The organism is Thermodesulfobacteriota bacterium (assembly GCA_030583865.1).
Lineage (GTDB): Bacteria > Desulfobacterota > GWC2-55-46 > GWC2-55-46 > GWC2-55-46 > UBA5799.
Genome location: CP129479.1, coordinates 1,555,091 through 1,612,761 on the forward strand (window position 1 = coordinate 1,555,091; position 57,671 = coordinate 1,612,761).

Genomic DNA, 57,671 nt, shown 5'->3' on the forward strand with positions numbered 1-57,671 from the left:
TGGGGCTCGTAAGGGCGGCTGAGGAGAGCAGATCGAGGAGCCAGGACCTGGCGAACAGGGCCGCCAGATGGCTCACCTTCGTAGCCATAGTCGCGGGCGCCGCTACCTTCCTCGCCTGGTGGGCCGTATCCGGCCAGGAGTCCGCGTTCGCCATAGAGCGCATGGTGACGGTCATGGTCATATCATGCCCGCACGCGCTCGGCCTTGCCGTGCCGCTCGTGGTGGCGGTCTCGACCGCGCTCTCCGCCGGGAAGGGGCTTCTCATACGCGACCGCATCTCCTTCGAGGAGGCAAGGCGCATACAGACGATCATATTCGACAAGACCGGCACGCTCACGGAAGGCAGGTTCGGAGTGACCGACACCGCCGGCTTCGGCGGCAGGGACGGAAAAGAAGCGCTCCTCCTCGCCGCCTCAATCGAGGCAAACTCCTCGCACCCCATAGCCAGGGCCATAGCCGGTTCCGTAGAGGAGCGGCTGCCTGTGGAAGGCTTCAGGTCGCTTCCGGGAAAGGGCGCAGAGGGGACTGTCCGGGGCCGCGACGTCAAGGTAGTAAGCCCCGGCTACATGAGGGAGAACGGCATTGCGTTCGACTCGGGCGCGTACGAGAGGCTTACGGGCGAGGGAAAAACGGTCGTCTTCGTGGTCTCGGAAGGGAAAGCGGTCGGGGCCATTGCGCTTGCAGACAGGATACGGCCCGAGTCGATGGAGGCCGTAAGGCGGCTCAAGGAAATGGGGATAACGCCCGTGATGCTGACCGGGGACAACAGGAACGCAGCGGGGGCGGTCGCGAGGGAGCTCGGCATCGAGGAGTACTTCCCGGAAGTCCTGCCGGAGAAGAAGGCGGAAAAGGTCAGGGAGGTGCGGGCAAGGGGGCTCAAGGTGGCCGTGGTAGGCGACGGGGTAAACGACGCGCCAGCCCTCGCGGAGGCCGACGTAGGGATAGCGATAGGCGCCGGGACCGACGTGGCCGTGGAGGCGGCGGGCATAATACTCGTAAGGAACAACCCTCTCGACGCGGTCTCGATCATCGGCCTTGCCAGGGCGACCCACAGGAAGATGGCCGAGAACCTTGCCTGGGCTGCCGGCTACAACGTCTTCGCGATACCGCTAGCCGCCGGGGTGCTCTACGGATACGGGATACTCCTGAGCCCGGCTTTCGGGGCCGTACTCATGTCGCTAAGCACGGTCATAGTCGCGGTAAACGCAAGGCGGCTCAAGGTGCCGGAGGCGGGCTGATGCTTTCGCGTGCTATCTTGCCGGATGGAGCCTTATCGTTACGGTCGTGCCCCTGCCCTTCTCGCTCTCGACCTCTATCTCTCCGCCGTGGTCCTGGACGATGCGGTAGGTGATGGTAAGGCCGAGCCCTGCGCCCTCGAACTTGGTCGACTGGAACGGGTTGAATATCTTCCTTATCTCCTCCCTGGTCATGCCCACGCCGGTGTCGGTCACGCGTATCGCGATTGCTTCGTCCGGGGCCGGTGCCGTCTCGACGGTTATCGCCCCCTCCCCCTCTATAGCCTCTACCGAGTTCTGGAGGACGTTGAATATGGCGGTCTTCATGTTGCCGTAATCGTAGCTCACGGGAGGGGGGTCAGGCATGAGCCTGGCCTTCACGTCAATCTTTCTACCGAGCCCCTCTATGTACTCCCTTATGTCGTTTGCCGCGTCCCCGGCGACCTTGTTTATGTTGCCTTTCACGAGGGTGGAGACAAGTATCCTCTTGTACTCGTCTATCCTCCCGAGCATGCGCTCGAGCCGCTCGACCGACCTGATTATCCACTGGGCGTATTCCCTGTGCTGGGGGTCTGTCTCGTGCTCGTAAAGCCTTCTGGCTATGCCGCCGATGGCAGTAAGGGGGTTCCTTATCTCGTGGGCTATGCCGTCTACCATCTCGCCGAGGGCCGCGACCTTTTCGGTGTCCCTGAGCTTGGTCTGGAGGGCCCTCATCCTGAGGAGCGATTTGACCCTGGCCGCCACCTCCTGGAGGCTGTAGGGCTTGTTTATGTAGTCCTCGGCGCCGACCTCGAACCCGAGCACCTTGTCCTCGACCTCGGCCCTGCCCGTGAGCATGATGACCGGGATGTACCTCGTCTCCTCCCTCGATTTGAGGTGCCTGAGCGTCTCGTACCCGTCCATCTGGGGCATCATTACGTCCATTATGACGAGGTCCGGGTGAAAGGTCGTCACCTTCTTGAGCGCCTCGAGGCCGTTGCCGGCGGTCTCGATCTCATAGCCCTCCCGTTCGAGCTTGGCCGAAAGGAGCGCGAGGTTCCGCTCGTCGTCGTCAACGGCAAGCACGCGGGGCTTCATCTATCCCGCCTGCCGCCTTCCATTTTATTCAAAATATCCTCCTTGACTCCCGAGTAATATAGGGCCTTTTCGTCCTGGCCGAGCGCGCGAAGCACCTCGATGAGGCTTCCAAGCCCGTTTAGCGCGCCCTCTTCCGAGCCTGCCTCCCTGTAAGCGGCATATGAGCGCTCAAAGAGGAAGACCGCCTCCTCCTGCCTTCCCTTTTCGAGGCTTATCTCGGCCATCTTGCCGAGGCCGTATCCCACGTTTTCCATGTCGCCCGCCTCCCTGTCCAGCCTGTAGGCCTCCATGAAGAACGTGAGCGCGTCCGGGCTTTTCGCGGCCATGGCCGTGGACCCGAGCGCCCTGTATGATCTTGCAAGGCCGGCCTTGTCGCCCGAGCGCCGGTTCGCATCGAGAGCGGACATGAGGACTCTGGAGGCTTCCTCGTGCCTGCCGATTTCCATGAGCGCAAGCCCCCTCAAATTAAGCCTGGCGCCTGACTCATGCCCTGCCCCGGACCCCTTGCCGGCCTTATCCAATGCCCTTAGCGCCTTTTCCGGATTGCCGGAAAGAAGCCAGGCCTCGGCCTGCAAGTCATAAGCTGCTGAAAGCCCCTTCTCGTTATTGAGCTTCTTCCCAAGCCTCACGGCCTGTCCGGTTGTTTTTTCGGCCTCTACATACCTTCCGGCTGAGACGAGGGCCTTGCCCATATCCAGGAGCGCGGACAATTCCCCTTGCCTGTCGCCCCCCTTCCTCTTCTCATCCAGGGTTTTTCGAAGGCCGTCCAAGGCGTCCGAATTGCCGCCGGCCAGGGCCGGGCCCCTGGTTTCCACATCTCCAGCCCCAGGCGCCTTGAGCGCGCAGCCCTGAAAAGAAAATGAGGATATGAAAAGCAGCAATACTAACCTGAAAAGGCCGGTCCTCATCTTGTCCTTAAAACGAGCTCTCGTACTTCATTATCCATTTTCGCCATAAGCGCTTGATTTGTAAAGCCCCCGGGCAATACTTACACCCATTATGCCCGGCAGTCAAGAGGGTTTTTGCCCACGAACACTGACATAAGTGCCCGTTTCTGAAAGCTTCCGGAGAATCGTCCTGCAAAGATGGATCTACCCCGTGGATTATAGCAGGGTATTGAAACACACCCTGCCAGGCAATGAACTGATGGATTGCCAAATTTGCGAAGACTATCCAAGTCGAGCAATTTGTGCCTGGACGGATTCATTCCGGCCAAGCCGTGGTTGAAAAGGTCCAGGAAGGCCTTTCATCCTGCCCAAGTCAGCGGCTGAGGGAAATGGATGGCTGCCCGGCTTGATATCCGGGCCATGATTTTTTCAGCTCAAAAGAAAGGCTCCCCTCCCCCGATAGAGGGAGGGGATTGCAAACGGAAGCGAGAAAGATTCCGGTTGGATTCAGAGGTGCATATGCTATCTGACAGCTTGCTGAAAAACTCCGTTTTTATTCAGGCTGCTCAAAAAGCTCCAGATGCGAGGCCCCCGTTGGAACAGGGAAGCGAGGAATAAGGCGTACTTTTCGTGTCCGCCGGGAGTGTCAAGCGACATAGCCTTCGGCGCAGATGGACTTTTTCAGCAGCACTGTTAAAAATCCGCCCTCAACATCACAAACGGCCCCTTGAGCGTCAGGTCCGCGAGGTCGGAGTCGTGCTCCGCGTGCAGCCTGAAATACCTGTAGCCCCCGGAGATGACCATGAACGGGATAGGCTCGAAGTTGATTGAAGCCTCCGCGTCAACAAGATAGGCCTCGCTCCCCAGCGTGATGCCCGTGACCTCGCCGCCCACGCTTAAGAGGAACGGGAGGGCAGCCTGTGCTGCCAGGCCGATTGTCGGGAGGGGCGCCTTGAAGTCCTCGGTCTCGTCCACCCCGGTCGTTTTGAGCGACGCCTTGCCGTCGAAATACTTCAACTCGAATATGACGCCCAGATGGTTGTCGAGGGTGTCGATGATATTGTACTGATAGCCCAGGCGGTGGTAATCGACCCGGAGTTCCGAGTCGACCACATCACTGACCGAGAATATTGAATCCCCGAATTCTATGTCCCTGGTTATCGTGTTCCGCCCTTCCCACTTAAGGGGCATGAAGCCGTACCGAAGCCTGTGGCTCCCGAGCTCGAGCGTTATACGCGCGTCGATGAAGTTCTCGTCGTCTACCCCGAGGTCGTCGACAAGGTCGATATTCGTCCCTGTGCCGCCGTCCACAAACCTTATGTTCCCGTCGATGTCGGAAAACCAGTACCTCCCTTCGATGTCAACGAGCGCGAAAGCCGGACCGGCACCCAAAAGCATGAATAGCATCGTAAAGAACGCAGCCAGTTTTTTCACGAACTACCTCCTTTTCATACTTAAACAGTCAATATTGTCATTTCGGCGCAATCACAGGTGAGCTTTAGGTATTCAGTCGAGGACGAATATTATCCGGGCGGCCTCCAGATACCTCCCGGACTGGTTTGAGGCGAAGACGACGCTCGCTTCCGCCGCGCCAAGCTCCAGGTCGGTCGGTGATTTCGATACCCTGCCGGCCCTTAACACGATAGGGTTCATCGAGCCCCTCTGAAAAAGAAGCTCTCTTGCCCTTTCCAGGTCGCTCGTATATCCCGGAGCGCCGCCTTGGGCAACCATTTCGCGCGAAAGCCTCGAGGGGTCGTAGACCACCTCGCCCCCGGCGGTCACGACCCTGTTGAGGAGCGCAGGCTTGAACCCGATGCCGCGCGCGTCTATGATGAGCCCGTCAGGGCCGGACTGCGCTATGGCGATCCCGCGGTATTCCGGAAGCTGCGGCATCGTCCCCGAGATTACCGGCAGAATGGCGCCCAAGGCGTCCGGGATGCGAATCGCAAGATATACCGCTCCGGTGCCCGTCTCAGGGTCGTAGACCTCTTTTACGACCTCGGCGCCTGTTATTATTCCCTGGACTGACGTCCGCACCTGGTCCGAGGAGGCGGATGCGTTGAAGAGAGTCGTCTCTCCTGAAATGGCCACCCCGTCGAGCCTCTCGGTTATCTCGCGATAGGCGGCTATCTTTGCGGCCCTCAGGGCAAGGAGACGCTTCTGGGCATGCGAGAAACTTCCCTCAGGGGCGGCCCCCTCGCCCTTGACGGTCAGGACGCCTTTGACGAAGGCGTCCCTGGCCCCGTTTGTCTCTTCAGGGAAGGCGGCTTCGGTTGCCCTGGCCTCTGAAGGCGATGCCAGGATGGCAGCCAGCAGGCCGAAACAAATGGAAAGCAAAAGAAGCTTCTTCATGCGTCCCTCCCTTTTAATAGATTGCCGAACAAAAAAAATCTCATTCAGGCTGCTCAAAAAGCTCAAGATGCAAGGAGTCGAAAAATGAGGAATGAGGCGTACTTTTATTGTACGCCGGAGTGTACAATTTTGAGACGACGCAGCAGATCGGGCTTTTTCAGCAACCTGCTAATGCATGTTGAGACGGTACTTGAGAGTCCTCACCGCCATTATCGCCTCGGCGCCGTCAACGTACTCATCGGGCCTGAACTCTCCTGAGAGCGCGGTCTCCATGAGCCCCCGCGTGGTCACGCTCATGATGGCGTTATACCACGGCGATGAGGGCTCGACGTCCGGGAACGGCGAATTGCGGTGCCCGAGGAACGCCGTCGCGATCTTCTCGTCACCTGAAAGCTTTATGACGATGTCTTCGAGCGCCAGGGCCAGCTCCTTCCTTTTAAGGGGCTCTTCGGGCCTGAAGAGATACGCCCTCGTCGTCTCGTCGTATACGGGCTCAAGGCCCCTTACACCAAGCCGGACGAGCATCGAGACCTCCTCCTTCAAGGGGCTCCCCAGCATATCGGCGGGAATGAACCCCGCCTCTTTCGCCTTTACGGGTATCCGCCCCTCAAACAGTTTTTCGACCTTGAGCTCGTCTATGAGGAGCGCCGCCATCTCGACCCTGCTTACGGTATCCCTGAGCGCTATCTCCTTCCCGATATCGCCGAAGGTCACCCCGGAAAGGGCCCTTACGACCTTGTCCGTCCTTTTCCAGGCCTGGTCAGCCGGGCCGTGCCACTTGCCGTCGCTCCCGGAGTCGAGGACATGCTTGAACCTCTCCCCCGCCGGCTGGAACTCCCTCGCTTCGAGGTAGGCGGCGCCCATGAAGTAGTCCGCCGCTTCCCTGTCCCGGTAGAATGGAAGCCCCTGCCTTTCCTCCACCTTGAGCCCGGCTGCAGCCTTGTGCGACTTTTCCGCCTCCCTGAGCCAGTCCTTCTCCTTGAGTACCATAGCTACACGCATCTCCGCGAGCCTGACCGCGAAAGAATCATCGGGCGAGGAGGAAAGCTTCCTTGCCTTTTCGAGGCGCTCGTTTATCCTCTTGACGTCCGTCCGCCTGTATTCCTCGTCTTTCTGCGTGCCCGCCTTGATTGCCGCCGCTATCGCGGCGCCTGAGTGAGCTGGCGAGTACCTTTCGTCGCACCAGGATGCGCGGCTGAATTTCTCAAGGGCCGCGTCCGTCCTTCCCTTTTCCAGAAGCTCCATCCCGGCAAGATAATGGTGCATGGGGTTATCCTCGGGGGATGTGCACCTCATCTCGGGTTTCGAGCACCCGGACACGGCGAAAACGGCCATTGCAAGGAAAAGAGCGAACCAGCGCATCGGGCCTCCTATTGTTTAACCCTGATCACGTCCCCTGCCTTGAATCCACTCCCGGCGGTCGTACGGGCGACCGATATCCTTTCGCCCTGGTGCGAATCGAGCGCGACCTCTCCTATGAGCTTCTCTCTCTTGCCTATGACCCTGCCGGTATCCGGGTCAACGAGGTCCTCGCCGGGCCTGTAGACGGAGAACACGGTGCCCGAGGCAAGGCGGCTCCTGGTCCCCGCGCGTATCGTAATTTCCGGGCCGTCCACATGGAGCACCCTGCCCTGGAAGGGCATCTGGTTGAGCTTCTCGGCCATCTTGGTCATGGCCTTGGAAAGCGCGTCCCTCAATGCGCCGTCGCGGAGGCCGGGGTCGGCGGTGGATTTGCCGCCGAGGCCGAATACCCCGCCCGTCGTCTTCGAGTACTCGCCCATGCCGGACTCGGCGAGAAGGCTCTTCCCGGTAGCCACGTCCACCAGGGCGTAGTCTACCTGCACCCTTGCTATGTGCTTTTTACGCTGGGCGACGAGCGTGTCCATCGATTCCTCGATCTCATGGTAGGAGGTTACCGACCCTGTTATCCTGAAATCCACCGAGTCGAAGCCCCCGGACGTGTCCTTTATCCCCTTCTTAAGGGCCCCTGTCTGCTCAAGCTCCATGAGCCTTTCCTGCTGGCCTATCTCGCCCTTTGTAAGCACTATGGGCTCGAGCCCGGTCTGCTTCACGAGGGTCCTCAGGATATCGGTAGCCGCCTCGCCCACGCCGATGGTCTTGGCAGGGGTCTTGTTGTCGAACTCGAGTATGGCGACGTTATACTCAGGCCCCTTGTACATCGCACCGGCCTCCTCGAGCTTCTTGGTCTGGCCGGTAAGGGTGATATCGTCCTTGACCACCCCGGATGTCTTTACGCCACAACCGGCGCTCATAACGCCCGCCATGAAAATGCATATCAGAAAAACGACCTTTGCTGCGCTTGCCTTCATTCCCGGTTACCTCCTTCGTTGTCCTTGCCGCCTTGAAGCCTTACCGGCCTTCCGGGCCCGGAGGGCATCCTTGCCATTACCCTTTTCATCATGCTGTCCGTCTCGAGCCAGAGGTGCACACCAAAGGCCTTTGTAAGGAGCTTCTCGCCGAACGACAGTATCGCGGCCTCCTCTATTTTTTTCGTGGCCCCCGCGATGAGCACGTGCCAGTCTTCGAGGCCGCTTATCCCGTCAAGCCCCTTTATGGCGCTATACGAATCAAGGCCGTCGTCAACGGCTTCCTTCAATATTGTCAGCCCGAGTCCCGCCTCGCTCCCGGCTATGAAGCTCTTTACGCCCAGGCCCCTCGACCATATCACCTCTCCGGTCCGGGCGTCCACCATCTTGAACCCGGCCCTGACCTTTTTCATGTTGTACACCCCGGTGGTCACGTTGTCGAAGTTGAGGACGTAGCCGTACACAAGGGCGTCCACCCCGAGCAGTTCGCCTAATGCCAGGGGGTCGGTGAGCTCGAGCTGGCTCCCGAGCGTTATGCCCATCCGGTTAAGGAGGAGCGAGTCCACCTCCTTTAGCGGCATGGGCATGTAATGCATCCGCGCAGCCCTCCTCTGGAACTCCTCCCTTATGGCCATCGGCCCGCCTACGTCGTTAGTAGCGTTGTAGAACGGTAGCACGGCCAGCGTGTAGACCGGTGTCGACGGGTTCGGCGGATATCTCGGGACGTGGGCGGCGCATGATGCCAGGAAGAGGAGGAGGACCGGAAGAAGCGCCCATCTTGGGTCGAATAAATGTCTCAGTCGTACGCCTCCACCTCTATCGCGTTCTGGGCCGCTCCCGTTACCCTGAAGCCCCTGAGCCTTGATATATCGTCGGCGATCGCCTGGGCAGGCACCCTGGATTCGACTTCAAAGAAAGCCTCGTTGCCATCGAACCTCCGCTGGTAAATGGCGAGCACGCCCCTTGCGCCGGTGCGTAGAAGCCTCTTGAACTCGATCGCCCTGGCGTAATCGGCCCCTTTAAGCGTGATTGTGAACGAGACGGGGCCTACCCACTTCGAGCTGATGTCCTTTGCCAGCCCCTCCGCAAGCTCTTCCGAGGCCCTTGAGAGCGCGTCCATAGGGCCTTTATCAGCCGATATGTGCCTTGAGGTAGCGTGCCCTTTTCCTGAGGCAAGGAGGCTGCCGTCGTCGACCCTTACGGCCTGGGCCGTGACGTCGGCGAGCCAGGTGACCATTGCCGTGCCCCCGGTCCTCGGTCCTTCCGTTGCGACGGCCTTACCGAAGACCACGATCTCTGCGTTTACCTTGCCTGCAGCCTCCCTGGCGCTTTCGCCTGAAATGTCAGAGGGCCAGTACGGGTCAACGGGTGTTATTGCCCCGGGGCTTCCGGCCATGTCCACCACGTTGAAGCCCTTGCGGAGGAAAAGCTCCATCAGGGCCGCGGTAGCCGCACCAACCGTGCGTTCCCCGGCATCCCTCCCCATGTACGCCTCGGGCCGCCACCAGGAGGTAAAGCCCCTGTCGCCCGGCATCTTCTCGGAAATCATGAAGAGCACCCTTGGCCGCTCGGCCTTCCGCTGCAAAAGGCCCATTGCGTCGAGGTCGCCCTCGAGGCCTGCCGTCGAGACGACGGCCCTGACCCTGACCTGGTATACGCTGCCGGACCTCGATTCATCCAGGACGTCATAGGACTTCACGTACCCGGCGGCGTTGGTGTAGACGGTATCGCGGAGCACCTCGAAGCTTTCGACCACGGTCTCGGAAGAGACCACCATTCCGACGGCCTGCTCGACCGCCTTTCGGAGCGCGTCCGCTATCGCGCCGTCCCTCGCTGCAGGGATATTGGGACCGGCTACGGAAGCCGTGCCGATTGCCTCAAGGGTTATCGGGATATCGTCGCCAGCCAATGAACCTGAAACCTGGAAAAAAGGGATGAGCAGGATAAGCGCGGAAAAGATGAGGAGTATTTTTTTGCGGCTCAAGCAAACGCCCCATGTCCCTTCAAACATGAAACCCTCCTTTCCTGGGCCGCAAATATCACGCGAAGCGATGTGAAAGGCAAAGGTACTTACCCCGTATATATCACATATGGAGGAGAAAATCCAATGGGCTGACGCCCTGAAAGGCACCCGATATCAGTAACGGGTATGTCAGGCAGGAATCTTTTATCAAAAGACAATCGCAAAATGCCCTTGAACGCGCTGCCGCCCTTTTTGGGATAAGGCTCCGCGCACTTTCCGCCTCCATCCTCCGGGCTCGGCCCTTATGTCGCTCTGCCCCTTTGGGGCCTCGCTCCTGCTGCCCGCCTCGCACGCCCCTCCCCCAACCCAATGTTCGCTCCGCCTTATGCCCCGGGGTTGTTTTTGAAAGACGAAAAGAAACCGCGCGGATACGCGGAAAAGGCATTTCAGTACCTACTCTAATATCAAACGGGAGAGCAAAAAAGGGCTTTTGCGGTAAGGCGCATAAAACTACTTGGGCCTGACTTGCGCTTCCTATTCCGTTTCCCTGAAATCCTTCATTATGGCTTCGAGCGCCTCGGGGTTGAAGAATAGCTCTATCGCGGTTAGGCCCAATGCCTTCACGCCTTCCATGAGCGCCCTGTGTCCGTCGGGCGTTATTGTGGCGTCGGCAAAGTCGTGGGTGTGGATATTTATGCCCTTCCTTATGGGCACGTGGGGATGGATGGTGGGTATGATCTGCGATACGTTCCCGATGTCGGATGAGCCGACGTTCTTTTCAGGGGCCTCTCCGTCTTCCTTGAGGCCCAGCTGCTCCAAGGCGCGCCTGTACACGCCGGCAAAGGCCATGTTTATCTTCATGGGCGCGTTGAGGTCCCCGCCTTCCGTGGCATCGAGCGTGCAGCCGGTCGATTTGGCCGCGCCCCTTGCGCACTCGATGACCCTTTCCTTTACGGAGGCGAGCTCTTTCAAGTCCTTCGCCCTTACGTAGAAGCTCGCGGATGCCCTCTCCGGGATTATGTTCGGGGCCTTGCCGCCGTCGGTTATAATGCCGTGCACCCGGACGTCTCCCCTCATCTGCTGGCGGAGAAGCCCTATTGAAGTGAAAAGGAGTATCACCGCGTCAAGGGCGTTAACGCCCTCCTCCGGGTAGGCCGAGGCGTGGCTGGATTTGCCGTGGAAGGTGAAGTTGAGGCGGACGAGACCGAGGAAGTGCTTGACCACCCTCCGGCCCGACGAGCCGTGTACCATCATGGCCGCGTCAACTCCGTCGAAGACGCCGGCCTTTATCATCTCTATCTTCCCTTTGCCCAGCTCCTCCGCAGGGGTGCCCAAGACAAGGAGCGTGCCCTTGCCCGGCGAAAGCTTCCCGGCAATAGCCTTTGCGAGGGCCGCGCCAGCGCCGACAGAGGCCGTGCCGCCGAGGTTGTGGCCGCACGCGTGGCCGATGCCCGGAAGCGCGTCCATCTCGGCGAGAAGCGCGATGACGGGCCCGCCCGAGCCTACCGACGCCCTGAAGGCCGTCTCCATACCGGCCATGCCTGACTCCACATGGAAGCCGTGCTCCTTAAGGAGCGCCTGCATCATCGAAGAGGTCCTTACCTCCTTGAGCCCAAGCTCCGGGTTCCTGTAGAAGTCGTCGCTTAACGCGGTGAGTCTTTTTTCAAGCCCCTCGGCGGCGGCCAGGAACTCATTCCTTGCCTCGCGCATACCTTGCCCCTCTCACAAATTCGTCTTGGCAGCCGTAACCGCTGAAAGCTGGCCGCCTTGAAGGGCGGCCCTGGTCGCCTCTAAAATGTAAAATTTCCCGTAATCAAGGAAGGCCGGGAATAAAAAGCGGAGCATACATGTGACAATGTGTGAGCGTTTTTATTCCCGTAACTACCCAGAGTCCGGGGAAAGATCGATTTTTAGAGGTGACCCTTAAGATTGGCCCTGCATCGCCTCTATAAGTATCTTCGCCACCTCCGGCCTGCTGAATTCGGGCGGCGGGTAGGTGCCGCTGCGAAGCATCTCCCTTACCTTTGTCCCTGAAAGTATGACGTGCTCGGATGCGTCGTGAGAGCAGGTCTTGTACGACGCCATGCCGACGCACCTCTTGCAGTAGAAGGTGTGGTCGAAGAAAAGCGGGGTTATGCCTATGGCCTGCGGGTCGAAGTTCTCGAAGATGTAGTGCGCGTCGAAGGTGCCGTAGTAGCTGCCGACCCCTGCGTGGTCCCTGCCGATTATGAAATGCGTGCACCCGTAGTTCTTCCTTATGAGGGCGTGGAAAACGGCCTCCTTGGGCCCGGCATAGCGCATTGCCGCCGGGTTCACGACCAGCGCGACCCTGTCCTTCGGGTAATAGTTCTCTATGAGCGCCTTGTAGCACTTCATTCGGACAGCCGCGGGTATGTCGTCGCCCTTGGTCTCGCCCACGAGCGGGTGTATGAGGATGCCGTCGACTATTTCGAGCGCGCACTTCTGTATGTACTCGTGCGCCCTGTGGATGGGGTTCCGCGTCTGGAAGCCAACGACCCTCTTCCAGCCCTTCTCCTTGAAGAGGGCCCTCGTGTCCCTGGGGTCGAGCCTCTCTTCCATGAACTGCGTGTGCACGGGCCTCTTTACGAGAGATACCTTGCCGCCAAGGAGCATGTCCCCCATCTCGTAGACCTTTTTTACGCCGGGGTGCTTGTCCTCCGCGGTCCCGTAGACCTGGATGGCTTCCTTTTCCTTGTCGTGCGGGAATATCTCCTCGATGACGAGGGTGGCGAGTATGTCGCCGTCCCCGGCTGCGAGGGCCACTTCCATGCCGGGCTTTAATGAAGCCGCCTCATCCCCGGTGGCGGAGAGGGTTATCGGCATGGTCCAGGGAAGCCCGTTCTTAAGATGCATGGTGTCCATGACGGAATGGTAGTCGTCCCTGCACATGAAGCCATCGAGCGGGCTGAACGCGCCTATGGCGATCATCTCGATGTCCGAGATCTCCCTGTCGTTCAGGGTGAGCTTCCTGAGCCCGCCGGCCTTCCGGGCGAGCTCCTCCCTTTCCTTGCCTTCAAGCGCCCTGTTCACCAGGACGCCGCCGTGCGGCTTTATGAGTCCTTCCACTTCCTGCTACCTCCTTGGGAGTATGGTTTGGCGCGATTTCTTTGAGTACAGGCTGTCTTCAAAAATCGACTATTTTTTCTGAGGTCAAGGAAGGGCGGAAATAATAAGCGGAGCATATATGGCAATATGTGAGCATTATTATTTTCGCCCTGACGCAGAGATCAGGAAAAAGAGCGATTTTTATTTGTGCAAACCGCACTCGGTCTTCTGGAACCCGGCCCACCTTCCGGCCCTCGGGTCTTCGCCCGGCGCGACCGGCTTGGTGCAGGGCTCGCATCCTATGGAAGGGTAGTTCTGGTCGTGGAGCACGTTATAGGGAACGCCGTTGGCCTTTATGTAATTCCAGACGTCCTCGGATTTCCACCTTACGAGCGGGTTGACCTTCACGAGCCCGAACTTGGCGTCCCAGGACACGACCGGCGCGTTCGCCCTCGTGGGGGCCTGGTCCCTTCTTATGCCGGTTATCCAGCACTTCAAGCCTGAAAGGGCTTCTGCCAGTGGTATCATCTTCCTTATGTCGCAGCACTTGTCCGGCTGGCTCTTCCAGAGCTCGGGCCCGTGCTCGGCGGCCATTTCCTCAAGCGTGGACTTCGCGCCGTACCTTTCGGGCTTTATGCCGTACTTCTCGATGAGCCTGTCCCTTACGCCGAGGGATTCCTTGAAGAGCAGGTCGGTGTCGAGATAGAACACCCTCGCGTCCGGCTTGATCTTTACTAGCATGTCGACGAGGGCCACGTCCTCGGCCCCGAAGCTGCAGGCGAGCGAAAGGTCGCTCGTCGAGAAGTTCTCGACCGCCCACCTGATCGCCTCTTCAGGCGCCTTGCCTTCGAGACTTTCGCTGACTTTCCTAAGCTCTTCCTCTGTCCACTTCTTTGACATCTTTCTTGTCCTCCTTTATAGGTCCCTGGCCGCCCGTAAAGACGATGACCTCGCACGGCGCTTTCTCGGCCACTTCGTCCGCGTAGCTCCGCTGGAAGTACCTGAGAATCGCCCTCTCCTTCCTCTTCACGAGCACTGCCGTTGTTATGCCCATCCCCTCTATCGCGGAGAGCACCTTTTCGACCGGCTCCCCGGCCTCCATGAGCGGCTCGAATGCCACCCCCTCCTCCATAGCCCTTATCTGAACCTTCCCTAGCTCCTCGTAACCCCTCTGCCTGTACTCCTTCATCATGGCCTCGGAGACCTGCGATGAAGGCCTGTCGCCGATGAAGCCGATATCCGAGAAGGCGTCGAACACGTCGTCAGCGGCCCCGGCCGCTATGAGGTAGAGCGCCACGAGAGCGGCCTTATCCTCCCTGGCCCTCCTGACCGCCAAATCCAGCGCCTCGTCGGAGGATATATACGACGGGAGCACGAGAAGCACCTTTTTCATCTCAATACCCCATGCCTATGAGCGGCCACCAGAAGGCCGCGACGAGGTTGAAGAGGACCCACGCCAGCACGTTCACGATGACGCCAGCCCTCATCATGTCCCGCATGGATATGTAGTTCGAGGACGCGGCCAGGGCGTTGGCCGGGGTGGACATCGGAAACATGAATGCGAGCCCCGCCGGCACGGCGATGGCGAAGGTCACGAGCGCCGGGTCGAGCGCGAGCTTGTCCGCTATGGCTATGCTCGCCGGCAGGAGCACCGCTATCACGGCGGCGTTGCTCATGCCTTCCGTGAGGAAAAGGGCCAAGAGCGAAAACACCAGTATGACGCTCCACGGGCTCGTGGCCCAGCTCCCGACCATTCCGTTAACCATCCATTCCGCCGCCCCGCTCTTGTGGAGCGACGAGCCTAGGATTATGGCCCCGCCGTACATGAGTATTATACCCCAGTTGACGTATTCTTCTATATCTTTCCAACGTACGAGCTTCAGGACGAAAAGGAAGACCACCGAGGTCAGGGCGATTGACGAGAGCCCGAGCCTCCTCCCCAGGAACATCCATGCGAGGACGGTTGCCAGCATGACTACGCCAACGGCGTATTCCGTGTACCTTACCTTACCCAGGGCCTTGAGCTTCTTCCCGAGCGCCTCGGCAGCCCCCTCAACCCCCTGTATGTCCATGGGGAAGGACCTCATCAGGATGATGAACCCGAGGATGAGAAGGATGACGACCAAAGGGAACACCGCTACCGCGTAGTCGAGGAAGCCTATGGTCTGGCCCGTCATCTCGTTAAGTATCCCGACTGCGAGCGGCACCCTGGCACCGCCAAGGAAGGTCGCGATACCGCCTATGACGCAGCCCCACGCAAGGGCGAGGAAAAGGAGCTTCCCGTAATTGGACCTCCCCGGCCTTATCCCGAGGCTCTTTGATATCTCAAGCACGATAGGGAACAGCATGGCCGCTACCGCGTGCTCGGACATGAAAAACGAGAGCGCGGCGGAAAGGAGGAATATCGCCAGGACGAGTTTTTTGGGCGAACTCCCGAACCGGCTCAGCATATACAGGGCTATCCTTGTAGAGAGCCCGGAGCCCATGACCGCGCCGGCCAGTATGAACGCGCCCAGGATGAAGAAGACCGCCTCGTTCCCGAAAAGCGCATAGGTCTCCCTGGTCGAGAGGACGCCCAGGAACGGGACGAGCACGATTGCCAATATGCTCGTTATCGCGAGCGGTATCACGTTGGTGACCCATAGGACGAGGCACACTGCGAAGACGGCTATTGCCTTCTGCCCCTCGGGCGTAAGCCCCTCCGGGGTGGTCATCCCGAGTATGTAGAGGAAGGACGCGGCGAGCGTGACGAAAAAGAGCGGCCTCAGGGCCTTAAGCCCCAGGAGCACCCATATGGGCCTCGTGTCTATTTTGACGCTCAACGGGAAACTCCCAAAAAAAAGACTCCGGCAAACTGCTTAAAATCAGAGTTTACGCTCTTTTCCCGGCCTGACGCGGAGTCCGGGGAAAAGATCGTTTGCCATCAATGCTCGTGCTCGGGGTCCTTGTCCACCACCCTGAGCTTCCTTCTGAGGGACGAAAGCCCCCAGGCGGTCTTCATGCCGAGCCTGGATTTGTAGAAGCTGTCCATAAGGCCGCCTTTCGAGTCGTCGACAAGGTCCTTTATCTCCGCCGGGGTCGTGACCATGCTCAAGTCCCTCACCCAGTTGAGGTTGACTTTCTTCTTCTTGATTGCCTTATACAGGTGCTTGTAGACCGGGAGTATTATCTCGGTCGTAAGCGGCTCTATCCGGAGGTCCTTCTCGGACGAGGGCCTGTATATAGGGAGCACTGGCACAACGCCCATGTCGGTCAGGCAGTCTATGCCCATGCAGGTCGACCCGGGCGGCTCAAGCCCCACGATGAGGTGCGAGGCCACGGTCCCGTTCGGGAATATCTTCGCCGCGTACCCGAGGGCCTCCATGTACCGTTTCCTCCCTATGAGGGCCGCCCTGCCGGGGCATATTATCTCGAAGAGCTCCTTGTCGAATATCTCGAGGTTATAAAGGACCGAGTCGGCCCCGATGGCGTATGTCTCGTCTATCCAGCGGTTCTCCCTGGGCGGAAGGGCCTCCACCGCCACGAGGCAGTTGAAGTTCTTCTTTACGGCGGTTATGTATGGCTTGAGGAACTCTATCCCTCCGTCGTCGCCGGGGCTGAAGCCTATTGAAAGGTATATTATGCCGGAGGCCTTCTCCTTCAAGACCGCGCCGACCGTCTCTATTACCTCGTCGACCGTGTATACCCGGTCGGGCCCGCCTGCCACGTTGAAGTTCCCGGCGCAGTACCTGCACTCGATGCTCCGGTTGAAGAAGTCGCACCGCTTTGAAGGCGTAACTACCGTGTAGCTCCCGTGCGAGGCTGCTATGTCCCGGAAGGGAACTCCGGTGGAGGTGCTCCCGCCGCAGAAGGCCGGCTTCGGCACGAGCTTCACGGGGACCTCGCCCTTGCCGTCGGTTATGAAGTAATCCTCCCCCGACCGCCTTATGGTGTAAGGCGAGTTCCTGGTGAAGACCTCCCTGCACGGTATGTTCACCAGCGTGTCCCTCGGGAGGAGTATGTCAATGCCCGAGGAGCCGCACGCCCACGCCTGGACCACGGGGTCTTCTATCCTTATCCCCCGGAGCATGAGGTCGATCTTCAGGGAAGCCGGCTTATCTATGTACTTTCCCATTCACAATCCGATCTCGGGACAAAAGCCGCTACTTCTCGCAGGTAACCGGCCTGAGCTCGCAGGCCTCTTCCTGGTAGGCCTTTAGCGTCGTTATTGTCGGCCGCTCCCCGCAGAGCGCGCACTCAGGGTCCTTCCTGACCTTTACCTTCCTGAAGGTCATCTTGAGGGCGTCGAATACCATGAGGTGCCCCTCAAGGGGGTCGCCTATGCCGAGGAGGAGCTTGATGGCCTCTACGGCCTGAAGGACCCCTATTACGCCGGCGAGCGCCCCCAGCACCCCCGCTTCCTGGCAGCTCGGAACCAGCCCTTTTGGCGGCGGCTCGGGGTAGAGGCACCTGTAGCACGGGAAGCCCTTTGCGGGGTGGAAGACCGAGACCTGGCCGTCGAACCTGAACATCGAGCCCGATACGAGCGGCTTCTCCTCGAAGAAGCAGGCGTCGTTCATGAGGAACCTTGTCGGGAAGTTGTCGCTCCCGTCAAGGACGACGTCGTATTCCCTGATTATCTCCCGGATATTATCCTCCGTAAGGCGGCCGTGAAACGGCAGGACATTGACGTCCGGGTTCAGCTTCCCTATGGTCTCCTTCGCCGAATGGACCTTGGGCTTTCCTATGCGCTCGGTATTATGTATGACCTGGCGCTGCAGGTTGCTCAGGTCCACGCAGTCCCCGTCGGCCATGCCGATGGTACCCACGCCGGCGGCAGCGAGGTAAAGGAGGGCCGGGGAGCCCAGGCCGCCTGCGCCGAGGACAAAGACCCGGCTCTTAAGTAGCTTCGCCTGCCCCCTGCCTCCGACCTCCGGGAGTATGATGTGCCTTGAGTATCTTTCTATCTGTTCCTCGTTGAAATCCATCTTCCGGAAACTCCTCCTCTGCAATGTCCGTAATGGCCTAATGCAAAAAAACCCCTCGCGGGGCAGAAGCGCCTTTTTAAGCGGGCGGCTCGATTATTTCTTTCAGAAAGGACGGTTCATTCAGGGCTCGTCAGGAAAAAGGCCAGAAACGACTGACGCGGCGGCGGGAATCGAACCCTCGTCCGGCCCCGGCCGCTAGCCTTTCTCGTTTATCTTGATGCTCTCTTCCTTGAATGGCCCTTTCTCGTCCTCGATCATCCAGCTCCTTACCGATACGTCCTTGCCGCCCTTGACGGATATGATGAAATACGAATAGCCCGGCTGACCCCACTCCCTGTCGGTCGGCGAGGGCTTGTCAGGGTGGTCCGGGTGGGAATGGTAGAAACCCATCACGTCCATGCCCTGGGTCCTTGCTATCTTGTCTATGAGGTTCAGCTCCTTGGGGTCTATGATATACCTGTCATGGGCGCGCTCGGTATTGACGTTAGACGCCCTCTGCGCCTCGAATATCCTCCGGGCCGTGTAAGTGGTCCCAACCAGCACACCGCAGCACTCGTGCGGGTAGGATTCCTTGGCGTGGTTTATTATCTCGTCGTAGGCGGACCTGGATATATGGATTACGCTCTTCCCTATGCCGAGGAACGAAAGCACTTAAGTTTCTCCTTTAAGTATTTACTCTAACCACTTTAAAATCAAGCGATTTTAGACCTACTACATTCAGGCTTCCCATAGCCGAGTGGAAAGGTACTTGTCCCCGCCGTCCGGGAAGATGGCGACCACAACGCCTTTCTTAAGCTTCCTGGCGACCTCCATCGCTCCCCATAACGCCGCGCCCGATGACTGGCCGACGAGCAAGCCCTCTTCCCTCGCGAGCCTCTTTGCCATATCGTAAGACTCTTCCGTCGGGGCCGGGATCTTCTCGTCGAGCTCTTCCTCGTGGTATATGCCCGGCACTATCGAGGAGGCCATGTGCTTCAGGCCTTCAAGGCCGTGGAACGGGGTAGACGGCTCTACGGCTATGACCCTTATGTCCTTGCTGTACTCCTTGAGCCTTCTGCCTGTCCCCATGACAGTCCCGCCCGTGCCGATGGAGGCGACGAAATGGGTTACTCGGCCGCCGGTCTGCTCGTATATCTCGACACCCGTTCCGTTGAAATGCGCGAGCGGGTTCGAGGGGTTATTGTACTGGTCGAGCTTGCAGTACTTCTCGGGGTCGTCCACATAGAGCTTCCAGGCGAGCCTTATCGCGCCGTCAGAGCCTTCGAGCGGGTTGGAGAAGATGACCTTGGCCCCGAAGGCGTGGAGTATCTTCTTTCTCTCCTCGCTCACGTTGGCAGGCACGACCAGCTCGACCTTGTAGCCCTTCACGGCCCCTATCCAGGCATAGGCTATGCCGGTATTCCCCGAGGTAGAGTCGAGGATGACCTTGTCTTTCGTAAGCCTGCCGCTCGCCTCTGCGTCCTCAATCATGTTAAGGGCGGCCCTGTCCTTTACCGAGCCGCCGGGGTTGTAGCCCTCGAGTTTCGCGTATACCTCCACCTCGGTAGGAAGGTCCCTGGCGATATTGTTGATTTTTACAAGGGGGGTGTTGCCGACCAGGTCAAGAACCGAGTTTTTTGCCATGGAGAAAGCCTTTTCCGGCAGCGCTTCCAGAAGCCGTTGTCCTCTCATTGCCTATACCTCCCCAAACGGGGTGAAATTCCGCTCAAATGGACCGGTACTGACCGCGGTTAATACCTTAGTAAGCTTCTCAAGTTTATAATACCTTAGTATATTTGTCAACATATTTGGGCCGGCAAACCTTGAAAAAAAACCATATTGGAGCACAAAAAAACCCCGTCCTCATGGGGCGGGGTTCAGGTTTTTTTATCCGTTCAGGCTCGCCGATGAGACCGGGCCGGCCAAGTCCAGGGGAAAGGCCGGGGCCCTTTATAATCGTCTGGGAAATCCTCGTTTTATATCCTGCGGCCCTCCTGATACCTGGACCTTATTCCGGAACGGTCATTCGATGATATCGAGCTCTATGGGCTCGACCTTCACGCCCATCTCGATCAGATACTGTATCGCCTTTTCTATCTCCTCCGGCTCACCTTCGAGCTCGAGCGCGACAAGGCCTATCTTGTCGGACACCGTCGCCTGCCTGATGTTCGTCACCACCTCGAACTTCCTGCCGACATGGTAAAGCAGGGGCTCCTTTACCTGCTCCTTGGGATAGGTGAGATAGACCCTCTTTTTCAAAGCGCGCCTCCGGCGATGGCTGGGATTATGGAGAGCTCGTCGTTTTCCTTGAGCCTGGTGTCCATGTTCTCCTTGAACCTGATGTCCTCGTCGTTCAGGTAGATGTTCACGAACCTCCTGAGCTTGCCGTCCTCCTCGCAGATCCTTTCCTTGAGGCCCGGGTAGTTCCTTTCCAGGTCCTCGATTATCTCTGCGACGTTCGCGCCGCTTGCGCCGACTTCATCCGAGCCGTTGGTGAGCTTCCTGAGCGGGGTCGGTATCCTGACCTTGATTACCATATTCTCTAATCCTCCTATCGGAATTCCTTGCTGTAGACAACCTCTAAAAATTAATCTTTTCCCCGGACTCTGTGTCAGGCCTGGAATAAAAATACTCACATATTCGCATATATGCTCCGCTTTTTATTCCCGGCCTTCCTTGATTGCGGGAAAAATCTCGAATTTTTAGCGGTTGCCATTGGCTTCCCGCTTTAGCGTCCAGAGAGAGGACGGCTGCGGCTTCCGGAAAGACCCGCCCGGTCAGCCCTTCTCGACCTTGAGCCTGAAGAAGTCCCCTTCCTTCTTGACTTCGATTATCCTGTGGCCCTCTTCCTTGATGGACTTGGGCACGTTCTGTATGGGCTCGCCGGAATCGAGTATGACTTCCAGCACCTCGCCCGGGCTCATCATCTCGAGCTTGAGCTTCGTCTTCACGAAATTTATGGGGCACATGACGCCCCGGAGGTCTAATGTAGCATGCGTGCCTGATTCGCTCATAATCGTCCCTATGCCTTTACGGTCTCGTTATTCCGGAAGACCGGCTCCATGAACTTGAGGTAATTATCGAGCCCCACCCTCTTAAGGGTGTTGCCGATCCTTTCGCCCCTCTTGCCGTTGGCGTTGTACCACTCTATGGTGAGCCTTATGGCGTCGGCGACCTTCTCATCCGGCAGGAAGCTGCACACCTCGACCGCCTCCATCGGGTGCCTTCCGTGCTTGCCGCCTATCCTCACTATGTGGCCGTACCTCTTGGGCCTCCAGGCCTCCGTGGGGCACGCCCTGATGCAGTCGCCGCACCAGATGCACTTCAACGGGTCGAATATGGGCTTTCCGGTGTCCGGGTCGGACTCTATCGCCCCTTCCTTGCAGGCCTCCGAGCAGATGGTGCAGCCGGTGCAGGCTTCCTCTTCCCATTTCGGGTCGACCACGCCCTGGAAGCCCAGGTCCATCTCCTTGGTCCTGGCGCAGTCTATGGGGCAGCCCGAAAAAGAGGTCTTGAACTTGTGCGGGGTCGGCGTGCCGAAGAATGTCTGATCGACCATCTCGGCCATCTTCTGCGTGTCCGTAAGGCCGTTCGGGTTGTATTCGCACCCGCCGCAGGCCGTAGGGACCCTGACCCTCGGGCCGCAGGAGGCGACCTTCTGCCCTATTTTCTCAAGCTCCGCGACTATCGCGTTGAACTCCTTGTAGTCAACATAGAGTATCTCAAGGGACTGGCGGAAGCTGAAGTGGACTACGCCCTTTTTGCTGTACTTGTGGGCTATCTTAGATATCTCTATTAGCTTTTCGGTGGTGAGCTTGCCGCCCGGGCAGCGCAGGCGCACCGTGAAAAGGTCCTTCTGTCTCTGCTTTATGAAGCCGCCGGACTTAAGGTCGTTAAAGTCCATCTTCTGCTCGGCGCCTTCGAGGTTAACGGTAACCTTGGTTGTCTTATCCTGAATGAAATGGTCGGTCATGACTGTTAAAGGATATCTCCCTTCATTTGGTGTAAAGGCTTTATTGACACCGGCCTTTGCCCAAGGCGCGCGCCCGGGCCGAACAGGTACTATGATAGCAGAAAAAACACGGGAAATAAAAGCGAAAAATCCTATGCCTTTACGGCGTATTCCCTGCCCCCGGCCTTTACGAGGTCGTCAAACTCCTGAAGTTTGGCGTTGATGACCGTGGGCTCCTTGAGCTTGCCGTAGAGGGCCTCCTGGGTCTTAAGCCCGTTCCCGGTTATAGAGACGACTATGGATTCGTCCCTCGGGATCCTGCCGGACTCGATAAGCTTCTTCGCGGCCCCGAGCGTCACGCCACCGGCGGTCTCCGCGAATATGCCCTCTGTCTCGGCAAGGAGCTTCATGGCCTCTATTATCTCCTCGTCGGTCACGTTCTCGCCCCAGCCGCCGGTTTCCCTCATGACCCTGGCCGAGTAGTAGCCGTCGGCTGGGTTTCCGATAGCCAGCGACTTGGCTATGGTATTGGGGCGGACCGGGCGGATTAGCTCGCTCCCCTCCTTTACGGCGTTGACTATAGGCGAGCACCCTGCGGCCTGGGCTCCGTATATCTTCGCAGTGTTATCGGGGATGAGGCCCAGGGTATGGAACTCCTTGAAGGCCTTGTGTATCTTGGTTATGAGAGATCCGCCCGCCATCGGCACCACAACGTGCCTCGGGGTCTTCCAGCCGAGCTGCTCGGCTATCTCGTAGCCGAATGTCTTCGAGCCCTCGGCGTAGTATGGCCTTATGTTGATGTTAACAAAGGCCCAGCCGTATTTGCCGGCAATTTCGCTGCAGAGCCTGTTGACCTCGTCGTAGGTGCCTTTTATGCTGACGACGGTCGCGCCGTATACGAGCGTGCCGAGTATCTTGGTCTGCTCGAGGTCGTAGGGGATGAAGACGAAGCTCTCCATGCCGCAGGCCGCGGCGTTTGCGGCGACCGAATTCGCGAGGTTCCCTGTAGAGGCGCAGGAGGCCACCGTGAAGCCCAGCTCCCTTGCCCTCGAAAGCGCTACCGAAACCACCCTGTCCTTGAACGAGAGGGTGGGGAAGTTCACCGCGTCGTTCTTTATGTAGAGCTCCTTTACTCCGAGCGCCTTCGCGAGGTTCGTCGCGCGCACGAGCGGAGTGTACCCGACCTGGCCGCCGACCGTCGGCTCGCCCTCGATCGGGAGGAGTTCCTTATACCGCCACATGTTCGGGGCGCGCCCCTCTATCGCTTCCCTGGTGAGGACGCCCTTCATCCTGTCGTATTCGTACACGACCTCGAGCGGCCCGAAGCACAACTCGCAGACGTGGAGCGCCTCTTTGGGGTACTCCTTCCCGCACTCCCTGCATTTCAACGCCTTCATATAGCTCATTGGTACCCTCCTTTAAACTCCATGCGAGCGGTTCGATTTGAACGGGCCAAAAAAAAACCTCTTCTCTGGTTGATAAGAAGAGGCGCCGTCCGTTACCTTTCTTATCTTCCAAGGCTTCAAGCCTTGCTGGAATTAGCACCTGGCGTCCCGCTTTTGGCGGAACCGGTTGCTGTGGCTTCACAGGGCCAGTCCCTCTGCCACTCTCGATAAGAGCATCGAAATATTCAATTTTTGACCGCGGGCTGTCTCGCGGGTTGATGCAGTTCCTTCCTGCAGGTCCTCCGTTTCCGGCTTTTGACGAAAGGAAGGGATTTTACAGACGGGATTTATAATACAACTCATCTCCCGTGTCAAGAGCTATTTGCCTGGACCCGGTGGCTGGCGGCCCGGCGGCGCCTGCAGGCCAGGCTTTTCATAATAATTATAGCAGCTATTTCTCAGAACCTGTAGTTCAGGCCTATCGAGAAGGCCGACGAATCCCAGCTTACCTCGTTCAGCCGCGTATCGACAGTCCCGCCCGAGGAGAAATATGTCCTGTCGGTCCCTGCGGAGGTGCGGAAGTCCTGGATGTCGAAAGAGCCCGCCAGAGTCCACCTGTCGTCCAGGGCGTATTCCGCGCCGAGACCGGCAACCACGCCCCTGCCGTCCGCCCACTGCTCGAAGCTGTTCGGGTGGGCGAAATCAGAGCGGAGGTTCCAGTTTGCGACCGCGTTGAAATCAACGACATGATATTCGACAGAGCCTGTTATGGTAAGCCTCCCGCGGGAGTAAACGGCGTCGACCCCGGCCCACGGGCCGGCCCACGATGCGGAGTAGGTGCTGTCCAGGCCCGGAAAAGGCCCCAGGGCCGGGATCGTCTGAAAACCGTCCGTGATCCTGAGGTTCTGCTTATGATAGGAAAGGCCGACGACCGGTATGAGGTCCAGCCTGCCTCCGGCAGGCGCGAACCTGAATACGTAGCCCGCCCCGCCTGAAACGTCCCAGAGATTGCCGCTGTCGGCCTTGTTGTTCGAGCGCGACCATTCAAGCGTCCTGTCGTTTCCGGCGTAGTCCGAATCCTGGTTCTCCCCTTCCACGATAAAGGCAAACGCCGCATGGCTTCTCAGATAGACCCGTCCGATGTATATGCGGGCCCTGCCCTTGATCTGATAGCTCTCAACGTCCTTCCAGGTAAGCTCTGAGAGGACATTGACGCCGCCCCCGGCTATCGACCAGTCGAGGTTATCTACCCTCTTTCCGGCTGAAAGGGCTATTCCGATTTCCTCTTCGGCTGCGAATCCAGGCCGTGGGATGCTGCAAAGGAGGAGGGCGGCTATTACGAAAAATGTTTTTCTCATCAAGTAAACGGAGAACCGACTCCGCATGTGCGTCAGATTCAAGCTGGTCAGCCTTCCGTTATTCCGAACCTTGTCGCAGTTATACCCTCGGACCTGCATACCGGGCACTTTGAAGGCGTCCTGAGCCTTTCCCTTTTCCTGAATACAAAGCCGCACTCAAGGCACTCGGAAGGCTCGACCACGAAGACCCGTCCATCCGGCCTTCCCTTGTGGAACGACCTTGCGATATGCTCGAGGTGCTCGAGTACGTCCTTCTCGCGGATGCCGACCGCGCCGGAAATCTCCTTCGAGGTAAGCGTCTTCCCGGAGAGGGCCTCGATTATCGCCTGCCTGGTTGTAAGCTCTTTCTGGGACACGGTGTTCAAGGGAAAAGGGGCTTGGGCATGCATAATGGAAGTCTCGTCTCTAATCCGAGTATAGCACAGGCCTGGCAAGGGAAGCAAAGCTATTCGGCTGCTCTGAGAGCCGCAAAAAAAAACGGCCCAGGCCGGGCCTGGACCGCCAAAATGCATATATTCTGGCAAGCTCAAAAATTTGAGATTTTTCCCGTAATCAAGGAAGGGTGGGAATAAAAAGCGGAGCATATATGATAATATGTGAGCATTTTTATTCACGCCCTGACGCTGAGTCCGGGGAAAAGATCAATTTTTAGAGCTTGCCACACGTCAGAATATCTCGTTAAAAACACTCAATATATGCGGCACCACCTGCTTTTTACGGGATATCACGTTCTTGAGCTCAAACACGCCTTCCTTGAGCTTCGGGTAATTGAGCTTGTAGAGCACCTCGTTTTCGCCGACCGCCAGGAGAAGCGATGTGCCCTGCGAGATGTCGGTGACGAGGAGCCCGGCGAGCTTGAGCTCCTTTTTATCCCTGGCCTTCAGGAGCTCGCCCGTGAGGTTCGCGGCCTCCTGGTGGAACTCGTCGAAACCGATAATCTCTACCTGACCAATGCCGAATTTCCTGCCCTTGGCCTCGAACACCTTGAAGTCCCCGGCAACAACGGCCTCCGCGCCCCTTTTCCCGAGGCTCGCGCTCGCGCCGAATACCTCAGAGCCGAAGGCGGCGTGGTCGAGTCCGGATTTCTCCTCGAGCCACTTGATTATGTCCCTGTCGCGGGCGGTAGTGGTCGGCGACTTGAGCATCACGGTGTCGGAAAGGACGCCGCCGAGGAGAAGCCCCGCGGTCTCCTTCTTTATGGGAGCCCCGGTCCTTTTATACAGCTCGGATACGAGCGTAGAAGTAGAGCCCACCGGCTCGCATATGAAGGGAATGGGCTGGGTGCAGGTGAAGTTGCCTATCCTGTGGTGGTCCACGACCTCCATTATGTTCACGGCTTCCGCGCCGTCCACGGCCTGCGATAGCTCGTTATGGTCGACCAGGACGAGGCTCGTGGAAGGCGGCTTCAGTATGTCGGTCTTCGTGATGACGCCCTGCATAACGCCTTCCGAGTCGAGCACTATGAGCCCGGCTGCAGAGGCGGCCTTGAACTTGAAATCATCTACAAGGTCGTCGGGGGATACCGTATCGAAGCTCGTCTCGCATATCATCGATGCCGGTGTGCTCACCCTTACCAGTATCGAGGTAGTGGCCGAATCGAAAGGCGACACGATTATGCTTACGCCGCGCCTTGAGGCCTCCTTCGCGAGGCTCTCGTCGACGTCGAAGCCGCCGGATATTATGAGGAGCCCGACCCCCTTCTCGACCGCCCTTTTCTGTATCTCCACCCTGTCGCCCACTATGAGCGCGCATTTGGACGGGTCTTCCTGCCCGAGGATGTACAGGAAGGCCTCCTCAGACATCGCCCCGATGTAGACCGTAAGCGTTATTTCCCTGCTGCCGAGCGAGTCGTTCCTTACCCTTGCGCCGAGCGTGTGGACTATGTTCCTGAGGGAAGTCGTCACCTCTATCGAGTGCTCGGCCTCCAGATACCTCTTTGCGAGCTCCATGAGGGTCAACACCCCCTTTGGCCTCCCGTCCTTGTCAAGGACAGGCATGAACCTGACCTCTTCTTCCCTCATGAGCTCCAATACCCTGTGGAAGGGAGTGTCCTCGGTAACGGTCACGATGCCAGTGGACATGATGTCCCTTGCCTTCGGGCGTACGTCGGATATGTATTTCGGCGGCTGCACGTTGAAGTAATTGAGTATGAACTCAGTCTGGGGGTTGAGGTCCCCTGCCCTGGCCGGCAGGAAATCTCCCTCCCCGAGCGCGTTCTTGAGCTCCGCGAGCGCTATCGCCGAGCATATCGAATCAGTATCCGGGTTCTTGTGGCCTATTACGTATGTCGCTTCCTTGCTCACTCGCCAATCTCCAGCTTTTCTGTTTTTTATTTTATACCGCATCCTCTCAAGAACCGATGAAACCCGGACAGGCCCCGTGAAGCAGAAGGGTCTTTTATGAAGCTACCACCCGAGGACCCACGCGAATATCAGGGGGGCCACTATGGTCGCGTCGGATTCGATCACGAACCTCGGGGTGTCGATTGAGAGCTTGCCCCAGGTTATCTTCTCGTTGGGCACGGCCCCGGAGTACGAGCCGTAGCTCGTGGTCGAATCGGATATCTGGCAGAAGTAGGTCCAGAAGGAAATGTCCTTCATCTTGAGGTCCTGCCTCATCATGGGGACGACGCATATGGGGAAGTCCCCGGCTATGCCGCCGCCTATCTGGAAAAAGCCCACGCCCTGGCCGGAGCCGTTCTTGCCGTACCAGTCGGCGAGCGCCACCATGTACCCTATTCCGGACTTGACCGTCGTGGCCTTGAGCTCCCCGGTTATGCAGTACGAGGCGAAGATGTTCCCGAGTGTCGAATCCTCCCACCCGGGGACTATTATGGGGAGGCCCTTTTCGGCGGCCGCGACAAGCCAGCTGTCCTTCTCGTCTATCTGGTAGTACTGCTTCAAGACGCCGCTTTTTATGAGCTCGTAGAAGAACTCGTGCGGAAGACGGCTCTCGCCCTTGTCGTTCGCGGCCTTCCAGAGGTCGAATATGTGGGACTCGATCCTCCTTATGGCCTCGTCCTCGGGTATGCATGTGTCGGTGACCCTGTTGAAGCCCTTCTCAAGGAGTTCCCATTCGTCCGCGGGGGAAAGGTCCCTGTAGCCGGGCACGCGCCTGTAGTGGTCGTGCGCCACGAGGTTGAAGACGTCCTCCTCGAGGTTCGCGCCCGTGCAGGAGATTATGCTCACCTTGTCCCTGCGGATCATCTCGGCAAGGGATTTCCCGAGCTCCGCCGTGCTCATCGCGCCCGCAAGGGTGACCATCATCTTGCCGCCCTTGTCCATGTGGGCCTCGTAGGCCTTTGCCGCGTCAAGGAGCGCGGCCGCGTTGAAGTGCAGGTAGTGCTCCTCGATAAACCTGGATACGGCCCCTTTCTTCATCTCTACCCCCTTTGCAGCTTCTTTAAAATGCCCGATTATGCTCCCGTTATTATGGAAGCGTTTTTCTCCTTCGAGTCCTCATTACTAAAAGGGGCCGGGGAGATTATCTTGTAGGGTGCGCTATGCGCACCCCTTACAAATCCCCCTTAGTCCCCCTTTAAAAAGGGGGAAACCCCGCTCCGGCTCAATTGTGCTCCCTCGTCCTGTGAAATGTTATATCCGGCCACTGCTCGATAGTGTAATTGAGCTGCCACTCGCTCGGAGCGAGGTAGGCGAGGTTGCCTTCGGTATCCCTCGCAAGCCTCATCGAGTTCTTCTTCTCGAACTCATCGAGCTTCTTTCTCTCCCCCTCTATCCACCTGGCGCGCTGCGCCTCGATCGGCTCATAGGCCGCGTCAACGCCGTACTCGTCCCTGAGCCTCGCCATAGTCACGTCGAACTGGAGCGCCCCGACCGCGCCGAGTATGTAGTCGTTCCCGGCAACCGGCCTGAAGACCTGGACAGCGCCCTCTTCGGTAAGCTGCTCAAGCCCCTTCTGGAGCTGCTTTACCTTCATGGGGTTCTTGAGTATCACCCGCCTGAAGTGCTCGGGCGCAAAACTCGGGATGCCGGTGAACTTAAGGGGCTCCTTTTCGGTAAAGGTGTCCCCTATCATTATGGTGCCGTGGTTGTGGATGCCTATTATGTCGCCCGCGTAGGCCTCTTCGACGTTGGTCCTGTCCTGGGCCATGAATATGGTCGCGTTCGAAAGGATGAGCTCCTTGCCGGTCCTGTGGTGCACCACCCTCATGCCCCTCCGGAACCTCCCGGAACAGATCCTCATGAACGCTATCCTGTCCCTGTGCGCCGGGTCCATGTTCGCCTGTATCTTGAATGCGAAACCCGTGAAGGCCTCCTCGTGGGGATTAACGACCCTCTCGACCGCCGCCCGCGGCCCGGGCGGGGGCGCAAGCTCGACGAACGCGTCGAGGAGCTCCCGGACTCCGAAGTTGTTTATGGCGCTCCCGAAAAAGACCGGCGACTGGCTCCCCTTCAGGTAGTCGTCAACGTCGAACGGGTTTGCCGCGCCTTCGAGCAGCTCTATATCGTGCCTGAGCTCCCCTGCCTGCCCGCCCAGAAGCTCGTCAAGGCGCTTATCTCCGATATCGGTGATCACTATCCCGGAGGAAGACCTCGTCTCCTCGCCCGGGGTAAAGAGCTGAAGCTCCTTCCTGTAGAGGCTGTACACGCCCCTGAACGCCTTGCCGGAGCCTATGGGCCAGGATAGCGGCGCGCACTCGATCTGGAGCTTGTCCTCTATCTGGGCGAGTATGTCCAGGGGGTTCATCCCCTCCCTGTCGAGCTTGTTTATGAAGGTCATGACGGGCGTGTTCCTCATGCGGCACACGCCCATTAGCTTCTCGGTCTGCGTCTCGACGCCCTTGGCCGAGTCTATGACCATGAGTGCGCTGTCGACCGCGGTAAGCACCCTGTAGGTGTCCTCGGAGAAGTCCTGGTGTCCGGGTGTGTCGAGAAGGTTCACCTCGAAGTCCCTGTAATTGAACTTCATGACCGAGGTGGTGACGGAGATGCCCCTCTCCCTCTCGATGGCCATCCAGTCGCTTGTCGCGTGGCGAGAGGCCTTCCTGGCCTTCACGGCCCCGGCAAGCTGTATCGCGCCGCCGTAGAGGAGGAGCTTCTCGGTAAGCGTGGTCTTCCCGGCGTCGGGGTGGCTTATTATGCCGAAGGTCCTCCGCCTCTCGATTTCCTTTTGAAGGTTCCTGGACATCTTTTCCTGTCGCTGAAAGCCCGGCTTAGTGGTCCCGGGCCGCTACGTAGAAAATAAAAAAATGGGCCTGGGAAGAAGGCCCATTCGGAAAAGGATTATACAATATCGGAGTACGCCGGTCAACGGATAAAGAACCCGCGGGGAAAGGCGAGTTACAACTTCGAGGACGGGTTGTAAGTATTACGACGCACTGATTGACTTTCAGGCGGCGGTATGATAATTCTCGCCATTGAAAACAGATGATTTCTCTCGGAAAATCGCCGTCTCAATGACACAGAAGACCGCCGTTATAATAGGTGCCGGGCCTGCCGGCCTTACCGCGGCCTTCGAGCTGCTTGAAAAAACGGACGTAAAGCCCGTCATTTTCGAGCAGACCGCCGACATAGGCGGGATTTCGAAAACGGTCAATTACAAGGGAAACAGGATAGACATCGGCGGCCACCGGTTCTTTTCCAAGTCCGACAGGGTGGTCGAGTGGTGGCTCAAGGTACTTCCTCTTCAAACCTCCCCTGCAAAAGACGATTCTCCTGAAAACGCGAGTTTTCTGACCGGCGGCTCTCAGCGGTTTTCCGCTCCACCAGGCAGCAGAAACTCCGACCCCGAAAAGACCGACCGGGTAATGCTCGCAAGAAAGCGGCTCTCCCGCATCCTATTCATGCGGAAATTTTTTGATTACCCGATATCCGCGAACATGAAAACGCTGCGGAACCTCGGGGCCTTTCGCACGGCAAAAATTCTTGTGAGCTACTTCCGGGCCAGGCTCGCGCCGGTCGAGGAGAAGTCCCTTGAGGACTTCTTCATAAACCGGTTCGGGAAAGAGCTTTACGCGACTTTCTTCAGGGATTATACGGAGAAGGTCTGGGGCGTGCCGTGCAGCGAGATAGACCCGAGCTGGGGCGCCCAGAGGATCAAGGGGCTCTCAGTGACGAAGGCGCTGTTTCACGCGGCAAGGGGCATGGTCTCCGACCGCTCCCTTGAGCAGAAGGACGTAGAGACGAGCCTGATCGAAAGGTTCATGTACCCCAAATTGGGCCCCGGCCAGATGTGGGAAGAAGCGGCGCGCATGATAAGGAAGCGGGGCGGCGAGGTGCACCTGAACCACCGCGTAGCCGGGCTGAAGGCAACCAGCGGGAGGATATACGAGGCCGTTGTTATCGACGAATCGACCGGCGAAGAAAAGACGGTCTTGGGAGATTACTTCATATCGTCGATGCCCGTAAAGGACCTGATAGCCGCAATGGGACACGACGCGCCCCGGGAAGTTCGGGAAGTTGCCGGGAGCCTTGCCTACCGGGACTTCATGACAGTCGGGCTCCTCCTCAAAAAGCTCCTGGTCAGCCCGAAAGACGCCCCCAACGGCATTATTCCCGACAACTGGATTTACGTCCAGGAAAATGACGTAAAGCTCGGGAGGATCCAGATATTCAACAACTGGAGCCCGTATATGGTGATGGACGGCGGCGCCGTCTGGATCGGCCTTGAATACTTCTGCAACGAGGGAGACGAACTGTGGCGGAAGTCCGACGATGAATTTGCCACGTTCGCGGGAGAAGAGCTGGAAAAGCTGGGCATGATAGTCAGGGAGGATATCCTTGACAGCACCGTCATACGCATGCCGAAGGCCTACCCCTGCTACTTCGGCTCCTACGAGCGGTTCGAGGTCGTAAGGAAATTCACCGACACCATTGAAAACCTGTTCCTTATCGGGCGTAACGGCATGCACAGGTACAACAACCAGGACCACTCGATGCTCACGGCCATGGTCGCGGCAGAGAACATAAAGAACGGGATCAGCACGAAAGAAAACATCTGGTCTGTAAACGCGGAAGAGGAATACCATGAGTCCAAATAGGGGAACGGCAGCCAGGCTGGGAATCATGGCCGCGCTTTTCCTTCTCGGAATCACGGTCGGCACGCTCGCATGGGACAAAATCGTCCTTCCATTCAGCAACCCCTGGGGTGTTATCGGCCGAATGAGCCTTATGGGATACAATCCCGCCAACAACATCGCAAGGTTCGTGGTTTTCGTGCTCCTGCCGTCCCTATCTCTTGTCATGGTCTATCTGAGCGCCGGGAAGTGGCTCAGGGATTTTCTTTTCAGCACGGCTGTTCACAAGGTACTGCCTGAGGTCCGGTCCGGTCCGGTCCGGTCCGGCGCGCGAACGATGCTGCTCCTGATAGCGTTTTCAGTCGTGGTGGCCCTGAATTCCCCTGTCATGATGAGTCACGGAATCGACCCCTTTCACGAGGGCGAGACCCTCGGAACGAGCGTTTCGTACATGGCAGGGCAAGTCCCCTACAAAGATTTCATATTCGCGCAGGGCGTATACCAGGACCCCCTGAGGGCTGTCCTCTCGTTTAAGCTCTTCGGGCGAGTGGGAATTAGTGTAGATGATGTACTTGACGTTGCCTCCGCCATTGACGAGGGCAAGAAATATTGCGGCTGACGGGGTCAGCAATCAGATGCGGCTCTACATGGTCAACGACTACATATCGAGGGAATACAAGCTTCACAGGCGTATCTACGATAATGAGATATGGATAAAAAAGACGCTTTAAGAACCGCGGGGACACCGGTAGCGTAGAAGGAGAGTTTAGCGGCGTATCAGTATGGAGCTTCAAGTGACGCCTGCAGCGGCTCCGCATCCTATCGCGCGACGATACCCGGCGCCTTCCCGCAAAGCTCCATTATGAGCCTCGGGAGCACCGTGGCAGACGGGGCCCTGCCGGACTTAAGGTCGGTATCCGCGGCAAGGAGCTTGAGGATCGCCGCCTTCAGCTCCGGCTCGCCAAAGAGCCTGCTCCTCTTCACATAGTCCTCGGCATGCCTGGGGAAAAGCCCGGCAACCGAGGCTATCCTCGCCGCCGGCGTGCCCTTACGCAAGAGCGCCTTTACCCTGAGGAGCGTCCTCATCTGCCGCGCCACCGCGCCGAGCACCTTTATCGGCTCCTCGTCCGAGAGCCTCCGGTAGGCCTTCATGGCCTCCTTAAGGTCCTTCCTGCCGATCGCGTCGGAAAGGCCGAAAACAGACTCCTCCCCGCACTCAAGGCCCGACTCCTCTATGTCCTTTTCGTCTATGGCTGGCTTGTCGCCTATGAAAAGTATTATCTTGTCGAGCTCGCCTTTTACGTCACGGAGGCTGTTCCCTGCGATCTCAAGGAGCCTCCTGGCTGCCTCGCCGCTTGTTGACTTTCCCTGCCTCGATGATTCGTCCCGTATCCATTTCAGGAGCTCGGCATCGCGGAGGCGGTTGCAAGCCTTTAGATACCCTTTCTCCTCGAGCGCCTTTACGAGTTCCGAGCCCTTCTCAAGCTTTGCGGCGTTCGACATGAAAACGAGGCAGGTCGAGGGCGAGGGGTTTGCCACGTAAGAGGCGAGCCTCTTTTCCTCGGCCGCCTTGATGGCTTCGGCCCCCTTCACGACGACAAGCCTCCACTCGGCAAAGGCCGGAAGGGTCGAGGCCGTCGAGACAAGCTCTCCGGCATCCAGCCCCTTGCCTTCGAAGGCATGGAAGTTCATGGAGGCGAATGGGCCTGAAAGTGCCTCTTTTCGTATCTTGGCGAGGCTTTCCTCGACAAGGTAGCCGTCGGTGCCGTAGATGTAGTAGACTGGCTTTAAAGGCACTCAGAACCTCACCAGCATGCGTTCTTTTATCAGCCTTGCCGTGTCCCTGGCCAATTTCACCAGGGCCGCTTCCTCCCTGTCCCTGGTCTCCGACGGGCTGGCCGTGTTTACGGTAAAGTCCTCGAAGTCCGCGACCCCGCTCGCCTGCCAGACGACCTCCCCGGTGGCCCTCCTCTGGATGCGGAGGTCCATTACGACGGTAAGCCTGTATTCCTGCACCACGTCGCTCCTTGAGAATGACACAGGCGCGATGTTGTACGAGGTTATGGCCCCTTCCATTATGAACGGGGCGTCTTCGGCGATGCTCACGGTGGTAAGGAACTCGTTTACGAACGCGGTGGTCACGCTCGATTCGATATCCGGCTTCAGGGTGACATTGGTGAAGACCGGGATCGAGAGGCTCTCGACGCCGCCGGGCATATCACCGGCCTTGCCGGTCAGGTGGTAGCCGCAGCCGGAAAGGACGAGAAGGGAGAGGAGAAACGCGAAAAGGGGCCTCATGCGACCACCATGTTCACTATCTTGTCCTTCACGTAGACGAACTTCCTCACTGCCTTCCCTGAAGTAAGCTCAGCTATCTTCTCGTCCCGCATCACAAGCGACCGGACCTCTTCCTCAGCCGCGCCCGCTGGTATCATGACCCTTCCCCTCACCTTTCCGTTCACCTGCACGGGTATATCGACCGCCTCCTCCTTGACGGCCTCTTCGCTCCACACAGGCCACCTGGTCCTGTAGACGGGCTCCGTGTTGCCGAGCCTTTCCCATAGCTCCTCGGAGATATGCGGGGCGAAAGGCGCGAGGAGGAGTATAACGGCCTCTACGGCCTCCCTGAAGGCCCTGGCCTCGACCGAATCCGCCCCCTTGCCGTTGAGCGCTGCCTGGAACTGATAGAGCGCGTTCACGAGCTCCATTATCGCGCTTATGGCCGTATTGAAATGGAACCTCTCCTCTATGTCCTGGGTGACCTTCCTTATCGTCCTGTGAGTTGCCGCGTGGAGCTCCCTTGCCGCCCCTTCGGCCCTGGAGCCGGGCTGCATGGGCCGGGCCTCTTTCAAGAGCACCATGTTTTCGGCAACGAGCCTCCAAACCCTGTTAAGAAACCTGTACGAGCCCTCGACCCCTTCCTCGTTCCAGTCGAGGTCCTTCTCCGGAGGGGCCGCAAAGAGCGAAAAGAGCCTCGTTGTATCCGCCCCGTACCTCCCTATTATGCCGTCGGGGTCTATGACGTTCTTCTTGGATTTCGACATCTTCTCGACGGCCCCGGTTATGACGGGCTTCGAACAGAACTTGCACACGCCTCCCGCCGCCTCCTCGGGGTAGAGGTATCCGTGTTCCGGGCACCTCGTTATCTCCTTGCAGACCATCCCTTGCGTAAGGAGGTTCTTGAATGGCTCGTCAAAGCCGTGGAGCCCGAGGTCGCGTAGCGCCTTTGTGAAAAAGCGGGCGTAAAGGAGGTGCATCACCGCGTGCTCTATGCCGCCTATGTACTGGTCCACGGGCATCCAGTATCGGGCGTCCTCTTTCCTGAAAGGGACCCTGGTTTCCCTTGGCGACACGTACCGGAGGAAGTACCATGACGAATCGACGAAGGTGTCCATCGTGTCGGTCTCGCGGCGCGCTGTTCCGGCGCAGGAAGGGCATTTGGCGTTGACGAACGACTCAGATGAAGCAAGCGGCGAGAGGCCCTTCCCCGTAAGCGAGACGTCCTCCGGGAGTACCACCGGGAGCTCTTCATACGGGACCGGGACAGCGCCGCATTTTTCACAGTAGATAATCGGGATGGGGCATCCCCAGTACCTCTGCCTCGAAATGCCCCAGTCGCGAAGCCTGTAGGTTACCGCCTTTTTCCCCGCCTCTTTCTCCTCGAGGAGGCGCGTTATCGCCTCCTTCGCGTCTTCGCTCTTCATCCCGTCGACCTGGCCGGAGTTTACCATTACCCCCGGCTCCACATAGGCCGCATCCATCGCCGCCGGGTCGAGCGCGGATTCGGGCGGGTTTATGACGACCTTCACCGGCAGGCCGTACTTCTTCGCGAACTCGAAGTCCCTCTGGTCGTGGGCCGGGACGGCCATGACAGCGCCTGTGCCGTACTCCATCAACACGAAATTTGCGGCGTATACGGGGACCCTCTCGCCCGTGAGCGGGTTTATGCAGTGCGCGCCGGTAAAGACCCCTTCCTTTTCGACCTCGTCAGGGTTCAGGGCCATGCGTTTTGCTTCATTACGTGCCCTTGCGGAGAACCTCTCCACCTCTTCCCGCCTCTCAGGGGCGGTAATCTTAGAAAGGAGCGGGTGGCCTGCCGCGAGAGACATGAATGTCACGCCAAAGAGGGTATCCGGCCTCGTCGTGAATATCCTTATCGTCTCGTCCGAGCCCTCGACCCTGAAATCAGCCTCTGCCCCGACGGATTTGCCTATCCAGTTCCTCTGCATGACGAGCACGCGCTCGGGCCAGCCCGGGAGCTTATACGTATGCTCAAGGAGTTCCTCGGCGTACGCGGTTATCCTGAAGAACCACTGCTCGAGCTCCCTCGTCTCGACGAGCGTGCCGCACCGCCAGCACCTGCCGTCCTCGACCTGCTCGTTCGCGAGCACTGTCGCGCACTCCGGGCACCAGTTGACGGACGAGCGCCTCTTGTAGGCGAGCCCCTTCTCAAAGAGCTTGAGGAAAAGCCACTGGTTCCACCTGTAATACTCGGGGGAACATGTCGCGACCTCCCTGTCCCAGTCGTAAGAGAGGCCCATGCGCTTCAATTGAGCGCGCATGTTGGCGATGTTCTCGTATGTCCACTTAGCGGGGTGTATGCCGTGCTGGATGGCCGCGTTCTCTGCAGGGAGGCCGAAGGAGTCCCAGCCCATCGGGTGAAGGACGCTCCTGCCTTTCATCATGAGGAACCTGGCGACCACGTCCCCGATGGAGTAGTTCCTGACATGGCCCATGTGTATCTTCCCTGAAGGATACGGGAACATCTCGAGGACATAGTATTTATCGCCTTCGGCTCCGGCCTTCCTGAAGGCCCCGCCCTTATCCCATTCGGCCTGCCACCTGGCCTCGACCGACTTGTGGTCATACCTCTCGGACTTCTCTGCCATCTGCCCTCTCTTAAGGTAAAAAACAGGTTTTAAAAAGGTTTTTTTAACATGGAATTATAGCATTTTTCAACGGGAAAGGGTTGAAGGGAATGCGCTTGTTCTTCTATTTTTCACGGGAGAGCTGCCCTATGCCCTTCCTTTCTCCCGGCCTCTTCTGGTATTATTACATTCCCGGAGGTGTTATTTGAAAAAAATCCTGTTGCTTATCCTTCTGGCCTTTTTCGCTACGGCCTGCGGCGAAGGGCCCGGCAAAGTGGACGGGAGCCCTTACGAGCCGAGGCTCGCTCAAGGAAGCCCTGCAATTGACTTCCTGCACAAAGACATGGACGGGGCCCCGTTCAGGCTTTCGGAGGAAAAGGGCAAGGTGGTAATCCTCTATTTCTGGAGGATGAAATGCGAGGGATGCAAGGAGGAGCTCAAGTCCCTTGACGGCCTCCAGGGGAAATACCGGGAACGCGGGCTCGTTGTCGCCGCGATCGGGGCGGACTCCATGCACAGCGCGCCGCTTTTCAAGGTGCGCGGATTCCTCGACAAGGAAGGGTTCGGCTTCACGAATATAAGGGACGAGGACGGCTTCGTGGCTGAGGCGTACAGGGTCATGCGGGCCCCGGAGGCGTATATCATCGGGAAGGACGGCAGAATCGCCCTCGTGGTCAAGGGCCTCTCCGACTGGACCGGCCCGGAGACGGCTGCCCTCCTCGAAAAACTCCTTTCAGAGTAGAGGTGTCGTATGCTGAATGCCATAAGGAAACGGCGCTCGGTGAGGGCGTATCTCAGGCGCGAGGTCGAGGAGAGGAAATTAAAGGAGGTCCTGAAGGCCGCCATGTGCGCGCCCACCTCCTGGGGGACGAGGGCATGGGAGTTCGTGGTAGTGAGCGACCCTGAGGCGAAAAAGGCGCTCTCCGCCTCCACCGCACACGCCCGCTTCGTGAGGAACGCGCCTGTCGTGGTCGTAATCTGTTATAATATCAAAACGGGAAGGCGCTTCAGGGAGGACTCCTCCATAGCGGCGGAACACATACACCTTGAGGCCGTGAACCAGGGGCTGGCCTCCTGCTTCGTGCAGGTCGCCGACGCTGGCGAGCCCCCGGGTAGCGCCGAGCCTTTCGTTAAAAAACTCCTGGGCATACCCGAAGAATTCAGGGTACAGTGCATGATGCCTCTGGGATACGCCGTAAAAGAACTCGGAGAGCACACCGAAGACGAGTTCGACCCCGGGAAAATCCACTACGAGAGGTTCTGAGCATCTCATCAAGGGCGGGCTTATCGGGCTTGGCCGCATGGGCGAGGCCTCGCCGTATCGCTTAATCGCCACTATTCGGCTGGCGTCGCAAAGTAGCTCTTTGACGCGGCCAGTATCAAAGGAGGCCGGGGAAGAAGACTTCTCGGCCGTTTGCATCGCGTAAAAAATTTTTAAGGGTGTCAAATGTCGGAAGCCGCGAAAGATACCATAAGGACAGAGGATTACAGGGAGGAGTTGGATGCCATCCTTGAGAATTACGGCTTCGGGCCTGCAAACCTCGAGTTTACGGACGTATTCCCCGAGGAGCCGCTCCGGGCCTCCAAATGCCAGAAGATAGCCGGGAAGATATACTTCAAGAGGCTTATTGGCAGCGCCGAGAAGGAAGCCGCGCTTGCGGAGCTCCGGCTCTTCCCCGGAGATGTGGATGAGCTCAAGGACGACTGGCTCTTCGTGAAACACACGCTTCTAAGGCACATCTACTCCATACAGCACCGCTGGCAGCCTGACCATGAATGCGCGAAGTGGGCCTTTTACCACCTTAAGCGCGTTTAAAGCCGAAGGCCGTTGAACGAAAGGCAACTCCGCACTACAGCAGCCGTCATTGCGATGGACTTTAGTCCGAAGCGATCTTACTTCTTGCTGAAATAAGATCGCCAGCGCTGAAGCGCTCCGCCTTGGAAAGCGAGCTGAAAGCCCGACCGAAAGTCAAATCACTCGACTTTGAGGCTAATACCCATCACCGACCCTCTCCGCAAGGAAGGAAGAAACTACTCAAATCTCCCATCCCCGTGGTTTAATCAGGCGGGAGGGGACACTGGCGAGGGTGACAACAGATTGGGTTTCCAGCAGCCTGCTATCCTATCTCGCCTATTATCCTTGCGAGCTTCTCTCGCATCTCCCTAGCGATTATCGCGAGCGCCGGGTTCTCTATCATGGACATGACAACGACCGGGTCGATTGCAGCCACCGTGGCCCCGCCCTCGTCGTTCTCGTATATTACGATGTGAAACGGCAGGAGGAGCCCCGCCTCGGTCTCGACCGTCACGGCCTTGTGCACGAGCTGCGCGTGGCAGACGGAGAGGACCCTGTACTTCCTGAATTCCTTCCCGAGCCTCTGCCTGAAGAGGCCCGCCATGTCGAGGTCGTCCATGACGCCGAAGCAGTCCATCTCAAGGGCCGCGCGCACGCTCTCGACCGCCTGGTCGAAGCCGGAACCGACCTTTTTTGATATGGAATACTTTCCCATGGCCTCTCTTTAAACTGATTCACACGGTCTCTTGCGGGTCCATTCGCGGCCAGCCGCCTTCGGACCGCCTGCTCTATGCCAGCCACCTGTCCGATGAGAGGTCAATCCAGCGAGAAGAAATCCGGCGGGAATTCCGGGTCGACTACGAGGCCCTCCATCCTGACGCGCTCGACGAGCCTGCCGCCCGAGTCATAGGCCTCGACCTTGACCGGGAGGCTGGTCTCATTGTCGAGCCAGAGCCTGTACAGATTCACCCCGTCCACCTCGCGGCCGCCCCGGCCCCTGACTTCGACGAGCAGGGCGCTTTTTCCGTCCGCTTCCTCTTCCCGGAGGATGTCGAGGCCCCCGTCCTCCCTCAGCTCGCTTACGTTCTCGAGGAGCGCCCCGATGGAAGACTCGTCCACCGTGTGCCCGCGCGAGCTCCTTATGAGCCTGTCTTCAGGCCCGAGGCGCATCTTGAACGACCTGAGGAACCTGAACGGGCGGAGGACGACTTCCCTTTCAACCGGGTCGTAGACGAGGACCGCCCCCCTGTGCGGCTCCTCGAATTCCATCCTGATATAGCCGGGTTTTTTGTAGTAATACCTGATGACTTCGGTCCTCTCGGACTCGGCCCTGAGAGTGACGCTGTAGGCCTCAAGACGCCTGAAGCTCTCAAGGGCGGCATCGACCGGGTCTCCGGCCGAGAGAGCTATGGAAACGGCAAGCAGTCCAAAAAGCATAGGCGCCCTCGCTTTGGAGGCGCAAAAGGAGCGCAGTCAGGCACGGGGCCGGCGGCCCTAAAAATCAGAGATTTTCCCGCTTTTCCCTGAAGGCCGGGACAAAATCAATTTTAGAGGCTGCCCCATTCCGTTCTCTTTGGATTATAGCCGTAACCGCGCGGATTGCAAGGCTGGCTCAGCCCTTCTCGCGCTCGAGTATCGGGTAGGCGACGTTTGTAATGTAGGAATTTATGCGCTTGAGGTTCGTAAGGACGTCCAGGTGTATGGCGCTCGTGTCTATGGACTCCTTGAACCCCTTGTGGAGCCTGTTTATGTGGTTCTGCCTGAACTCCCTTTCGAGCTCGGAGAGCCTCTGCTTGTGCGTGACAAGCCTTCTTGCGAGCTCGAGGTCGCTGCCGGCGAAGGCGGCGACCCCCATCTCGAAGTCCTCGACCACCCTCCTGTGGAGCTCCTTTATCTCCCTCATGCCCTCGGCCGAAAAGGACAGGCCGCCCTTTATCTTCTTCCGCGCAAGCTCCATGAGGTTCTTGTCTATCACGTCGCCGATGTTCTCGATGTTGTCGGAGAAGAGCATTATTTCTATCTCCCTCTTTGCCTGCTCATCGGTCAGGCTCTCCCTTGAAAGCTTCGTCAGGAAAAGCTTCACCTCCCTGTCCAGGAGGTCGACGTCGTCGTCTTTTTCCTGTATCTCCTCAAGGAGGTCCTGGTCGTCGTACTCGAAGACCCTAATGGATTTCTCGAGCATCTCCTGGACCATGTCCGCGGACCTGAGAGACTCCCTGGACGCCTGCACGAGCGCGAGCGTCGGTGAGGAAAGGACAATGGGGTCCAGGTACTTGGCCCCGAACTTCGTCGGGCCCTTGGACTCCGGCATGAGCCTGGTAACGAGCCGGGTGAACGGGCCTGTAAATGGCAGAAAGAGGGCCGCAATCCCTATATTGAAAAAGGTGTGCGCGTTCGCCACCTGCCTGGCCGGGTCGTCAGCCGAGGCCCCGACGAGCATGGCGAAAAAATCGAGGAAAGGGAGGACTATGACGACGCCGAGCGCCTTGAAGAGCGTGTGCGCGAGCGCGACCCTTTTTGCCTCCACACCCGCCCCTATGGAGGAGATTACGGCTGTGAAGGTGGTGCCAATGTTCGCGCCGAGGACTATCGGCACCGCGGCCTCGAGCGAAAGAAGCCCCGAGAGCGCGGCAGTGAGCGCTATTCCGAGGGTGGCGGCGCTGCTCTGGAAAAGGGCCGTAAGGAGCGCGGAGACGATTATCCCGGCAAAGGGGTCCCTGCTCAAGCCCACCAGGAATTCCCTGAAGAGCGGGTTTGCCGACACCGGCTCGAAGGTCTCGATGAGTATCTTGAGGGCGAAAAACACGAGGCCGAAACCCAGCACCGCCTGGCCGATGTCTTTCCACCTCCCCCTGCCGAGCGAGGTCATTACTACGCCGAGCCCGATTACGCCTATGGCGTAGTCGTACACCTTGAACGCTATCACCTGGACGGTAATGGTCGTCCCTATGTCTGCGCCGAGGATAACGCCCATCGTCTGGCCGAGGGTCATGAGCCCCGAGCCCACGAAACCCACGAGCATGACCGTCGTCGCGCTCGAGCTCTGGAGGAGGGCCGTTATGGCCGCGCCCACGCCCACGCCCTTCAAGCGGTTATCGGTGGCCGTAAGTAGAAAGCCCCTTAGCTTGGCCCCGGCGGTCCTCTGCAGCCCGTCTCCGGCAAGCCTCATCCCGAAGAGGAGCAGAGCTATGCCGCCGAAGAGGCTGAGTATCAATATGGTAGTCACGGTTTTAAATGAACCCTTTGAAAAAATGGCAGGTTTTTTATTAAGGCAAAGCTACTCAATCTTATCGCCGTATGGCTGTGCGCGCAAGGGTTTTCACGGGTTCTGCGAAGGCATGGTACCTGATTTGCCTTGCAATTTTTCAAACTAAAAGTATAATTACGGCACGCTTGGATAGGGCTCCCGGGCCGTATCCACGCCTTTGCTTGAAAAATTTGCGCGGAGCGAAGCGCAAAATATTGCTCTGGAGGTATGATGACCAACATAATCGACGTTATCGCGAGGGAGATACTCGACTCGAGGGGGAACCCGACCGTGGAGGTCGAGGTGACACTTGACGGCGGATACAAGGGCAGGGCCGCGGTCCCGTCCGGCGCCTCGACCGGCAAGTTCGAGGCAGTGGAGCTCAGGGACAACGACAAGAAGAGATACCTCGGTAAGGGCGTACTCAAGGCCGTAAGGAACGTAAACGATAAGATAGCGAAAGAGATACGCGGCCTGGACGCCTCTGACCAGCCCTTGATAGACAGGACCCTCCTGGCCCTTGACGGTACCGACAACAAAAAGAGGCTCGGCGCGAACGCCATACTCGGCGTCTCAATGGCTGTCGCGAAGGCTTCGGCTGCCGCCTCCATGCTCCCCCTTTACAGGTACATAGGCGGGGCAAACGCCAGGGTGCTCCCGGTGCCCATGATGAACATCATAAACGGAGGGGCGCACGCGGACAACAGCCTCGACATACAGGAGTTCATGGTCGTCCCGGCGGGCTTTACCTCCTTCAGGGAAGCGCTTCGGGCCGGGGTTGAGGTATTCCACAGCCTTAAATCCATACTCAAGAAAAAGGGGCTTTCAACGGCAGTCGGCGACGAGGGCGGCTTCGCGCCCGCGCTCTCGAGCAACAGGGAGGCGCTGGAGGTCATCATCCAGGCCATAGAGAAGGCCGGCTACAAGGCCGGGCAGGACATAATGCTGGCCCTGGATTGCGCGTCAAGCGAGATGTACAAGGGCGCGGCCTACATGCTCGAAGGCCAGGAGCTTTCGGCTGACGAGATGGTAGACTACCTCGAAGGGCTTGTGAAGGACTTCCCGATAATCTCCATAGAGGACGGCGTCTCGGAGGATGATTGGAAGGGCTGGGCGCTACTTACGAAGAAACTCAATGAGCGGGTCCAGCTCGTGGGCGACGACCTCTTCGTGACTAACGTCGCGAGGCTCAGGCGCGGAATAGACGAAGGCATAGCGAACTCCATCCTCGTCAAGGTGAACCAGATAGGCACCCTCACCGAGACCCTCGAGGCAGTGCAGATGGCGGTAAGGGCCGGGTACACGGCGGTCATATCCCACAGGAGCGGGGAGACCGAGGACTCGACCATCGCCGATATAAGCGTCGCCACGAACGCCGGGCAGATAAAGACCGGCTCGGCCTCGCGCACCGACAGGACCGCCAAGTACAACCAGCTGCTCCGCATAGAGGAAGAGCTCGGGACCGAGGCCGTCTTCCCCGGCATGGACGCCTTCAAGGTAAAGAGGGCGCACTGAATCACGCAGCAGGCGGGACCCGGGCCGAAGAGATCCGTTCCGCCTTTATTCCGGTTTGCCCCCGCGTTATGTTATAATCTCTTCAGCGGCCCGGATAACCCATCGTTATCTCTGCCGTTTTCAGCCAAACCTTGGACCGGTCCAATCCTGCCAAGGCCCTAGTAGCGAAAAAGAGTCCTGCGGGTTCCCAGGATAACCCGGCTTATCGGCAGAAACGCTTCCATGATTGCCGGCGGCTCCTTTCGTCAACACCCAACCAGGAGGTTTTGTGTCGTTCGAAGTAGTCATCTTTGAAGTAATACTGATACTGGTACTTATATTTTTCAACGGGTTCTTCGCGAGCGCCGAGATAGCCATAATATCGGCCAAACGGAGCATAATAGACAAGCTCGCCAAGGACGGGAACCTTTCGGCGGAGCTCGTAAGCAATATGAAGGAGGACCCTGACAGGTTCCTCGCCACCGTCCAGGTAGGCGTCACAGTAGTCGGCACATGCGCCTCGGTCATAGGCGGCGTCATCGCCTCGGAGCACATCAAGCCTCTTTTCCACGCCATCCCGTTAATCCCCGTGCAGCTCGCCGACATACTCGCGCTCGGCTCCGTAGTGGCCATGATATCCTATACGAGCCTTATAATCGGCGAGCTCGTGCCCAAGCACCTCGCCCTGAGGCACGCCGAGAAGATAGCCTGTTTTTCGGCAAGGCCGCTTAACACCGTATCGAAGATCACCGACATCTTCGTGAGGTTTCTCACCGCATCGACGAGCGCCGTCCTGAGGATATTGGGGATAAAGGAGACGGGCCAGAAGGTGTTTGTCTCTGAAGAGGAAATAAAATACTTCATCAAGGAAGGCCGGGCCACCGGGGTATTCGAGGAGACCGAGGCCCAGCTCCTCCACGGCATATTCGAGTTCGCGGACAAGACCGTGAGGGAGGTCATGGTCCCCAAGCACAAGATAAGCGGCATAGAGATAAACACCCCTCCCGGCGAGGCCCTGAAGTTCATATCCGAATCCGGGTTCTCGCGTTACCCCGTCTACCGCGACAGCATAGACAGGGTCGTGGGGGTGCTCTTCAACAAGGACGTCTTCAGCTCCCTTGAGAAGGGAAGGACGCTGGACTTGAAGTCCATCATAAGGACGCCCTATTTCGTCCCCAACTCCATAATGATCAGCAAGCTCCTCAGGGAGCTCCAGAGGCGCAAGCTCCATATGGCGATAGTCGTCGACGAGCACGGCGACATAGACGGGATAGTGACTATCGAGGACATCCTGGAGGAGATAGTCGGGGAGATAGAGGACGAGTATGACGTCGGCGCGGGCGGGCCGGTAGAGAAGCTCAAGGACGGCACGATGATAATAGACGCCTCCGCCTCGATAGGCGACCTCGCCAACCTCGGTTTCGAGATCGAGGAGGAAGAGGAAGAGGAATACAACACACTCGCCGGGTTCATGCTGGCCAAGCTTCAAAGGGTGCCGAGGGGCGGGGAGTTCGTCATCTACAAGGACAAGCGGCTTACGGTCGTGGACGTCGAGCAGAACCGCATAATCAAGGTGAAGGTCGAGCCGCTCGAGGCCGGGAGAAGGAAGGAAGCATAGAAGCCCGCTTCAAAGGCTTAAACCGTGCTTGCGAAGGGCGCGAGCCGAGCGGCAGTCTCAATAACGCCATGTGAGCGAGCTGAGACTGCTTCGGGCCAGGAGCCCTTCGCAATGACGGGGTTCCGCGCGGGCAGTTTCAAGCCGCAGCGCGCCTGCCGCATCTTTTGTCCGCTCACCCCGCTATTTTCAAAACCTTCATAAGCTCCTTAAGGGGCTTCGCGTTCAAGACGTCTTTTTTCTCAAGCCATCCCCTTCTGGCCGTGTGTATGCCGTAGGCGATGTTCTCCAGATGGTGTATGGAGTGCGAGTCGGTCGAGACGGCTACCATAACGCCCTTCTGCCTCGCTAACAGGCAGTGCACGTCGTTAAGGTCGAGCCTGTCCGGGTAGGCGTTAAGCTCCAGGGCGACCCCATGCCTTTTCGCCTCGTCCATGACCTTCTCGAGGTCTATCTGGTACGGCTCCCTCTCGCCTATGAGCCTTCCGGTCGGGTGTCCTATGATGTTCACAAGACCCGTCCGGACCGCCTTTATGACACGGGCCGTCATCTCCTTCATCTCCATGCGGAAACCCGAATGGACAGAGGCCACGACGCAGTCGAGTTTTCTGAGGGCCCTTTCCGGGTGGTCGAGCGAGCCGTCGGCCTTTATGTCGACCTCGGTAGCCTTCAAGGCCCTGAACCTCTTCCGCTGCCTCTTCATCCTGTCGTTGAACTCGTCCACTGCCCTTATCTGGGCGTTGAGGCGCGCCTCGTCGAGCCCCCTTGCTATGCCTACCGCCTTCGAGTGGTCGGTAACGGCCATGTACTCGTAGCCCATCTTCATCGCGGCCTCGGCCATCTGGTCGAGCGTGTACGTGCCGTCGCTCTCCTTCGTATGGACGTGCAGGTCGCCTTTTATGTCGGCCCTCTCGACAAGCCTCGGGAGGCTCCCCTCCTCCGCCGCCTCTATCTCGCCCCTGTTCTCGCGGAGCTCCGGCGGTATCCAGGGAAGCCCCACGGCCCCGTAAACGTCCTCCTCGCTCTCGCCGGCTATCCATACCTCGCCTTTTTCCCTGAAGACCCCGTACTCGCTTATCTTGAGGCCCATCCTCCTGGCCCTCTCCCTCAAGGCCACGTTGTGCGCCTTTGAGCCCGTAAAATACTGGAGCGCGGAGCCGAAAGAACGCTCGTCGAGCGCCCTTATGTCAACCTGGAGCCCTGAGGCGAGCACCACCGTGGATTTGGTCTCCCCCTTGGATACCACCTCGGCTATGTCCGGGTGCCTGACAAAGTGGTCCATCACGGCGCGCGCGTCCGAGCAGGTGACGAGGATGTCGAGGTCGCCGACGGTCTCCTTCCACCTCCGGTAGCTCCCGGAAGGGGCTATCTTAGTGACGCCCGGGACCTCTCTTATGTATTTCGTGAAAGACCGTTCGTAGGGCACTACCGCGGATAGCTTGAACTGCCGGGACCTGGTCTTCATCTCCCTTATGCCCCGGAGTATCTTCTGCTCGGTTGCCTCGCCGAAACCGCGTATCCCCCGTATGAGCCCGGCCTCTGCCGCCCGCTCGAGCCCGGCGAGGTCGCTTATGCCGAGCTCCTTATGGAGGGCCGCTGCCTTTTTCGGCCCGAGACCCGAAACCTTTATCATCTCGAGCATGCCGTGAGGCATCTCTCCGAGCAGCTCGCGGTGGTATGAGCAGCTGCCGGTAGTCAGGAGCTCGATTATCTTATTCCGCGTGCTCTCCCCTATGCCCGGAATCCCCTTAAGGCCGTCCTCTCCACCCCCGGCGTAAAGGGTCTTCAGGCTCTCGGGAAGCCCCTCAACCACCATCGCCGCGTTCCTGTACGAGCGTATCCTGAAGGTATCGCCCCCCTTTATCTCAAGTAGGTCGGCTATCTCGAAGAAGACTTTGGCGATCTCCGCGTTCTCCAACTCTATCCCGCCTCCTTTCAAACTGCAGCGGCTTATTATATAATATATTACAATGTTCCGCGCGGCCAGGCCAGCAGGACGGAATCCGGCCTCGCCAAATTTGGAATTGACACAGGGGGCCGCATTACCTAAACTTAGCAGGACGCAGGGGTTCAACAATGGAAACCGGAGCCGTATCCAGATGAAGCGCAACCCGATAGGCGTATTCGACTCAGGAATAGGGGGGCTTACGGTCCTTCGCGAGATAACCTCGCTCCTTCCCAACGAGAGCACCATCTATTTCGGCGATACCGCCAGGGTGCCTTACGGCAGCAAGTCGCGCGAGACCATTGAAAGGTACTCCTTCGAGATCGCGGCCTTTCTTGCGAAACACGACATAAAGATGCTGGTGGCCGCATGCAATACGGCCTCGGCCTTCGCGGTGCCGGGCCTTGCAAGGGAGCTCCCCATCCCGGTCCTGGGCGTCATCCTGCCCGGAGCGCGCGCGGCGGCGGCGGCGACACGGACCGGCAGGGTCGGGGTCATCGGCACCGAGGGCACCATAAAAAGCGGCGCGTACGTCTCTGCCATAAAGGCCGAGAACCCGGCGGTGTCGGCCTTCGTAGAGGCCTGCCCCCTCTTCGTTCCGCTCGTGGAAGAAGGCTGGGCCGAGGACGAAATAACCGTGAAGGTTGCGGAGCGTTATCTTGCCGGGCTGAAGGAGGCTTCCATCGACACCCTGGTCCTCGGCTGCACGCATTACCCGCTCCTTAAAAAGACCATCGCCTCAGTCATGGGCGATGGGGTCACGCTCATAGACTCGGCCGCCTCGACAGCCGCCGAGGTCAAGAGGACGCTCGCGGAAAGAGGGTTGCTGAACGACTGCGCGGGCGCGGCGTCACACAGGTTCTTCGTGACCGACTCGCCAGAGAGGTTCATGGTCGTCGGCAAAAGGTTCTTCGGCGACAAGCTCTCCGAGGCCGTACTTGCAGTCCTTACCGAGGCCCAGGATGCCCAGAAGACATAAAGGCGATAAGAACACCATTCTTGTAATTGCCGCTGCCGCTGTAACAGTAGTTATAGGCGTTTTGATCCTCGTCTGGCTTTCAGGAAGACCGGCCAAGGAGACGCGGGAGATAGACGTATTCTTCAGCGACGAGGAAGGGCTTTACCTGAAGGCCGAGAAGAGGAGCATCGGCAAGGGCCCTCTCGTCACAGAGGCCAGGGCTGCGCTCAACGAACTCATGGAGGGGCCTGAGAGCGCGTCATTCGCCACGCCGCTCCCGAGCGGAACGAGGCTCATCGGCCTCGGAATCGAGGGCAAGACCGCAACCGTCGACCTCAGCAGAGAAGTCATCGAGAACCACCCCGGCGGCTCGTCATTCGAGATACAGACCGTCTATTCGGTCGTCAATACGCTCGCACTGAACTTTCCCGAAATTGAAGACGTGCAGATCCTCGTGGAAGGCAAAAAGACCGACACCATCGCCGGCCATATCGACGTGACCCTGCCGCTCGGGCCGGACCCTAAGATAATCAGGAACTGACCCGGATGCGAAGAGAACGGACTTTCAGGCTGGAGAGGGACTCCCTCGGAGAAAGGGAAGTGCCCTTGGGCGCCTACTACGGCATCCAGACGCTACGCGCCTCTGAGAACTTCCGGATAAGCGGCTTAAGGGCCCCACGCGTCTTCGTCAGGGCTACCGGGGCCGTTAAGCTCGCCGCCTGCAGGGCGAACTCCTCCCTAGGCCTCCTCGAAAAAAGGATTGCCGGGGCCATATCAAAGGCCGCGGAAGAGGTAATCGAGGGCAGGCTCGACAGCGAGTTCATAGTGGACGTCTTTCAGGCAGGGGCCGGGACCTCCCATAACATGAACGCAAACGAGGTCATCGCGAACAGGGCCATAGAAATCCTCGGCGGGAAAAAAGGCGGCTACGGCCTCGTCCACCCCAACGACCATGTTAACATGGGCCAGTCCACGAACGACACCATGCCCACTGCCCTCCGGATAGCGGCCCTTTGGGAATCCAGCAGGCTCATCGACGCCCTCGGCTGCCTTGAGGCCGCGCTAAGGGCAAAATCCAGGGAGTTCAGGAACGTGATCAAGTCCGGCAGGACGCACCTGCAGGACGCGGTGCCAGTTACTCTCGGCCAGGAGTTCGGCTCCTGGGCAGCCGCCGTGAAAAGCTCCAGGAACAGGATAGAGCAGGCGCGGAAAGGGCTTAAGCGGATTGGGCTTGGCGGGACCGCCGTGGGGACAGGCATGAACACGCACCCCGGATACAGGGACAGGGCGCTACGCGAGCTCTCGAAAGCGGGCGGGATAAAGGGGCTCAGGAAGGCGGAGGACCCTTTCGAGGCGCTAAATAGCTTTACCGACTTCTCTTCCCTTTCCGGCGCGCTCAGGGACGCTGCCCTCGACCTCATACGGATAGCGAACGACCTCCGCCTCCTCTCTTCCGGGCCCATGACCGGACTGGCGGAGATAAAGCTTCCGCCGGTCCAGCCCGGGTCGTCGATAATGCCCGGCAAGGTCAATCCAGTGATGGCCGAGATGATGGACATGGCCGGCTTCCAGGTTATCGGCGCGGACGCCGCCATAGCCGCCGCCACGCAGGCGGGCCAGCTTGAGCTAAATGTCATGCTCCCCGTCATAGGACACAACCTCCTGCACTCCATGGACATTCTCTCAAACGCGGCCCTCGCCTTTTCCGAGAGGTGCGTCAAGGGCATAAAGGCCGACACCGGGCGCTGCAGGCGGTATTTCGAGGCCTCCGGGGGGCTGGCGACAGCGCTCAATACCCTCATAGGATACGAGGGGGCAGCCGAGGTGGTAAAGGAATCCATGAAGACTGGAAAGACCATAAAAGAGACGGCTCTGGGAAAAGGCATACTCACCGGGCCGGAATGGGACCGCCTTCTCGACCCGAAACGGATAACCCGCCCGGCTGTGGCGCCTGTTAAAAAAAGGAGGACCGGAAGGTGACGTCCTGGTTTTTCCTTCTACTTGCCGGGTTCTTCGAGGTAGTCTGGGCGGTGGAGCTCAAGCTCTCGCAGGGCTTCACCAGGCCCGTCCCGACAATAGCGACCATCGCCGCCATTGCCCTCAGCATGGGCTGCATGGCCCTTGCATTGAAGACCATACCGATGGGCACGGCCTATGCCGTATGGACCGGCATAGGCGCTGTCGGGACTGTTATAATCGGCATGACGCTCTTCGGCGAGCCGAGGGAGGCGCTGAGGCTCGCCTGCATCGGCCTGATAGTCATAGGCATAGCCGGGCTCAAGCTCACCTCGTAAAACGGCATAACGCCAAGGAATACAAATGAGCGGAACGGACGACGTAATCGACGCCTGGGAAATATCCGAGGGGGATTTCCCTTCAGACGGGACTACGGGGGAGAAGCTTTCCTTTCTCGTGAACTACGCCGTTCTCGCGCCATCGAGCCACAATACCCAGCCCTGGCTCTTCAGCGTCTGGGATGCCGGGGTGGACCTCATCGCAGACAGGACGCGCGCCCTGCCCATAGCCGACCCTGACGACAGGTCCCTGACCATAAGCTGCGGTGCGGCCCTTTTCAACCTCTTCATCGCAGCCAGGCATTTCGGACTTGACGTCTCGACTACGCTCTTTCCGGAGGAGGGCGCGCCTGACCTCCTCGCAAGGGTATCGCTCCGGGGCAGGAAAACGCCGGCGGCCGAGGAGGGAAGGCTCTTCAACGCTATAAAGGCGAGAAGGACAAACAGGATGCCCTTCGACAAGAAGGCCGTCCGCAAGGACCTGATAGAGAGGCTCAGGAAGGCGGCAAGGTCCGAGGGGGCCTGGCTCCATGCAGCCGAAAGCATGGACGAGAAGGAAAGGATCGCCGCGCTCATAGCCGAGGGGGACAGGATACAGGCCGCGAACAGGCAGTTCAGGCGGGAGCTTGCCGCCTGGATACACCCGAACCGGAGCCGGAGCAGGGACGGCATGCCGGGGTACGCCTTCGGCATGGGCGACCTCGCCTCAAGCGCCGGGCCTTTCCTCATCCGCACCTTCGACTGGGGCAAGGGCCGCGCCGCGAAGGACAAGCAGCTCGCCTCGGGCTCGCCTCTCCTTGCCGTCCTCGGCACAAAGGGAGACTCTCCGAGAGACTGGCTCGCCGCCGGCATGGCGCTTTCGAGGGTGCTCCTCCTTGCCAGGTCCGAGGGCGTCTGGGGCTCGTACCTGAACCAGCCCATAGAGGTTGCGGAATTGAGGCCAAGGCTCGGCGAGATTGTCGGAGACGGAATTCCGCAGCTCCTCATGAGAATGGGCTACGGCCCAGGAGTGCTCCCCACCCCGAGGCGCCCCGCAAACGAAGTGATACTTTGATATTCAAGGCCGCCGGCCTGCAATACCTCCCTTCCATCTCTTTCCGGCTCTTTTCTGGCATACTCTAATCATGAGGGCCATGCGTACACCTTGAATCCTAAGGGGGGATAAAATGGGTCTATTAAGGCTTGAGCGGACGAAAAACATTTTGAGGGAGATATCCGGGACGCTCAAATCGAGCGCCACCGTGCGGGCGGCTTACGGAAAGCCGGTGAGGACTCCGGACCGGACTATAATACCGGTTGCGAAGGTCACTTACGGCTTCGGAGGCGGTGGCGAAGCTGAAAAAGGGGTCGAGAAAGGAAACAGGAAGGCCGAACGGGAAGAGGGCGGCGGAGGCGGGATGATGGTAAGGCCCGTGGGGGTCATCGAGGTCACGGACAAAAAAACCCGCTACATACCTATCGGCTTGAAAACAAGGCTCCTCTTTTTCCTTGCCGCCGGCTTCCTTTCGGGCTGGGCCTTCTCGCAGAGGCACCACGCGCACCAGGCGCACGCGGAGCGGTAGCCTCTTTCCAGGCTCGCGCATCGGGCCCAGGCCCGATGCGCTTTTTTTTTGCGGCTTTCGTCCTACTTTTCGGGAATATCTATCCTGTCTATCTCGGTAGAACCTGCGCCCTTTTCCTTTATCTCCTTGAGCGCGCGCTCTGAATCGCCCGGCTCAAGGTCCACTCCCTTGATCGCGTCCAGAAGGACCGTGACCTTGAACTTCATCCCGAGCGCGTCAAGCGCGGTCTGCCTTACGCAATAGTCCGTCGCAAGGCCCCCGACGTAGATCTCTGTCACCCCGTCGTCCTCAAGTATCTCCACAAGGCGCCTCCCCTTCTCGTCATGGCCGTCAAAGGCAGAATAATTGTCGGCATTAGGCGTATCGCCCTTTGAGAGGACAAGGGCGCCATCAGGAACTTCCAGGCCGGGGTGGAACTCCGCGCCCTTTGTGCCCATCACGCAGTGGGGCGGCCATGTGCCGCCGAATTCCCTGAAGTGGATGGTTACGGGCGGGTGCCAGTCCCGTGTTATGTAAACAGGGAGCCCTGCTGACCTGAAGAGCCTTATGTACCTGTTTACGACGGGGACTATCCTGTCGCCCTCGGGCACGGCAAGGGCGCCAGAGGGACAGAAATCGTTCTGCACATCGGCTATGACAAGCGCTTTTTTCCCGCGACGCTTTTCACGCATAAAGAGAGAGTAACAGGTTAGCTGGCGCTGTCAAGGAGGCGAAGCTCTTGACTTTACGGGCTTTTTTGCCGCATAGGGGTTGCAAAAGACCAGTTTTTGTTTTATTCTTTCCTATGCGCCGGGCGTTCGATTTTGCGCCCTGTTGCAAGCCACTGACATAAGGAGGCCTTGATGGTCGTAAAAAGGATAAATACCCTGCTCCTTGCGTTCGCCGTCGTATTCACCATGCTCGCCGGCGCCGCATCCGCAGAGCCGTCGAAGCTCCACAGGCACGAGCTCGACAACGGCCTTACCGTGATAATAGAGGAGGAGCGCTCGGCCCCGGTAGTCTCGATTCAGATGTGGGTGCAGGTCGGAAGCGCGGACGAGCCGGACCGCCTTGCGGGCATCTCCCACGTATTCGAGCACATGCTATTCAAGGGCACGGAAAAGAGGAAGGTCGGCGAGATAGCAGGGATGATTGAGTCGGTCGGCGGCGACATAAACGCTTATACCTCCTTCGACAACACGGTTTATCACCTGACCGTCCCGAGCCGCCACTTCCCGACCGGGCTCGACGTCATTAGCGACGCGATACAGCGCTCGTCCCTCGACGAGGGAGAGCTCGCGAAGGAGCTGGAAGTAGTGCTTGAAGAGATACGGATGAACGAGGACAATCCGGCGAGGAGGCTTTTCAAGTCGGCCCTGGGCACCGCCTTCGAGGTCCACCCCTACGGGAGGCCGGTCATCGGCTCGGTCGAGACCGTAAAGGGCCTTACAAGGAAGGACATGGTCGAGTTCTTCCGGAAATGGTACGTCGCGGAGAACATGGTGCTCGTAGTCGTCGGAGACGTCGACCATGCGGAGGCGCTCAGGGAAGTTAAGGCCGCGTTCAAGGACATGAGGAAGAAATCCCCGCCCAGGCGGACCAGGCCGGCGGAGCCCGCGCAGAAGGGGCTAAGGACCGAGGTCTTCACCATGCAGGTCCAGGACGCGAGGCTCGGCATGGCCTTCCACATCCCGCCCGTAAAGGACGAGGACACCTACGCGATAGACGTCCTGCAGATGGTCCTCTCCGGAGGTGAGACGTCGAGGCTCTACAGGAAGCTCAAGATAGAGGACGAGCTCGTGCACAGCGTTTCGGCATACCCCATGTCCCTCAGGGACCCCGGAATATTCTTTATCACCTCCGTGCTCGAGCCCGAAAAAGCCGAGAAGGCCATCGGCACGACCCTCGACATAGTCGGGAGGCTTGCCGCCGAGGGGCCGGACCACCAGGAGCTCCAGAAGGCGAAGTTCAACCTCGAGAGCGACTTCGTCTACTCGCGCGAGACCATGAGCGGGCTGGCAGGGAAGCTCGGCTACTTCGAGGCAACGCTCGGCGACCTCGATTACGAGAAAAAGTATATCGAAGGCATACGGAGAGTGTCGGCGGATGACGTAAAGAGGGTCGCGCGGGAGTATTTCACCCCCGGCAACATGAGCGTCACGGCCCTCCTTCCTGCCGCGAAGAAGGACGCGCTTACGGGCGATATGATCGCCGCATCAGTGAGCGCCGCGGCTGAGAGGGCGAAGGCCGAGGCCGCGCGCGAGATACGGAAAGAGGAGCGGACCACCAGGTTCGAGCTGGAGAACGGCATAACGTTGATAGTAAAGGAGGTCCACTCGAACCCGACGGTCGCCTTTTACGCGGCCTTCCCCGGCGGACTGAGGTTCGAGGACGAGGCCAGGAACGGCATCGGGAACTTCACGGCCGGGATGCTCACCATGGGCACTGTAAAAAGGACGAGAGAGGAGCTTTCGCGCGAGATGGAGGAGATGGCCGGGGGCGTGGGCGGCTTCTCGGGCTGGAACTCGACCGGAGCGTCCGGCAAGTTCCTCTCCATCTTCTTCGACAAGGGACTCGGCATGCTCGCGGACGTGCTCCTCAACCCGACGTTCCCCGAGAAGGAGATAGAGAAGCTGCGGGCAGACACACTTGCCGCCATACAGAGGCAGGAGGACAACCTCCCGGGCTACACGTTCAAGCTCCTTTACCGCGAGCTTTTCTCCGAACACCCCTACGGCCTGCCTGTCATTGGCACGAAGGAATCGGTAAGCTCGCTGACACGGGACGACCTCGCAAGGCACCACCGGGAGTTCTTCGCGCCCGGGCGCATGGTCCTTACGATCGTCGGCGACGTGGATACCGACCAGGCCCATGAAAAGGTCAAGGCCCTTTTCGGCGGGTTCAAGAACGACGCCCCCCCCCTGCCCTCGCCGCCTAAAGAGCCCGCAAGGAAGTCGATAGAGTCCACGGGGGCCGTAAAGGAAAAGGAGCAGGCCCATATAGGGATAGGCTTCCTCGGCACTACAATCACCGACGTGGACAGCTACCCCCTCCGGGTAATGACGGAGGTCCTCTCCGGGCAGGGCGGCAGGCTGTTTGTCGAGCTAAGGGACAGGCAGTCGCTCGCATACAGCGTGAGCGCCTTCGCAAGGGAGGGGGTCGACCGCGGGATAATCGGCGCATACATCGCGACAGCGCCGGACAAAAAGGACGAGGCCCTGAAAGGCATACTGGCCGAGTTTGAGAGGATAAGGACGGAGCTTGTAACGAGCGATGAGCTGAACAGGGCGAAGCGCTCTATAATCGGGAGCTACGAGATAGGCCTTCAGTCCGTATCAAACCAGGCCTCTGACATGGCGAATAACGAGCTCTACGGGCTCGGGTACGGCTTCCATAAGGAATTCCCTGGAAAGATCGAGGCCGTTACAGCCGAGGACGTAATGCGGGTGGCGAGAAAATACCTGGACCTCGATTCCTATGCCATATCGGTAGTCGGGCCCGAGGCGGCTGTAAAGGACTGAATACGAACCGAGAGGCGCGCCACGGTTCCTGTTTGTTCTTGTAATAACCCGGGGCATAAGGCGTTGCGAGCACAAGGCCGTATCAATCAGACCTTTCCTGAAGACAGACGGATGGTGCGCGGAGCGCACTCTGCTAACTGCCTCTTATGGTGAAATAAAAAAGCCCGGCAAAAGCCGGGCTTTTTTATTTACTACAGCCGGACCCTTACGGCATCCATACGTACATGAACTCCATGCCAAACCTTCTGGCAAGCCCTGTATCGATGTTCACGATGCTTATACCCGCCTTCGGCGGCTCGGCAAGGGAGTAGATGTTGTGCTTGTACGCCCTCGGCGCGGCGTAAGTCACGACCCTTGCCTCTTTTATGCCTGCGGCCTCCTTAGCGGCCTCTATCGCGTCATCGAGATAGCCTATCGAATCGACGAGCTTTTGATCGAGCGCCTGCGGCGCGGTCAGTATGCGCCCGTCCGAGACGGCCCGGAGCTCATCGCGGGTGAACCTCCCGGGCCTCCCCTCCATGACCTGGTCGAGGAACCTCTCGAAGAGGCCGTCTATGACAGCCTGCAGGACCCTCCTCTCCTCCTCGGTCATGGGGCGTATGGGCGAGCCCAGGTCTTTCATGTCGCCGGATTTGACCGTCTGGTTTGTTATGCCGAGCTTCTCCATGAGCCCGCTCGCGTTGACGCTCAAGGCCACGACCCCAATGCTCCCGGTAACGGCGGTTGGCTGGGCGATTATCCTGTCGGCAGAGGATGCTATGTAATAGCCGCCGGAGGTGGCGAGGTCCATGAGCCCTGCGACTACCGGCACCTTCTTCTTCTCCTTGAACCTCTTTATCTCGTGGGCGATGATGTCGCTAGTGGTGACCGAGCCGCCCGGCGTGTTTATGCGGAGCACGACTGCCCTTACCTTCGGGTCCGCAGCCGCGAGCTCGAGCTCCTCCCTTATGCGGGCCGTGAGGTTGGGGGCCGTATCAAGGCCCAGCACGCCTCCAGGCTTATCGTCTGTGAGCATCCCCGATATTTCGAGGAGAAGGACCTTGTCGTCGCCCTTCCCGCCAACTACCTTCTCGGAAAGCGGGCCGGGCCCCGGAAGCGTTATGAAAACGCACCCCGGCACGAGTATGAGAAGGAATACGATGAAGATAAATGACCGCTTCGGCATCGGCGTACCCCCGCCAGGCAAGTTTGGACACTCAGGATAGTATACAGATACATCAAAGGAGGTCAAGGAAGAGAAAAAAAGTCGAACGGGTATCGAGGAAGCGCGGGAAGCCGATTCAAGAATCCAGGAATCGGGCCACAGGTTGGAAACTGCAACATACTCTTGGGCTGCTCAAAAAGCTCCAGATGCGAGGCCCCGATGGAATAGGGGAGCGAGGAATGAGGCGTACTTTTCGTGTACGCCTTCGTAGCCAGCGACGATGACAACGAAGCAGATGGACTTTTTCAGCAGCCCAGTCGCTCAGGGCAACCTCTAAAAATTAGAGATTTTTCCCGAAATCAAGAAAGGCCGGGAATAAAAAGCGGAGCATATATGACAATATGTGAGCATTTTTATTCCAGGCCTGACACAGAGTCCGGGGGAAAGATCAATTTTTAGAGATTGCCTCAGGTCATCTTGCCCATTTTGGTAAGGAAGTGCCCGACCGCGACCCTCAGCATGGCGCTCAGGTCCCAGTCCTGCCCGAGCTTTTCCCTGTACTCCGCGGCCATCTCTTCGAGGGCCTCTATCTGCTCCTCTTCGAGGGTGACCGTCACCTCCCGGAGCTCCTCGTCATGGCCGTGGCTCTCGCCATGCCCGTGCCTGTGGTCGTGTCCAGAACCGCCCATTTTATGCCTCCTGACAGCTTGCTAAAAGATTCGGTTTTTATTAAGGCTGCTCAAAAAAGCTCCAGATGCGGGGCCCCGATGGAATAGGGGTGCGAGAAATGAGGCGTTCTTTTCGTATACGCCTTCGTAGCCAGCGACGATGACAACGAAGCAGATGGACTTTTTCAGCAACCTGCTAAGGCACCGGTTTCCTGTTCTTTACCTTGCTCATGCCCTCTTCCTTCTCGGAAGCCTTTGAGCTCTTTATGAGCTTCATCTTCTTCGCCATGTGCCTGTTAATGATGGCGAGGACCTCCTTCGGGTCGTCGGTTATGTCGATGTAGTCCAGGTCCTCGGGGTCGATGGTCTTGTGCCTTAGCATCGTGCTCTTTATGAAGTCCATGAGCGGCCCCCAATACTCACTGCCGAAGAGTATGATGGGGAAGGGGTAAATCTTGTGGGTCTGTATGAGGGTGAGCGCCTCGAAGAGCTCGTCGAGAGTGCCGAAGCCGCCGGGCATACAGACGTACCCGATGGCGTACTTCACGAACATGACCTTCCTGGCGAAGAAGTACTTGAAGTGGAGCGCCCGGTTCTGGTACCTGTTGGGCTTCTGCTCCCTCGGGAGCGTAATATTGAGCCCGATCGAGAGGCCGCCGTTCTGGGCAGCGCCCTTGTTGGCCGCCTCCATTATGCCGGGGCCGCCGCCGGTTATGACAGCGTAGCCGTTCTTCGAAAGGAGCCTTGAGACCTCGACGCACTGCTTGTAGTATTTCTTGTTGTTCTCGATCCTGGCAGAGCCGAATATCGATACCGCCGGGCCGACGTCCGAGAGCTCGTCGAACCCCTCGATGAACTCGCTCATGATGCGGAAGACTCGCCACGTCTCCTTGCCCTTGAGGTCCTCGACCATATACCCGGTTACTCCCATTCGATGGTTGACGGAGGCTTGGAGCTTATGTCGTAGACGACGCGGTTTACGCCCCTCACCTCGTTTATTATCCTTCCGGAGACGCGCTCAAGCACGCCATACGGGAGCCTCACCCAGTCCGCGGTC

At 58.7% G+C, this 57,671-nt stretch carries 54 protein-coding genes and 1 riboswitch (2 of these 55 running past the window's edge); of the genes, 15 read left to right on the top strand and 39 right to left on the bottom strand.

Features of this window, described 5'->3' with window-relative positions:
* A protein-coding gene (locus QY316_07330) for a copper-translocating P-type ATPase (protein ID WKZ34096.1) crosses the window boundary here: on the top strand, positions 1-1,238 show its 3' portion. The gene continues 694 nt to the left of window position 1, outside the view; 1,238 of the gene's 1,932 nt are visible here — the last part of the coding sequence; the start codon falls outside the window, past its left edge; it ends in the stop codon at positions 1,236-1,238.
* A 12-nt stretch (positions 1,239-1,250) separates the two neighbouring features.
* Here QY316_07330 and QY316_07335 read toward each other — a convergent pair whose 3' ends face one another.
* From QY316_07335 to QY316_07465, 27 genes are all read right to left on the bottom strand, one after another.
* Positions 1,251-2,312, bottom strand: coding sequence for a response regulator (locus QY316_07335; GenBank protein ID WKZ31733.1), 1,062 nt, complete (start codon positions 2,310-2,312; stop codon positions 1,251-1,253).
* Positions 2,309-3,127, bottom strand: coding sequence for a tetratricopeptide repeat protein (locus QY316_07340; protein WKZ31734.1), 819 nt, complete (start codon positions 3,125-3,127; stop codon positions 2,309-2,311). The genes QY316_07335 and QY316_07340 overlap by 4 nt, the downstream gene beginning before the upstream one ends.
* A gap of 765 nt (positions 3,128-3,892) precedes the next feature.
* Positions 3,893-4,633: a hypothetical protein gene (locus tag QY316_07345; protein WKZ31735.1), complete on the bottom strand. Its 741-nt coding sequence runs from the start codon at positions 4,631-4,633 to the stop codon at positions 3,893-3,895.
* A 72-nt stretch (positions 4,634-4,705) separates the two neighbouring features.
* Positions 4,706-5,551 (bottom strand): hypothetical protein, encoded by an 846-nt coding sequence (locus QY316_07350; GenBank protein ID WKZ31736.1) that lies wholly within the window; start codon positions 5,549-5,551, stop codon positions 4,706-4,708.
* Positions 5,552-5,719: 168 nt separating this feature from the next.
* Positions 5,720-6,913 (bottom strand): S-layer homology domain-containing protein, encoded by a 1,194-nt coding sequence (locus QY316_07355; GenBank protein ID WKZ31737.1) that lies wholly within the window; start codon positions 6,911-6,913, stop codon positions 5,720-5,722.
* A gap of 8 nt (positions 6,914-6,921) precedes the next feature.
* Positions 6,922-7,881, bottom strand: coding sequence for a CsgG/HfaB family protein (locus QY316_07360; GenBank protein WKZ31738.1), 960 nt, complete (start codon positions 7,879-7,881; stop codon positions 6,922-6,924).
* Entirely contained in the window at positions 7,878-8,555 is a 678-nt protein-coding gene (locus QY316_07365) for a DUF799 family lipoprotein (protein WKZ31739.1), read from the bottom strand. The genes QY316_07360 and QY316_07365 overlap by 4 nt, the downstream gene beginning before the upstream one ends.
* Positions 8,556-8,674: 119 nt before the next feature.
* A complete protein-coding gene (locus tag QY316_07370) occupies positions 8,675-9,889 on the bottom strand; it encodes a flagellar assembly protein T N-terminal domain-containing protein (protein WKZ31740.1) in 1,215 nt (404 codons plus the stop codon).
* A gap of 486 nt (positions 9,890-10,375) precedes the next feature.
* Positions 10,376-11,551 carry a M20 family metallopeptidase gene (locus QY316_07375; protein WKZ31741.1) on the bottom strand — a complete coding sequence of 392 codons (1,176 nt, stop codon included), beginning with the start codon at positions 11,549-11,551 and terminating at the stop codon, positions 10,376-10,378.
* A 213-nt stretch (positions 11,552-11,764) separates the two neighbouring features.
* A complete protein-coding gene (gene sat, locus QY316_07380) occupies positions 11,765-12,928 on the bottom strand; it encodes a sulfate adenylyltransferase (GenBank protein WKZ31742.1) in 1,164 nt (387 codons plus the stop codon).
* Between the two features lie 180 nt (positions 12,929-13,108).
* A complete protein-coding gene (locus tag QY316_07385) occupies positions 13,109-13,807 on the bottom strand; it encodes a phosphoadenylyl-sulfate reductase (protein WKZ31743.1) in 699 nt (232 codons plus the stop codon).
* The gene (locus QY316_07390) at positions 13,776-14,300 is read right to left on the bottom strand and encodes a universal stress protein (GenBank protein WKZ31744.1); all 525 of its coding nucleotides are present in this window, start codon (positions 14,298-14,300) and stop codon (positions 13,776-13,778) included. The genes QY316_07385 and QY316_07390 overlap by 32 nt, the downstream gene beginning before the upstream one ends.
* A gap of 1 nt (position 14,301) precedes the next feature.
* Positions 14,302-15,729: a DASS family sodium-coupled anion symporter gene (locus QY316_07395; GenBank protein ID WKZ31745.1), complete on the bottom strand. Its 1,428-nt coding sequence runs from the start codon at positions 15,727-15,729 to the stop codon at positions 14,302-14,304.
* 101 nt (positions 15,730-15,830) lie between these two features.
* The gene (locus QY316_07400; GenBank protein WKZ31746.1) at positions 15,831-17,021 is read right to left on the bottom strand and encodes a radical SAM protein; all 1,191 of its coding nucleotides are present in this window, start codon (positions 17,019-17,021) and stop codon (positions 15,831-15,833) included.
* A 28-nt stretch (positions 17,022-17,049) separates the two neighbouring features.
* Positions 17,050-17,874, bottom strand: coding sequence for a molybdopterin-synthase adenylyltransferase MoeB (gene moeB / locus QY316_07405; protein ID WKZ31747.1), 825 nt, complete (start codon positions 17,872-17,874; stop codon positions 17,050-17,052).
* A gap of 195 nt (positions 17,875-18,069) precedes the next feature.
* On the bottom strand, positions 18,070-18,525 hold the full coding sequence (locus tag QY316_07410; protein ID WKZ31748.1) for a M67 family metallopeptidase: 456 nt from the start codon (positions 18,523-18,525) through the stop codon (positions 18,070-18,072).
* Positions 18,526-18,591: 66 nt separating this feature from the next.
* The gene (gene cysM, locus QY316_07415) at positions 18,592-19,497 is read right to left on the bottom strand and encodes a cysteine synthase B (protein WKZ31749.1); all 906 of its coding nucleotides are present in this window, start codon (positions 19,495-19,497) and stop codon (positions 18,592-18,594) included.
* Positions 19,498-19,875: 378 nt separating this feature from the next.
* Positions 19,876-20,112, bottom strand: coding sequence for an NIL domain-containing protein (locus QY316_07420; protein WKZ31750.1), 237 nt, complete (start codon positions 20,110-20,112; stop codon positions 19,876-19,878).
* Positions 20,109-20,390 carry a MoaD/ThiS family protein gene (locus tag QY316_07425; protein WKZ31751.1) on the bottom strand — a complete coding sequence of 94 codons (282 nt, stop codon included), beginning with the start codon at positions 20,388-20,390 and terminating at the stop codon, positions 20,109-20,111. Before QY316_07425 ends, QY316_07420 begins: the two co-directional genes overlap by 4 nt.
* 240 nt (positions 20,391-20,630) lie before the next feature.
* The gene (locus tag QY316_07430) at positions 20,631-20,867 is read right to left on the bottom strand and encodes a sulfurtransferase TusA family protein (GenBank protein WKZ31752.1); all 237 of its coding nucleotides are present in this window, start codon (positions 20,865-20,867) and stop codon (positions 20,631-20,633) included.
* 8 nt (positions 20,868-20,875) lie between these two features.
* Positions 20,876-21,826 carry a 4Fe-4S binding protein gene (locus tag QY316_07435; GenBank protein WKZ31753.1) on the bottom strand — a complete coding sequence of 317 codons (951 nt, stop codon included), beginning with the start codon at positions 21,824-21,826 and terminating at the stop codon, positions 20,876-20,878.
* Positions 21,827-21,957: 131 nt separating this feature from the next.
* Complete coding sequence (gene thrC, locus QY316_07440; protein ID WKZ31754.1) at positions 21,958-23,211, bottom strand: threonine synthase; 1,254 nt, start codon at positions 23,209-23,211, stop codon at positions 21,958-21,960.
* A gap of 98 nt (positions 23,212-23,309) precedes the next feature.
* Positions 23,310-23,424: riboswitch (SAM riboswitch) on the bottom strand.
* A 224-nt stretch (positions 23,425-23,648) separates the two neighbouring features.
* A complete protein-coding gene (locus tag QY316_07445) occupies positions 23,649-24,548 on the bottom strand; it encodes an outer membrane beta-barrel protein (protein ID WKZ31755.1) in 900 nt (299 codons plus the stop codon).
* Positions 24,549-24,595: 47 nt separating this feature from the next.
* On the bottom strand, positions 24,596-24,904 hold the full coding sequence (locus QY316_07450; GenBank protein ID WKZ34097.1) for a transcriptional regulator: 309 nt from the start codon (positions 24,902-24,904) through the stop codon (positions 24,596-24,598).
* 309 nt (positions 24,905-25,213) lie between these two features.
* A complete protein-coding gene (locus tag QY316_07455) occupies positions 25,214-26,851 on the bottom strand; it encodes a putative manganese-dependent inorganic diphosphatase (GenBank protein ID WKZ31756.1) in 1,638 nt (545 codons plus the stop codon).
* Between the two features lie 102 nt (positions 26,852-26,953).
* Positions 26,954-27,928 (bottom strand): deoxyhypusine synthase family protein, encoded by a 975-nt coding sequence (locus tag QY316_07460; GenBank protein WKZ31757.1) that lies wholly within the window; start codon positions 27,926-27,928, stop codon positions 26,954-26,956.
* Positions 27,929-28,112: 184 nt separating this feature from the next.
* Entirely contained in the window at positions 28,113-29,696 is a 1,584-nt protein-coding gene (locus tag QY316_07465) for a peptide chain release factor 3 (GenBank protein WKZ31758.1), read from the bottom strand.
* Positions 29,697-29,964: 268 nt separating this feature from the next.
* On the opposite strand from QY316_07465, the gene QY316_07470 reads away from it, so the two are divergent.
* Together QY316_07470 and QY316_07475 are read left to right on the top strand one after the other, a co-directional pair.
* Entirely contained in the window at positions 29,965-31,548 is a 1,584-nt protein-coding gene (locus QY316_07470; protein ID WKZ31759.1) for an NAD(P)/FAD-dependent oxidoreductase, read from the top strand.
* Positions 31,535-32,143, top strand: a complete 609-nt coding sequence (locus QY316_07475) for a hypothetical protein (protein WKZ31760.1) — start codon at positions 31,535-31,537, stop codon at positions 32,141-32,143. The genes QY316_07470 and QY316_07475 overlap by 14 nt, the downstream gene beginning before the upstream one ends.
* A gap of 200 nt (positions 32,144-32,343) precedes the next feature.
* Here QY316_07475 and holA read toward each other — a convergent pair whose 3' ends face one another.
* The 3 genes from holA to leuS are packed head-to-tail and all read right to left on the bottom strand — an operon-like array spanning position 32,344 to position 36,413.
* A complete protein-coding gene (gene holA / locus QY316_07480) occupies positions 32,344-33,321 on the bottom strand; it encodes a DNA polymerase III subunit delta (GenBank protein WKZ31761.1) in 978 nt (325 codons plus the stop codon).
* Positions 33,322-33,822 carry an LPS assembly lipoprotein LptE gene (gene lptE / locus QY316_07485; GenBank protein ID WKZ31762.1) on the bottom strand — a complete coding sequence of 167 codons (501 nt, stop codon included), beginning with the start codon at positions 33,820-33,822 and terminating at the stop codon, positions 33,322-33,324.
* Complete coding sequence (gene leuS / locus QY316_07490) at positions 33,819-36,413, bottom strand: leucine--tRNA ligase (GenBank protein WKZ31763.1); 2,595 nt, start codon at positions 36,411-36,413, stop codon at positions 33,819-33,821. Before leuS ends, lptE begins: the two co-directional genes overlap by 4 nt.
* Before the next feature lie 184 nt (positions 36,414-36,597).
* Between leuS and QY316_07495 the strand changes: the two genes are divergently transcribed.
* The 3 genes from QY316_07495 (at position 36,598) to QY316_07505 (ending at position 38,208) form a co-directional block, all read left to right on the top strand.
* Positions 36,598-37,134: a TlpA disulfide reductase family protein gene (locus tag QY316_07495; protein ID WKZ31764.1), complete on the top strand. Its 537-nt coding sequence runs from the start codon at positions 36,598-36,600 to the stop codon at positions 37,132-37,134.
* Between the two features lie 9 nt (positions 37,135-37,143).
* Positions 37,144-37,656, top strand: a complete 513-nt coding sequence (locus QY316_07500) for a nitroreductase family protein (GenBank protein WKZ31765.1) — start codon at positions 37,144-37,146, stop codon at positions 37,654-37,656.
* Between the two features lie 183 nt (positions 37,657-37,839).
* On the top strand, positions 37,840-38,208 hold the full coding sequence (locus QY316_07505; GenBank protein WKZ31766.1) for a hypothetical protein: 369 nt from the start codon (positions 37,840-37,842) through the stop codon (positions 38,206-38,208).
* A 301-nt stretch (positions 38,209-38,509) separates the two neighbouring features.
* Here QY316_07505 and QY316_07510 read toward each other — a convergent pair whose 3' ends face one another.
* From QY316_07510 to QY316_07520, 3 genes are all read right to left on the bottom strand, one after another.
* A complete protein-coding gene (locus QY316_07510; protein WKZ31767.1) occupies positions 38,510-38,902 on the bottom strand; it encodes a DUF302 domain-containing protein in 393 nt (130 codons plus the stop codon).
* 101 nt (positions 38,903-39,003) lie between these two features.
* Positions 39,004-39,624, bottom strand: coding sequence for a DUF1571 domain-containing protein (locus QY316_07515; protein WKZ31768.1), 621 nt, complete (start codon positions 39,622-39,624; stop codon positions 39,004-39,006).
* A 175-nt stretch (positions 39,625-39,799) separates the two neighbouring features.
* The gene (locus QY316_07520; GenBank protein ID WKZ31769.1) at positions 39,800-41,413 is read right to left on the bottom strand and encodes a Na/Pi cotransporter family protein; all 1,614 of its coding nucleotides are present in this window, start codon (positions 41,411-41,413) and stop codon (positions 39,800-39,802) included.
* A gap of 252 nt (positions 41,414-41,665) precedes the next feature.
* On the opposite strand from QY316_07520, the gene eno reads away from it, so the two are divergent.
* On the top strand, positions 41,666-42,949 hold the full coding sequence (gene eno, locus QY316_07525) for a phosphopyruvate hydratase (protein WKZ34098.1): 1,284 nt from the start codon (positions 41,666-41,668) through the stop codon (positions 42,947-42,949).
* 268 nt (positions 42,950-43,217) lie between these two features.
* Entirely contained in the window at positions 43,218-44,546 is a 1,329-nt protein-coding gene (locus QY316_07530; GenBank protein ID WKZ31770.1) for a hemolysin family protein, read from the top strand.
* A gap of 172 nt (positions 44,547-44,718) precedes the next feature.
* Here the strand turns inward: QY316_07530 and polX are convergent, their stop codons facing one another.
* On the bottom strand, positions 44,719-46,461 hold the full coding sequence (polX, locus tag QY316_07535; protein ID WKZ31771.1) for a DNA polymerase/3'-5' exonuclease PolX: 1,743 nt from the start codon (positions 46,459-46,461) through the stop codon (positions 44,719-44,721).
* Between the two features lie 181 nt (positions 46,462-46,642).
* Here polX and murI point away from each other — a divergent pair, with 181 nt between their 5' ends.
* The 6 genes from murI (at position 46,643) to QY316_07565 (ending at position 51,302) form a co-directional block, all read left to right on the top strand.
* Positions 46,643-47,467 carry a glutamate racemase gene (gene murI, locus QY316_07540; GenBank protein WKZ31772.1) on the top strand — a complete coding sequence of 275 codons (825 nt, stop codon included), beginning with the start codon at positions 46,643-46,645 and terminating at the stop codon, positions 47,465-47,467.
* Positions 47,451-47,987, top strand: a complete 537-nt coding sequence (locus tag QY316_07545; protein ID WKZ31773.1) for a GerMN domain-containing protein — start codon at positions 47,451-47,453, stop codon at positions 47,985-47,987. Before murI ends, QY316_07545 begins: the two co-directional genes overlap by 17 nt.
* Positions 47,988-47,992: 5 nt before the next feature.
* A complete protein-coding gene (locus QY316_07550) occupies positions 47,993-49,426 on the top strand; it encodes an aspartate ammonia-lyase (GenBank protein WKZ31774.1) in 1,434 nt (477 codons plus the stop codon).
* The gene (gene sugE / locus QY316_07555; protein ID WKZ31775.1) at positions 49,423-49,740 is read left to right on the top strand and encodes a quaternary ammonium compound efflux SMR transporter SugE; all 318 of its coding nucleotides are present in this window, start codon (positions 49,423-49,425) and stop codon (positions 49,738-49,740) included. Before QY316_07550 ends, sugE begins: the two co-directional genes overlap by 4 nt.
* 25 nt (positions 49,741-49,765) lie before the next feature.
* Positions 49,766-50,794: a nitroreductase family protein gene (locus QY316_07560; GenBank protein WKZ31776.1), complete on the top strand. Its 1,029-nt coding sequence runs from the start codon at positions 49,766-49,768 to the stop codon at positions 50,792-50,794.
* A 112-nt stretch (positions 50,795-50,906) separates the two neighbouring features.
* Positions 50,907-51,302, top strand: a complete 396-nt coding sequence (locus QY316_07565; GenBank protein WKZ31777.1) for a spore germination protein GerW family protein — start codon at positions 50,907-50,909, stop codon at positions 51,300-51,302.
* A gap of 62 nt (positions 51,303-51,364) precedes the next feature.
* Here QY316_07565 and QY316_07570 read toward each other — a convergent pair whose 3' ends face one another.
* Complete coding sequence (locus QY316_07570) at positions 51,365-51,973, bottom strand: nicotinamidase (protein ID WKZ31778.1); 609 nt, start codon at positions 51,971-51,973, stop codon at positions 51,365-51,367.
* 171 nt (positions 51,974-52,144) lie between these two features.
* Between QY316_07570 and QY316_07575 the strand changes: the two genes are divergently transcribed.
* Complete coding sequence (locus QY316_07575; GenBank protein WKZ31779.1) at positions 52,145-54,802, top strand: pitrilysin family protein; 2,658 nt, start codon at positions 52,145-52,147, stop codon at positions 54,800-54,802.
* Positions 54,803-55,007: 205 nt separating this feature from the next.
* Here QY316_07575 and sppA read toward each other — a convergent pair whose 3' ends face one another.
* From sppA to guaA, 4 genes are all read right to left on the bottom strand, one after another.
* Complete coding sequence (gene sppA / locus QY316_07580; GenBank protein WKZ31780.1) at positions 55,008-55,967, bottom strand: signal peptide peptidase SppA; 960 nt, start codon at positions 55,965-55,967, stop codon at positions 55,008-55,010.
* A 446-nt stretch (positions 55,968-56,413) separates the two neighbouring features.
* On the bottom strand, positions 56,414-56,635 hold the full coding sequence (locus QY316_07585; GenBank protein ID WKZ31781.1) for a hypothetical protein: 222 nt from the start codon (positions 56,633-56,635) through the stop codon (positions 56,414-56,416).
* Positions 56,636-56,810: 175 nt separating this feature from the next.
* Positions 56,811-57,527 carry a TIGR00730 family Rossman fold protein gene (locus QY316_07590; protein ID WKZ31782.1) on the bottom strand — a complete coding sequence of 239 codons (717 nt, stop codon included), beginning with the start codon at positions 57,525-57,527 and terminating at the stop codon, positions 56,811-56,813.
* Between the two features lie 8 nt (positions 57,528-57,535).
* Positions 57,536-57,671, bottom strand: the end of a protein-coding gene (gene guaA, locus QY316_07595; protein ID WKZ31783.1) for a glutamine-hydrolyzing GMP synthase. It continues 1,415 nt past the right edge of the window; the window shows 136 of its 1,551 coding nt (coding positions 1,416-1,551); the start codon falls outside the window, past its right edge — the gene reads right to left on this strand; the stop codon is at positions 57,536-57,538.

Bases quoted from the DNA above. Each gene is read 5' to 3' on its own strand.
- QY316_07465 (WKZ31758.1), bottom strand. From the start codon at position 29,696: ATGTCCAGGAACCTTCAAAAGGAAATCGAGAGGCGGAGGACCTTCGGC.
- QY316_07515 (WKZ31768.1), bottom strand. From the start codon at position 39,624: ATGCTTTTTGGACTGCTTGCCGTTTCCATAGCTCTCTCGGCCGGAGAC.
- QY316_07505 (WKZ31766.1), top strand. From the start codon at position 37,840: ATGTCGGAAGCCGCGAAAGATACCATAAGGACAGAGGATTACAGGGAG.
- QY316_07355 (WKZ31737.1), bottom strand. From the start codon at position 6,913: ATGCGCTGGTTCGCTCTTTTCCTTGCAATGGCCGTTTTCGCCGTGTCC.
- QY316_07375 (WKZ31741.1), bottom strand. From the start codon at position 11,551: ATGCGCGAGGCAAGGAATGAGTTCCTGGCCGCCGCCGAGGGGCTTGAA.
- QY316_07430 (WKZ31752.1), bottom strand. From the start codon at position 20,867: ATGAGCGAATCAGGCACGCATGCTACATTAGACCTCCGGGGCGTCATG.
- moeB (WKZ31747.1), bottom strand. From the start codon at position 17,874: ATGGATTTCAACGAGGAACAGATAGAAAGATACTCAAGGCACATCATA.
- QY316_07425 (WKZ31751.1), bottom strand. From the start codon at position 20,390: ATGGTAATCAAGGTCAGGATACCGACCCCGCTCAGGAAGCTCACCAAC.
- murI (WKZ31772.1), top strand. From the start codon at position 46,643: ATGAAGCGCAACCCGATAGGCGTATTCGACTCAGGAATAGGGGGGCTT.
- eno (WKZ34098.1), top strand. From the start codon at position 41,666: ATGACCAACATAATCGACGTTATCGCGAGGGAGATACTCGACTCGAGG.
- lptE (WKZ31762.1), bottom strand. From the start codon at position 33,822: ATGAGGCCCCTTTTCGCGTTTCTCCTCTCCCTTCTCGTCCTTTCCGGC.
- QY316_07550 (WKZ31774.1), top strand. From the start codon at position 47,993: ATGCGAAGAGAACGGACTTTCAGGCTGGAGAGGGACTCCCTCGGAGAA.
- QY316_07470 (WKZ31759.1), top strand. From the start codon at position 29,965: ATGACACAGAAGACCGCCGTTATAATAGGTGCCGGGCCTGCCGGCCTT.
- QY316_07350 (WKZ31736.1), bottom strand. From the start codon at position 5,551: ATGAAGAAGCTTCTTTTGCTTTCCATTTGTTTCGGCCTGCTGGCTGCC.
- QY316_07360 (WKZ31738.1), bottom strand. From the start codon at position 7,881: ATGAAGGCAAGCGCAGCAAAGGTCGTTTTTCTGATATGCATTTTCATG.
- QY316_07390 (WKZ31744.1), bottom strand. From the start codon at position 14,300: ATGAAAAAGGTGCTTCTCGTGCTCCCGTCGTATATATCCTCCGACGAG.
- QY316_07545 (WKZ31773.1), top strand. From the start codon at position 47,451: ATGCCCAGAAGACATAAAGGCGATAAGAACACCATTCTTGTAATTGCC.
- QY316_07560 (WKZ31776.1), top strand. From the start codon at position 49,766: ATGAGCGGAACGGACGACGTAATCGACGCCTGGGAAATATCCGAGGGG.
- leuS (WKZ31763.1), bottom strand. From the start codon at position 36,413: ATGGCAGAGAAGTCCGAGAGGTATGACCACAAGTCGGTCGAGGCCAGG.
- QY316_07565 (WKZ31777.1), top strand. From the start codon at position 50,907: ATGGGTCTATTAAGGCTTGAGCGGACGAAAAACATTTTGAGGGAGATA.
- sppA (WKZ31780.1), bottom strand. From the start codon at position 55,967: ATGCCGAAGCGGTCATTTATCTTCATCGTATTCCTTCTCATACTCGTG.
- QY316_07335 (WKZ31733.1), bottom strand. From the start codon at position 2,312: ATGAAGCCCCGCGTGCTTGCCGTTGACGACGACGAGCGGAACCTCGCG.
- QY316_07445 (WKZ31755.1), bottom strand. From the start codon at position 24,548: ATGAGAAAAACATTTTTCGTAATAGCCGCCCTCCTCCTTTGCAGCATC.
- cysM (WKZ31749.1), bottom strand. From the start codon at position 19,497: ATGGCAAAAAACTCGGTTCTTGACCTGGTCGGCAACACCCCCCTTGTA.
- QY316_07585 (WKZ31781.1), bottom strand. From the start codon at position 56,635: ATGGGCGGTTCTGGACACGACCACAGGCACGGGCATGGCGAGAGCCAC.
- QY316_07575 (WKZ31779.1), top strand. From the start codon at position 52,145: ATGGTCGTAAAAAGGATAAATACCCTGCTCCTTGCGTTCGCCGTCGTA.
- QY316_07385 (WKZ31743.1), bottom strand. From the start codon at position 13,807: ATGTCAAAGAAGTGGACAGAGGAAGAGCTTAGGAAAGTCAGCGAAAGT.
- QY316_07435 (WKZ31753.1), bottom strand. From the start codon at position 21,826: ATGACCGACCATTTCATTCAGGATAAGACAACCAAGGTTACCGTTAAC.
- QY316_07460 (WKZ31757.1), bottom strand. From the start codon at position 27,928: ATGAAGAAAGGGGCCGTATCCAGGTTTATCGAGGAGCACTACCTGCAC.
- QY316_07510 (WKZ31767.1), bottom strand. From the start codon at position 38,902: ATGGGAAAGTATTCCATATCAAAAAAGGTCGGTTCCGGCTTCGACCAG.
- QY316_07590 (WKZ31782.1), bottom strand. From the start codon at position 57,527: ATGGTCGAGGACCTCAAGGGCAAGGAGACGTGGCGAGTCTTCCGCATC.
- QY316_07475 (WKZ31760.1), top strand. From the start codon at position 31,535: ATGAGTCCAAATAGGGGAACGGCAGCCAGGCTGGGAATCATGGCCGCG.
- QY316_07500 (WKZ31765.1), top strand. From the start codon at position 37,144: ATGCTGAATGCCATAAGGAAACGGCGCTCGGTGAGGGCGTATCTCAGG.
- QY316_07570 (WKZ31778.1), bottom strand. From the start codon at position 51,973: ATGCGTGAAAAGCGTCGCGGGAAAAAAGCGCTTGTCATAGCCGATGTG.
- QY316_07370 (WKZ31740.1), bottom strand. From the start codon at position 9,889: ATGTTTGAAGGGACATGGGGCGTTTGCTTGAGCCGCAAAAAAATACTC.
- QY316_07400 (WKZ31746.1), bottom strand. From the start codon at position 17,021: ATGGGAAAGTACATAGATAAGCCGGCTTCCCTGAAGATCGACCTCATG.
- thrC (WKZ31754.1), bottom strand. From the start codon at position 23,211: ATGAGCTATATGAAGGCGTTGAAATGCAGGGAGTGCGGGAAGGAGTAC.